Consider the following 57,671-nt stretch of genomic DNA (forward strand, 5'->3'; position numbering starts at 1 on the left):
GCGAAGCTGTTCTTCCTGGCGGCGTACCAGCTGCCGCTCTACACGGCGCTCGCCGGATGCGCGGACGAGCGGCTGGCCGCGATCGGCGCGAAGGCGCGCAAGGAGTCGGCGTACCACCTGGACCACGGCGCGCTGTGGGTGAAGCGGCTCGGCGACGGCACCGAGGAGTCGCACCGTCGGATGCAGGCCGCCGTCGACCAGGTGTGGCCGTACACCCATGAACTGTTCGCCGCGGACCCGGCGGCGCCGGTCGACCCGGCCACCCTGCGACAGACGTTCGACGACACCGTTGGCCCGGTGTTGGCCGAGGCGACGCTCACCCGGCCGGAGGACGGCTGGGCCCCGGGCGGCGGGCGGGCCGGCGTGCACACCGAGCACCTGTCCTACCTGCTCGCCGAGATGCAGGTGCTGCACCGCGCCCACCCTGGAGCGCAGTGGTGAATCCCAGGGAGGCGGCCGCGTCGGTGGTGGACCCGGAGATCCGGGTGATCACCATCGACGAGCTGGGCATCCTGCGCGCGGTCGACGAGGATCCGGCCAGCGGCCGGGTCACCGTCACCATCACGCCGACCTACACCGGCTGCCCGGCCATGGACGTGATCCGGGCCGACATTCGGCGTGCGCTCGCCGGTGCCGGTCACCCGGACGTCGAGGTCCGCACGGTCTACAGCCCGCCGTGGAGCACCGACTGGATCTCCGACGGTGGGCGGGTCAAGCTCGCCGCCGCGGGGATCGCCCCGCCTGCGCCGGTGCCCGCCCCCGGCGTGGTGTCGTTGACCCTCGCGGTCCGCTGCCCGCAGTGCGGCTCGCCGGAGACCGAGCAGGTCAGCCGGTTCGGCTCCACCGCGTGCAAGGCGTTGTGGCGGTGCCGCTCCTGCTCCGAACCCTTCGACCACCTGAAGGCACTGTGACAGTCACCATCTCCCGGCCGGTCCGCCGTCGGCCGGTCTTCCACCCGCTGCCGGTCTCCGCCGTCGACCGGCTCACCGACGATTCGGTGGCGGTCACGTTCGCCGTACCGGAGGAGTTGCGGGACACCTTCGCGTTCCGCGCGGGCCAGCACCTCACCGTGCGCCGGGTGACCGACGACGGCACGGACGTGCGCCGGTCGTACTCCATCTGCTCCACCCCCGACGACCTGGCCCGGCACGGCCGGTTGCGGATCGGGGTGCGGGAGATCCCCGGCGGTGCGTTCTCGGCGTTCGCGTGCGGTGCGCTGCGCGGTGGCGACACGGTCGAGGTGCTGCCGCCGCTGGGCACCTTCACCACAGCGTTCGCGCCGGACCGGGTGCGGCACTACGGCGCGGTCGTCGCCGGCTCCGGCATCACCCCGGTGCTCGGGCTGGTCGCGACCGCTCTGGCCGCCGAGCCGGCCAGCACCTTCACCCTGGTGTACGGCAACCGCACGGCGAACACCGTGATGTTCGCCGAGGAGTTGGCCGACCTGAAGGACCGCTATCCCACCCGGCTGCACCTGGTGCACGTGCTGTCCCGGGAGCAGGGCGAGTCGCCGCTGCTCTCCGGGCGGATCGACGCCGAGCGGCTGGGCCGTCTGCTGGACACCATCGTGCCGGGTGACGTCATCGAGGAGTGGTTCCTCTGCGGCCCGTACGCCATGGTGGTCGACGCCCGGGACGTGCTGACCGCGCGAGGGCTGCCCGAGTCGGCCGTGCACACCGAGCTGTTCCACGTCGACGCGCCGCCGGAGCCGGTGCGCCGTCCCGTCGATCAGGCCGGCGCCGGAGCCGAGGTGACGATCGTGCTGGACGGTCGGTCGTCCAGTTTCACGATGGGTCGCGAGGAGCGGGTGCTGGACGCCGCGCTGAAGGTGCGCGGCGAGCTGCCGTACGCCTGCAAGGGTGGCGTCTGCTCGACCTGCAAGGCGAAGGTCGTGGACGGCGCGGTCACGATGGCCCGTAACTACGCCCTGGAGCCGGACGAGCTGGCGGCGGGCTACGTGCTGACCTGCCAGTCCAGCCCGACCACCGACAAGCTCACGGTCGACTACGACGCGTGACGTGTAGGACACCTCGTACTACACTCGTCGCATGGAGCAGGTCGCGGTCCGAGAGCTGAACCAGCACACCAGCCGGGTGCTGGCCCGTGTGCGTGCCGGCGAGACTGTCGAGGTGACGGATCGCGGCGAACCCATTGCCCGGCTGGTTCCGATCGTCGCCGGTGGAGCTCTGCTGTCCCGGCTGGTCTCGGAGGGAAGGGCGACGGCACCGACGGACGGCGGCCCGCTGCCGCTACCCCCTGTGCTCGGTGACCCTGCGATCGACGTGGCCGCCGGGCTCGCCGCCGCGCGCGAGGAAGAGCGCTGGTGATCTACCTCGACTCGGCCGCGATCATCAAGTTGCTTCGCCGCGAGCCGGCGACCGAGCAGTTGATCGCTTGGCTGAACGAGCGGTCCGGCATGTCGCTCGTCGCTTCCGCGCTGGTGGAAGTCGAGGTGCCGAGGGCGTTGCGTCGGTCGGCGCCGCTCGCTCTGGTTGGCGTGCCGGGAGCGCTGTCCCGCCTGTATCGCGTGGAGATCGACGCCACCGTCCGGGCTGCCGCCGGGGCGTACGGAGATCCGCTGCTGCGGAGCCTCGATGCCATCCACCTCGCCACGGCGGAGGTCCTCGCCGCGCAGTCCGGGTCGGACTTCGCCGCCTTCGTCACCTACGACCGTCGTCTCCTGAACGCGGCGAAGAGTCTGGGGCTGCCGGTCGCGAGCCCGGGGATGGACTGAGGTCGACTCGGGGGGCTCCCGTCACTGGAGTCGGAGGGGCGTGCCGGCCGCCGGAGGGCCGACGTAGGCTCGGGGGCGTGACGGTGAGCCGGGAGATCGACGACATCCTGCAGCGTGGCGCGGACGGCGGGCGGATCACGCCCGAGGAGGCACTGCTGCTCTACACCGAGGCGCCCTTCCACGCGCTGGGCGAGGCGGCGGACGCGGTGCGCCGGCGGCGCTACCCGGACAACGTCGTCACCTACCTGATCGACCGCAACATCAACTACACGAACGTCTGCGTGACGGCGTGCAAGTTCTGTGCGTTCTACCGGGCGCCGAAGCACTCCGAGGGGTGGACCCACCCGACCGAGGAAATCCTGCGTCGCTGCGCCGAGGCGGTCGAGCTGGGCGCGACCCAGGTGATGCTCCAGGGCGGGCACCACCCGGACTACGGCGTCGAGTACTACGAGGAGCTGTTCTCCTCGGTCAAGCAGGCGTACCCGCAGCTGGCCATCCACTCGATCGGCCCCAGCGAGATCCTGCACATGGCCAAGGTGTCCGGGGTGAGCCTGGACGAGGCCATCGCCCGGATCAAGGCCGCCGGCCTGGACTCCATCGCCGGTGCCGGCGCGGAGATGCTGCCCGAGCGCCCGCGCAGGGCCATCGCGCCGCTCAAGGAGTCGGGCGAGCGCTGGCTGGAGGTCATGGAGCTGGCCCACCGCCAGGGCGTCGAGTCGACCGCCACCATGATGATGGGCACCGGCGAGACGCACGCCGAGCGGATCGAGCACCTGCGCATGATCCGCGACGTGCAGGACCGCACCCGTGGCTTCCGGTCGTTCATCCCGTGGACGTACCAGCCGGAGAACAACCACCTCAAGGGCCGCACGCAGGCGACCACGCTGGAGTACCTGCGTCTGGTCGCGGTGGCCCGGCTCTTCTTCGAGACCGTGCCGCACCTGCAGGCGTCCTGGCTGACCACCGGCAAGGACGTCGGGCAGCTCGCCCTGCACATGGGCGTGGACGACCTCGGCTCGATCATGCTGGAGGAGAACGTCATCTCCTCGGCCGGCGCCCGGCACCGCTCCAACCTGCACGAGCTGATCGGCATGATCCGCTCTGCCGACCGGATCCCGGCGCAGCGGGACACCCTCTACAACCGGCTGGCGGTGCACCACACGCCGGCCGACGACCCGACCGACGAGCGGGTGGTTTCGCACTTCTCGTCGATCGCGCTGCCCGGCGGCGGTGCCGGCCGGTCGCTCCCGCTGGTCGAGGTCAACTGAGGGCTTGTCGTGGCCCGGCCGTTCGGCTGACCGGGGGTCGTGCACCCGCGCGGCCGGTTCGGCGGTACGGGTTGTCCCTGTCGTCGCAGCGCCAGGCTGCCCGCTGCGGGGCTGGTGGAGATGATCGTGGGCGGCTACCGTCCGGGCTCATATCCGTCTCACCATCCACCGTTTCACGCGGTCGGATGGGTGCTGTTCCGGGATGGTCCTCCATCGACCCGTGAGGGGTCGTTCATATAACGCACGGCGGTACGGGCGGGATGGGTGACCATTCCGCCCGTTCCGTTTGTCCGGTCCGGTCCGGACGGTTGAAAACCGTCTCCCACGGTGGCGCGGGAGATCGACCTTCGATAACGTCCGCTCGTTCCACACATTTTCTCTTCCCTATCCCCCGGGGGACCGATGACAGCGTTCCACCGCTCGACCCTGGCTCGCGCTGGCGTCGTGGCCCTGCTCGCGGCCGGTGGCCTGGCCACCGTCGCCGCCCCGGCGCAGGCCGCAGCCGAGGCCGACCTGGCGCTCCAGCCGTTGAGCTACCAACTGGCACAGGGCGTCAAGGAGGCCAAGGCCAAGCCGTTCAAGTTCCAGGTCGACAACACCCGGAGCACGGTCGACGCCAAGGACGTCCGGGTCACCGTGGAGACCAAGGGCCTCAACCGCAAGGTCGGGTTCCTCGTCCCTGTCGGGTGTGACGTCACCGGCACGACCTTCAGCTGCCTGCTTGGCGATCTGGCCGCCGGCACCACCGAGGACTTCGGCATCCCGCTCTTCTCCACCGGTGGTCGTGGTGACGCCGGCAAGCTGGTGGTCACCATCAGCTCGGCCACCACCGACCCCAAACTCGACGACAACACCGTCGAGCACGAGATCACCGTCACCGAGCCCGGCTACGACCTGACCGCCTGGGTGCAGGACGTCTACGCCAACGTGACAGTGGACGGGGACGAGGCGGGCGAGCCCAACCTCCGGCCCCTGAAGCCCGGCGAGACCGCACCGCTGGACTGGGCGATCTACAACGACGGCAGCCGCAAGGCGACAGGCGTGGCGTACGGGATCACCCTGCCGGCCGGCGTCACCTTCGCCGAGTTGCCGGAGGGCTGCGTCGAGCAGCCGCTGGGTGGCTTCGCGAACGCGTACTGCGAGGACAGCGGCGTGGTGCTGAAGCCGGGGCAGTTCTACACCGCCGGTGTCCGGGTGAAGGTCGGCGCGGACGTGACCGAGTCGGTGCTCCGGCCCGGCTTCCTGTGGGCCTTCGGTCTGGACGCCGCCGCGGGCAGCCCCGAGGAGCAGCCGAAGGTGGCCACCGGCGCGCAGCGTCGGGCGTTCACCGAGGCCGACGAGGTGGACAACAGCGCGCAGTTCGACGTCTTCGTCGACCTGACCGTGCAGCCCACCCCGACTCCGACCCCGACGGCGACGCCCACGGCGGACCCGACGGCCACCCCGACCCCGGGCGGCACGACGTCGCCGGACGCGACCACGTCCCCCGGCGTGACCACGTCGCCGGCCGCCGGTGGCGGTTCCGGTGGTGGCGGTCTCCCGGTGACCGGTGTGCAGGTCGGCCTGATCGGCGGCATCGGCGGCATCATCCTGCTCGTGGGCGGAGCGCTGCTGGTGCTCTCCCGTCGGCGCAAGGTCGTCCTGGTCGCCCCGGGCGACGAGAAGTCGACCGACTGACCGAGGCGTGACGCGAGGGCGGGGTGGGCGACCACCCCGCCCTTTCGCGTGCCAGGGCACAGCCGCGCGCCGCGCGCCGGCCGTGCCGCGTCGCCGGCTGCGTCACTGCGTCCCGCGCGCCGGCCGTGCCGCGCGTGTGCCTGTTTCGTCGCGCGACGCCCGCGCGGACGCTTCCAGGTGGCCGGGGGTACGCGGACCCAGCGGTCGTCGGGCGGACGGCGGCTGGCAGAGTGGAGGGGTGAGCCGTACCCCGCAGGGCCAGCGAGCCAGCCTGGACAAGCAGCCGCACGAGGTCGCCGCGATGTTCGACGGCGTGGCGGAGCGTTACGACCTGACCAACACGGTGCTCTCCTTCGGTCAGGACCGGTCCTGGCGTCGGGCCACCCGCGCCGCGCTCGGCCTGCGGCCGGGTGAGCGGGTGCTGGACGTGGGCGCGGGCACCGGAGTCTCGACCCGTGAGCTGGCCCAGTCCGGGGCGTACGCGGTCGGCGCCGACCTGTCGCTGGGCATGTTGTACGCGGGCAAGCGGGCCCGGCCCGAGGTGCCGCTGCTGGCGGGGGACGCGCTGCGGCTGCCGTTCGCCGACGCCAGCTTCGACGCGGTGACCATCTCGTTCGCGCTACGCAACGTCAACGACACCGACGCGGCCCTGCGCGAGCTGGCCCGGGTCACCCGGCCGGGCGGACGGCTGGTGGTCTGCGAGTTCAGCACCCCGGTCAACCCGGCTTTCCGGACGGTCTACCTGTCGTACCTGATGCGGTCCCTGCCGGCGGTGGCCCGCAGCGTGTCCAGCAACCCGGAGGCGTACGTCTACCTGGCCGAGTCGATCCGGGCCTGGCCGGATCAGGCCGCGTTGGCCGGACGGGTCGGTGTGGCCGGGTGGGGCCGCGTGGCGTGGCGCAACCTGACCGGCGGCGTGGTCGCCCTGCACCGGGGGATCCGCGAGTAGTCGCGGACGACGACCCGATCTGGACATAATTCGGGTTTCGCCAATACCGGCATTTAGTCCACTTTGCCCGGTACGCTCGTCGGCATGACCGGAGCAGACCCGGCGGACCCGGTGGCCGCCACCGACGACGACGCGGCCGAACTCATCGCGCAACTGCGTGCGCTGGCCGGTGCCGACCCCGCGGACGTCCGGCAGGTGGTCGCCGAGGTGCTGGCCGCGCTGGACCGGGCGGCCGGGGGTGCGTTACGTGAGCATCTGCCGGAATCCATCCGGGTCGACGCCGGCCTGGACGCGCCCAGTCGGGCCTGACAGCTGCCCACTGTGGACGGTCACCGGCTGTAACACCAGCGAGTTAGGTACCCCTGGCGCTGCGCAGGTATGACACCGGTCATACACTCGTCCCGTCTGGCTTGTGAAGCATTTCACGAGCGTGCGGGAGGAGGCGCGAATGACCGCGGTGGAACACGACGCCGACGTCATCGTCGTGGGCGCCGGTCCCGGTGGATCAGCGACTGCGTACCACCTGGCCCGGCACGGCGCACGGGTGCTGGTGTTGGAGAAGACCGAGTTCCCTCGGGAGAAGGTCTGCGGCGACGGGCTGACCCCGCGCGCGGTGCGGCAGCTCATCCGGATGGGCGTGGACACGTCGCCCGAGGCCGGCTGGCTGCACAACCGGGGCCTGCGGGTGATCGGCGGCGGCGTACGCCTCGAACTGGACTGGCCCGACCTGGCCAGCTTCCCCAACTACGGCCTGGTGCGTACGAGGCTCGACTTCGACGACCTGCTCGCCCAGCGGGCGGTGGCCGCCGGCGCCGAACTGCGCACCAACGTCAACGTGCTGGGCCCGGTGCTCGACGACGACGGCCGGGTGACCGGCGTCGAGGCGGAGGTGGGGCCGGGCAAGGAGCCCGCCACCTTCCGCGCTCCGCTGGTCGTGGCGGCCGACGGGGTCTCCGGTCGGTTCCCGCTCGCGCTCGGGCTGGCCAAGCGGGAGGACCGGCCGATCGGCGTGGCCGTCCGCCGCTACTACCGCTCACCGGTCAAGCACGACGACAACTACCTGGAGTCGTGGCTGGAGCTGCGCAGCAAGGACAGCGGCGACAACCTGCTGCCCGGGTACGGCTGGATCTTCGGCCTCGGTGACGGCCGCGTCAACGTCGGCCTCGGCGTGCTCAACTCGTCCTCCGCGTTCGGCAAGACCAACTACCGCAGGCTGCTCACCGACTGGCTCGCCAACACCCCCGAGGACTGGGGAATGACCGACGAGGCCAACGCCGAGGGCCCGATCCTCGGCGCGGCGCTGCCGATGGGCTTCAACCGGGTGCCCCACTACACGCGCGGCGTGCTGCTGGTCGGCGACTCCGGCGGCATGGTCAACCCGTTCAACGGCGAGGGCATCGCGTACGCCATGGAGTCCGGCGAGTTGGCCGCGGAGGTTGTGGCCCAGGCCCTCGCCCGGCCGGCCGGCCCGGAGCGGGAGCGGGCGCTGATGGCGTACCCGAACGAGCTGAAGGCCCGGCTCGGTGGCTACTACCGCCTCGGCGGCATCTTCGTGAAGCTGATTGGCCGTCCGGAGATCATGCGGATCGCCACCAAGCACGGAATGCCGCACCCGACGCTGATGCGATTCGTGCTCAAACTGTTGGCCAACCTGACCGATCCCCGTGGCGGGGACGCGATGGACCGGGTCATCAACGCGATGACGAAGGCGGCTCCGGCCGTGTAATGCGATCGATGACTGCGGCTCCCCGCCATCGCCGACGCTGGCGGGGGACCGGCTGGACAAACCGTATCGGTGCTGGTCACAGCCCTGAGCGGGATGGAGATCGACCCCCGGCGGCAGCCACCGCGAGGGACGTGAATAGTGTGATTTTCGTCAAGCACTGAGGGCAGGGAAGGACGAGCAGGAGAAAAGATGTCGCTCTCGCCTTATGCACCGATCATCGGGCTCTTCGCCCTCGCCGCGGCGTTCGCGCTGTTCTCCGTTGGCGCCGCCCGTCTCACCGGTCCCCGTCGATACAACAAGGCCAAACTCGAGGCTTACGAGTGCGGCATCGAGCCGAGCCCCCAGCCGATTGGCGGTGGTCGGTTCCCGATCAAGTTCTACCTGACGGCGATGCTCTTCATCGTCTTCGACATCGAGATCATCTTCCTCTACCCCTGGGCGGTCTCGTTCGACGCTCTGCCGATCTTCGGCTTTGTGGAGATGGTCCTGTTCATCGTCGCGGTCTTCGTCGCGTACGCCTACGTGTGGCGGCGCGGCGGCCTGGACTGGGACTGAGGAAGGAACGTCAGATGGGCATCGAGGAGAAGCTTCCCGCCGGCGTCCTGCTCACCTCGGTGGAGAAGCTGGTCAACTGGTCCCGGAAGTCGTCCGTGTGGGGCGCCACCTTCGGCCTGGCCTGCTGCGCCATCGAGATGATGGCCGCCGGTGGTCCGCACTACGACATGGGCCGCTGGGGCATGGAGGTCTTCCGGGCCTCGCCCCGGCAGGCCGACCTGATGATCGTCGCCGGCCGGGTGAGCCAGAAGATGGCACCGGTGCTGCGCCAGATCTACGACCAGATGGCCGAGCCCCGCTGGGTGCTCTCGATGGGCGTCTGCGCCAGCAGCGGCGGCATGTTCAACAACTACGCGATCGTGCAGGGTGTCGACCACGTCGTGCCGGTCGACATGTACCTGCCCGGCTGCCCGCCCCGGCCCGAGATGCTCATCGACGCGATCCTCAAGCTCCGCGAGAAGATCATGTACGAGCCGCTCGGCGCGAACGGTCGCAAGATGCTGGCGGCCCGCCAGGAGCGCGGTGACGTTCCGGTCGTGCCGTACGGCTCCATGCCGTCCTCGTACCGCAGCGACAAGGCCCGGCGTGCCGAGTGGACCCAGGCGGTCCGCGAGGGGCGCGAGGAGCAGTTGCGGATCGAGAACTGGATGAACGCCCAGAACCACCTCCACCCGCAGGTAGGCCCCAAATGACGTCACCCACCGACAAGCCCAACGACGGCGGGGTGCCGGTGCCGGTCACCCCGGCCGGCGCCAGCGGCACCGCGCCGGCCGAGTACCCGCCGTCCAGCCCGGCCGGCCGCGGGATGTTCGGCAACCAGGGCACCGGCGACGTGTCCGGCTACGGCGGCCTGGTCCGCCAGCGCCAGCCGATCGAGGAGGCCACGCGGCCCTACGGCGGCTACTTCGACGAGGTCCGCGACGCGTTGGAGGAGGCGTACCCGGCCTTCGGTGACGCGATCGAGAAGGTCGTCGTCGACCGGGGTGAGCTGACCCTGCACGTCCGTCCGGAGCGGATCGCCGAGGTCTGCCAGGTGCTGCGGGACGACATGGCGCTGCGCTTCGAGCTGTGCTCCTCGGTGTCCGGTGTGGACTACCTCGGTGCCGACGAGCGCCGGCTGCACGTGGTCTACCTGCTCACCTCGATGACGTACCGGCGTCGGGTCCGGCTGGAGGCCGCGGTCTCCGTCGAGCAGCCGCACCTGCCCAGCGTGACCGCCGTCTACCCGACGGCGGACTGGCAGGAGCGGGAGGCGTACGACATGTTCGGGATCGTCTTCGACGGCCACCCCAGCCTGACCCGGATCCTCATGCCGGACGACTGGGAGGGCCACCCGCAGCGCAAGGACTACCCGCTCGGTGGGGTGCCCGTCGAATACAAGGGCGCCGAGATCCCGCCGCCGGACCGGAGGAGGTCGTACCAGTGACGACGTCGAACTACGCGACCGAGCACGAGACCACCGAGGGTCGGGTCTTCACCGTCACCGGTGGTGACTGGGACACGGTCGTCTCGGGCACCGACCCGCTCCACGACGAGCGGATCGTGGTCAACATGGGTCCGCAGCACCCGTCCACGCACGGGGTGCTGCGACTGGTCCTGGAGCTGGAGGGCGAGACGGTCCGCGAGGCCCGCTCGGTCGTCGGCTACCTGCACACCGGCATCGAGAAGAACCTCGAGTACCGCAACTGGGTGCAGGGCTCGACCTTCGTGACCCGGATGGACTACCTCGCCCCGATCTTCAACGAGACGGCGTACGCCCTCGCCGTCGAGAAGCTGCTCGGCATCACCGACGACATCACCGAGCGGGCCACCACCATCCGCGTGCTGATGATGGAGCTCAACCGGATCTCGTCGCACCTGGTCTGGCTGGCCACCACCGGCATGGAGCTGGGCGCCATCTCGATCATGTTGTACGGCTTCCGCGAGCGGGAGTACATCCTCGACATCTTCGAGACGATCACCGGCCTGCGGATGAACCACGCGTACGTCCGGCCGGGCGGTGTGGCGCAGGACGTTCCGGACGAGGCGATCGTCAAGATCCGCGACTTCCTCAAGATGATGCCGAAGAAGCTCAAGGAGTACGAGGACCTGCTCTCCGGCCAGCCGATCTGGACCGAGCGCACCAAGAACGTCGCGGTGCTGGATGTGACCGGGTGCGTGGCGCTCGGCATCACCGGGCCGGTGCTGCGCTCCGCCGGACTCGCCTGGGACCTGCGCAAGACCATGCCGTACTGCGGCTACGAGACGTACGAGTTCGACGTGCCGACGCACCCCGACGGTGACGTGTGGGGCCGCTACCTGGTCCGCCTCGCCGAGATCCGGGAGTCGATGAAGCTGGTCGAGCAGGCACTGGACCGGCTCCGGCCGGGCCCGGTGATGGTCGCCGACCGCAAGATCGCCTGGCCGGCCCAGCTCGCCATCGGCGTCGACGGCATGGGCAACTCGCTGGAGCACGTCGCGAAGATCATGGGTCAGTCGATGGAGTCGCTGATCCACCACTTCAAGCTGGTCACCGAGGGCTTCCGGGTCCCGCCCGGCCAGGTGTACGTCGGCATCGAGTCGCCTCGCGGCGAGTTGGGCGTGCACGCGGTCTCCGACGGTGGCACCAGGCCATACCGGGTGCACTACCGGGAGCCGAGCTTCGTCAACCTCCAGGCCCTGCCGGCGATGGCCGAGGGCGGCCTGATCGCCGACGTGATCGCCGGCGGCGCCTCGCTGGACCCCGTGATGGGTGGTTGTGACCGATGACCGTTTTCACTGACGAGACCCGGGAACGGGCGCGCGAGATCATCGCCCGCTACCCGGCGGACCGGTCCCGCTCGGCGCTGCTGCCGCTGCTGCACCTGGTCCAGTCGGAGGAGGGCTACGTCTCTCCGGCCGGTGTCACGTTCTGCGCCGAGGTGCTCGGCCTGAACAAGGCGCAGGTCGGCGCGGTGGCCACCTTCTACACCATGTACAAGCGCAAGCCGACCGGTGACTTCCTGGTCAGCGTCTGCACCAACACCATGTGCAACGTGCTGGGTGGCCAGGAGGTCTACGACACCCTCACCGAGCACCTGGGCGTCGGGCACGACGAGACCACGGCCGACGGAAAGATCACGCTGGAGCACGCCGAGTGCCTGGCGGCCTGTGACTACGGCCCGGTGATGACCGTCAACTACGACTTCTTCGACGGGGTGGATCCGTCCACTGCGGTCGGTGTGGTCGACGAGTTGCGTGCCGGTGGCCGGCCGATGCCGACCCGCGGCGCCCGGCTCTGCACGCTCAAGGAGATGGCGGTGCAGCTCGCCGGTTTCGCCGACGAGCGCGACGGCGCGGTCGCCGACGGCGGACCGGGCGAGGCCACGCTGCGCGGGTTGCGGCTGGCGCAGGAGCACGGCGTGTCGGTGCCGGGCTTCGACCCGAACACCCCGATCCGCAGCAAGGCCGAGGCGGACAAGGAGGCGGCGAAGGCGAAGGCCGCCGCCAAGCCGGCGCCCGCCGCGGCCACGGAGACCTCGCCGCCGGCTTCGCGCGACGCGCGGAAGGCGGAGGCCGCCGGTGCGGCGGCCAACGCGCCGGCCAGCGACCGCAAGCCCGCCGGCGACTCCACCGGCGCGCAGGAGCGCAACCTCACCGAAGCGTCGGCGAGCGCCGATGGCGCGAACTCCGCCGCCGCGAACGAAACGGGGGCCCAGAAGTGACCACTCCCCGCCAGGAGACGCTGGCCAAGCTGACGCCGGTGCTGACCAAGCGCTGGCTGTCGCCGGACGCCTGGCGGATCGGCACCTATGAGCAGTTGGACGGCTACGCCGCGCTGCGCAAGGCCCTCAAGGCCCACCCGGACGACCTGATCCAACTGATCAAGGACTCCGGGCTGCGCGGGCGGGGTGGCGCGGGCTTCCCCACCGGTCTCAAGTGGGGCTTCATCCCGCAGGGCGACGGCAAGCCGCACTACCTGGTGGTCAACGCCGACGAGGGCGAGCCGGGCACCTGCAAGGACCTGCCGCTGATGACCCACGACCCGCACGCGCTGGTCGAGGGCGTGATCATCGCGTCGTACGCGATCCGGGCCAACCGCGCCTACATCTACATCCGCGGCGAGGCGGTGCACGCCGCGCGCCGGCTGCGCAACGCCGTCCAGGAGGCGTACGACAAGGGTTACCTCGGCCGGAACATCCTGCGCAGCGGTTACGACCTGGAGCTGGTGGTGCACTCCGGCGCCGGGGCGTACATCTGCGGCGAGGAGACGGCGCTGCTGGACTCGCTGGAGGGGTTCCGTGGCCAGCCCCGGCTGCGCCCGCCGTTCCCGGCCACCCACGGCCTGTACGCCAGCCCGACGGTGGTGAACAACGTCGGCACCATCGCCAGCGTGCCGCCGATCGTGCTCGGCGGGGCCGACTGGTGGAAGTCCATGGGCACCGAGAAGTCGTCCGGGCCGATGATCTACTCGCTCTCCGGTCGGATCGTGAACCCCGGCCAGTACGAGTGCTCGATGGGCGTGACGCTGCGCGAGCTGCTGGAGCTGGCCGGCGGGATGCAGCCCGGCCACAACCTGAGGTTCTGGACGCCGGGCGGCTCGTCGACCCCGCTGCTGGCGGCCGAGCACCTGGACGTGCCGCTGGACTTCGAGGGGGTGGCGGCGGCCGGCTCGATCCTCGGCACCACGGCCACCCAGATCTTCTCCGACCAGGACTGCCCGGTCTACGCGACCTACCGGTGGCTGGAGTTCTACCACCACGAGTCGTGCGGCAAGTGCACCCCGTGTCGCGAGGGCAACTACTGGATGGTGCGTGTCTACCGGCGGATCCTCGCAGGTCAGGGCACCCACGAGGACCTGGACACCCTGCTGGACACCTGTGACAACATCCTCGGCCGCTCGTTCTGCGGCCTCGGTGACGGCGCGACCAGCTCGGTGACCTCGTCGCTGAAGTACTTCAAGCAGGACTACCTCGACTACATCGAGGGACGTACCGCGCCGAAGCTCTCCGACAAGCAGCTGGTTGGAGCTCACTGATGACGGACGTAGCCAAGCAGACCGACACGGTCACGCTCACCATCGACGGCGTCGAGGTCACCGCTCCCAAGGGGACGCTGCTGATCCGGGCCGCCGAGCAGATGGGCACCGAGATCCCCCGGTTCTGCGACCACCCGCTGCTGGCCCCGGCCGGCGCGTGCCGGCAGTGCCTGGTCGAGGTGGAGGGGCAGCGCAAGCCTGTCGCCTCCTGCACCCAGACCGTCGCCGACGGCATGGTCGTACGGACCCAGCTCACCTCGCCGGTCGCCAAGAAGGCGCAGGAGGGGGTGATGGAGCTGCTGCTGCTCAACCACCCGCTGGACTGCCCGATGTGTGACAAGGGCGGCGAGTGCCCGCTGCAGAACCAGGCGATGTCCACCGGCCGTACCGACTCGCGCTTCCACGAGCACAAGCGGGAGTACGAGAAGCCGATGGCGATCAGCAGCCAGGTGCTGCTGGACCGCGAGCGCTGCGTGCTCTGCCAGCGCTGCACCCGGTTCTCCGAGGAGATCGCCGGCGACAAGTTCATCGACCTGATGGGCCGGTCGTCCGCCGAGGAGATCAACATCTACCGCGACGACGCGTATGGCGAAGAGGGCGACGCTGGGGACGTCCCGTTCAACTCCTACTTCTCCGGCAACACCGTGCAGATCTGCCCGGTGGGTGCGCTGACCGGCGCCCAGTACCGCTTCCGGGCCCGCCCGTTCGACCTGGTCTCCAGCCCGAGCGTCTGCGAGCACTGCTCGGCCGGCTGCGGGCAGCGCACCGACTGGCGGCGCGGCAAGGTGCTGCGCCGGCTGGCCGGCGACGAGCCGGCGGTGAACGAGGAGTGGAACTGCGACAAGGGTCGCTGGGGCTTCCAGTACACCCGGGCCACCGACCGGCTGACCACCCCGCTGGTCCGCGACGACAGCACCGGTGAGCTGCGCGAGGCGTCCTGGAGTGAGGCGCTCACCGTGGCCGCCGAAGGGCTGCGCGCTGCCCGCGACAGCGGCCAGGGCACGGCGGTGCTCACCGGCGGTCGGCTGACCGTCGAGGACGCCTACGCGTACGCGAAGTTCGCCCGGGTGGCACTGAACACCAACGACATCGACTTCCGGGCCCGGCCGGTCTCCCGCGAGGAGGCCGACTTCCTGGCCAGCTCGGTCGCCGGGGTCACCGACGTCACCTACACCGACGTGGAGAACGCGCCGGCGGTGGTGCTGGTCGGCCTTGAGCCGGAGGAGGAGTGCCCGATCCTCTTCCTGCGGCTGCGCAAGGCGTACCTGAAGAAGACCCTGACGGTGTACGCGCTGGCGCCATTCGCCACCCGCGGCCTGGAGAAGCTCGGCGCCAAGCTGGCCCGGGTGGTGCCGGGCGAGGAGGCGAGCGTGCTCGCCGAGCACGCCACCGTCGCCGAGGCGCTGAGCGCGCCGGGCGCGATCCTCATCGTCGGCGAGCGGCTGGCCAGTGTGCCGGGCGGGCTCTCCGCCGCGGCGGACGTGGCCCGGCGTACCGGCGCGAAGCTGGCCTGGGTGCCGCGACGCGCGGGTGACCGTGGCGCTGTCGACGCGGGTTGCCTGCCCAACCTGCTCCCCGGCGGCCGGCTGGTCAACGAGCCGGCCGCGCGGGCCGAGCTGGGCGAGGCGTGGGACATTCCGGCCGGGGTGATCCCGAGCCAGGCCGGTCGGGACACCGACGGCATCCTGGCGGCGGCCGCCAACGGGCAGCTCGGCGCGCTGGTGGTCGGCGGGGTCGACCCGGCCGACCTGGCCGACCCGCGACTGGCCGAGACCGCCCTGGACGCGGTGCCGTTCCTGGTCAGCCTGGAGCTGCGCGGCAGCGCGGTGACCCGGCGGGCGAACGTGGTCCTGCCGATCGCGCCGGTGGTCGAGAAGGCTGGCAGCTTCCTGGACTGGGAGGGCCGGCTGCGTCCGTTCGAAGCGGTGCTGAAGACCGCGGCGATGACCGACGGCCGCGTGCTCGACACGCTGGCGGCGCTGCTCGACGTGCGACTCGGCACGGCCGACGTGCCGAGCGTGCGCCGCGAGCTGGGCTCGCTGCCGGCCACGCGTATGTCTCGCCCGGCCCCGCCGTCGGTGTCGCCCGGCGCGGCGCCGCAGACGCGCGCCGGGGAGGCCGTACTGGCCACCTGGCACCAGCTGGTCGACCTCGGCAGCCTGACCGACGGCGACGAGCACCTCGCCGGAACCGCCCGCCCGCCGGTCGTCCGGTTGGGCAAGGGCACCGCCGAGGCGCTCGGTGTCGCCGACGGCGACGCGGTCACGGTCGGCACCGACCGGGGGGCGTTGACCCTGCCGGCGGCGCTCACCGAGATGCCGGACGGCGTTGTCTGGCTGCCGACGAACTCGCCGGGCTCGACCGTGCGACGGAGCCTCGGGGCGACGTCCGGCACGGTCGTCCGGATCTCGGTCCCCGCACCGAGCGTGGCCGTGCCGGCCGGGCGGGTGGCGGCCGACGAGACCGGTCTCCCGGGTCCGCTCCTCAACGCTGGGGGTAACCAGTGAGTCCGTCCTACCTCGCCCAGGACCCGACTCTGGCCGACTTCGGCCAGGATCCGTTGTGGCTGGTCCTCATCAAGATCCTCTTCGCGTTCGTCTTCGCCGTGCTGGCCACTCTGCTCGGCGTCTGGTTCGAGCGGCGCGTGGTGGGCTTCATGCAGGTGCGGCCCGGCCCCAACCAGGTCGGTCCGTTCGGTCTGCTGCAGACCCTCGCCGACGGCCTGAAGCTGGCCTTCAAGGAGGACATCCTCCCGAAGGCTGCGGACAAGGTCGTCTACTTCTTCGCGCCAGTGATCTCGGTGGTCTGCGCGGTCACCGCGCTGTCGGTGATGCCGTTCGGCCCGATGGTCAGCATCTTCGGGCACCGGACGCCACTGCAGGTCACCGACGTGCCGGTGGCCGTCCTGCTGGTGCTGGCCCTGTCGTCGCTCGCGGTGTACGGCATCGTGCTCGGCGGCTGGGCGTCCGGCTCCACGTACCCGCTGCTCGGCAGCCTGCGCTCCGCCGCCCAACTGGTCTCCTACGAGGTCACGCTGGGCCTGAGCGTCGTCGCGGTGTTCATGACCGCGGGCACGATGTCCACCAGCGGCATCGTGGCCGCCCAGGGAGACGCCACCCAGCTCAGCATCGGCGGCGCCACGATCCACGCGCCCGGCTGGTACGGGATCCTGCTGCTGCCGAGCTTCGTCATGTTCTTCATCGCCATCGTCGGTGAGACGAACCGGGCGCCGTTCGACCTCCCCGAGGCGGAGTCGGAGCTGGTGGCGGGCTTCCAGACGGAGTACAGCTCGCTGAAGTTCGCGCTCTTCATGCTCAGCGAGTACGTCGCGATGGTGACGATGTCGGCGTTCACCGTGACGCTCTTCCTCGGTGGCTGGCACGCGCCGTGGCCGATCACGATCTGGGAGGGCGCCAACTCCGGTTGGTGGCCGATGCTCTGGTTCTTCGGCAAGGTGATCGCGCTGGTCTTCGTCTTCGTGTGGCTGCGCGGCACGCTGCCCCGGCTCCGGTACGACCAGTTCATGCGGCTCGGCTGGAAGGTGCTGCTGCCGATCAACCTGGTCTGGATCCTGGTCCTGGCGGGCCTGCGTTCCATCGAGGACTGGGACTCGCGCGGCAAGCTCATCGCGGTAGGCATCCCGGCCGGCATCCTGCTGATCGCCACGCTGTTCTGGCCGAACCGCAAGCCGACGCCGACGCCGACGACGCAGGAACAGGTGGACAGCCGGCCGTACGGCAGCTTCCCGCTGCCACCGATGGATCTACAGGTACCACCGAGCCCGCGTATCACGCGCGTGGTCGCCGAGCGGGAGCCGGCCAACATCGCCGGCTCGGACTCCAGGGAGGTGTGACGTGGGCGCGATCACCGGAACGTTCAAGGGATTCGGGGTCACCTTCTCGCACATGTTCAGGAAGGTCGTCACCACCGACTACCCGTTCAAGCCGCCGGTTTCGGCGCCGCGCTACCACGGGCGGCACATCCTCAACCGGCACCCGGACGGCCTGGAGAAGTGCATCGGCTGCGAGCTGTGTGCCTGGGCCTGCCCGGCGGACGCGATCTACGTCGAGGGTGGCGACAACACCGACGAGCAGCGCTTCTCGCCGGGTGAGCGGTACGCCAGCATCTACCAGATCAACTACGCCCGGTGCATCTTCTGCGGGCTGTGCATCGAGGCCTGCCCGACCCGTTCGCTCACCATGAGCAACGAGTACGAGCTGGCCCGGGACAACCGGCAGGACCTGATCTTCACCAAGGAGCAGTTGCTGGCACCGCTGCTCGAAGGCATGGAGCAGCCGCCGCACCCGATGCGGCTGGGCGACAGCGAGAAGGACTACTACGTCGGCGCGCTGGACAACCCGGGCACCTCCGCCGGTGCCGAGACGTCCCCGATGAGCCCCGGCCGCTACCAGGTCGAGGAGCACCCCGGCGTGACGTTCCCGGGCGCCGAGCAGGCCGCCCAGCGCGCGGCGGCCGGCAAGGGAGAGGGAGCATGACCACGTCTACGGTGCTGGCCGCGGCGGGCGGGGTGTCCGGCGGCGAGCAGGTCACCTTCTGGATCCTCGCGCCCCTCGCGCTGGTCGGCGCGATCGGGATGGTGGCCGCCCGCAACGCCGTGCACTCGGCGCTCTGGCTGGTGCTCACCATGCTCTGTCTGGGCGTGTTCTACGTGCTCCAGGCCGGGCCGTTCATCGGCATGGTGCAGATCATCGTCTACACCGGCGCGATCATGATGCTGTTCCTGTTCGTGCTCATGCTGGTCGGCCGGGACGCCTCCGACTCGCTGATCGAGACGCTGCGCGGCCAGCGGGTCGCCGCCATCGTGCTGGGCGTGGGCTTCGCCGGCCTGATCGGCAGCGGCGTCTACCACGCGCTGGACGGCACCACCGCGGTCGGCCTGGAGCAGGCCAACGCGGAGGGCAACGTGGAGGGCATCGCCCGGCTGCTCTTCACCAAGTACGTCCTGGCGTTCGAGTTGACGTCGGCGCTGCTGATCACCGCGGCGGTCGGTGCCATGGTGCTCGCGCACATCGAGCGGCGTAAGCAGGACAAGGTCGACCAGCCGTCAACGATGCGGGCTCGCTTCGCGCCGGGCAACTACCCCGGCCCCAAGCCCGGCCCCGGCGTCTTCGCGACGTCCTCCTCGGTGGCCACCCCGGCCCGGTTGCCCGACGGCCGCCTGACCGACCGCAGCACCCCGGCGATCCTTCCGCAGCGCGAGCTGACCGCCGAGGAGACCTCGCTGAAGGGGACGGACAAGTAATGGAATCGTTCTTCTCGGTCGAGCCGAACTACTACCTGGTACTCGCCGCGGTGCTGTTCACCATCGGTGCCGCCGGGGTGCTCGTCCGGCGCAACGCGATCGTGCTGTTCATGTGCGTGGAGCTGATGCTCAACGCGGCCAATCTGACGTTGGTCACCTTCAGCCGGATCAACGGTGACCTCAACGGCCAGATCATGGCGTTCTTCGTGATGGTGGTGGCCGCGGCCGAGGTCGTGGTCGGGCTCGCGATCATCATGTCGATCTTCCGGACTCGACGCTCCGCGAGTGTCGACGACGCCAACCTGCTCAAGTACTAAGGGGCAAGCAGTGGAAGAGAATCTGGCGCACGCCGCAGCGGCGCCGCTCGGCGACGTCGCTTACGCATCGGCAGGTGGCTTGCTCGGCGGCGTCTGGCTGCTGGTGGCGATCCCGCTGGTCAGCGCCGCCGTCCTGCTGCTGCTCGGCCGGCGGGCCGACCGCTGGGGGCACTGGTTGGGCGTCGCCGCCATCGGCGCCGCGTTCGTGCTCGGCCTGACCTTCTTCTTCCAGCTGCGCGGCTTGGAGAACAAGTCGGTCGAGCTGAGCCTCTGGGACTTCATCGCGGTCGGTGACCTGCGAGTCGACTTCGGCATGCTGTTCGATCCGCTGGCCGCGGTCTTCGTGCTGCTGATCACCGGCGTGGGCTTCCTGATCCACCTGTACGCGGTGGAGTACATGGCGCACGACCCGGGCCGCCGCCGGTTCTTCGCGTACTTCAACCTGTTCGTCGCGGCCATGCTGCTGCTGGTGCTCGGCAACAACTACGTGATGTTGTACTTCGGCTGGGAGGGCGTCGGTCTGGCGTCGTACCTGCTGATCTCCTTCTGGTACGGGCGGCCGAGCGCGGCCACCGCCGGCAAGAAGGCGTTCCTGATGAACCGGGTCGGCGACGCCGGCCTGGCCATCGGCATCTTCATCATGTTCGCCACGCTGGGCACCACCCAGTACGACGAGGTGTTCAACGGCGTCGGCGCGCTGACGAGCACCACGGTGCTGGTGCTCGGCCTGCTGCTGCTGCTCGGCGCGGCCGGCAAGTCCGGCCAGTTCCCGCTCCAGGCGTGGCTGCCGGACGCGATGGAGGGCCCCACCCCGGTGTCGGCCCTCATCCACGCCGCCACCATGGTCACCGCGGGCGTCTACCTGATCGCCCGGTCCAACCCGATCTTCTCCGCCAACTCGACGCTCCAGCTCGTGGTGGTCAGCGTCGGCGCGCTCACCCTGCTGATGGGCTGCATCATCGGCGCGGCCAAGGACGACATCAAGCGGGTGCTCGCCTGGTCGACGGTGAGCCAGATCGGCTACATGTTCCTCGGCGTCGGCCTGGGCGGTGGTGCGTACGCGCTGGCCATCGTGCACCTGCTGGCGCACGGGTTCTTCAAGGCCAACATGTTCCTGGGCGCCGGCTCGGTCATGCACGGAATGAAGGACCAGGTGGACATCCGTCGCTTCGGCGGGCTGTCGAAGTACATGAAGGTCACCTGGTTGACGTTCATGATGGGCTGGCTCGCCATCATCGGCATGTTCCCGTTCTCCGGCTTCTTCTCCAAGGAGCCGATCATCGTGGCCGCCTTCGAGCGGGAGGACTGGACCGCCTGGCTGTTCGGTGGGGCCGCGCTGCTCGGCGCCGGGCTGACCGCGTTCTACATGACCCGGCTGTTCGTGCTCACCTTCCACGGCCCGAAGCGGTGGACCGAGGACATCGAGCACCCGCACGAGTCGCCGAAGCTGATGACCATCCCGCTGATCCTGCTGGCGGTCGGCTCGGTCGGCGCGGGCTTCCTGCTCGCCACGTCGGTGCCGGACTGGCTGACGGCAACGGCCGGGCTGGGCGGCGAGCACGGGGAGCACGAGGCGGTCCTCTCGCACGCCGTGATCACCACGCTGTCGCTGCTGGTCACCGTGCTCGGTGCCGGGCTGGCCTGGTTCCTGTTCCGGGCCGGTACGGCCACCGCGCCGCAGCCGGCCGGGGTGCTGGTCACCGCCGCCCGGCGCAACCTCTACACCGACACGGTGAACGAGGCGGTCTTCGAGAAGCCGGGCATCTTCCTCACCCGGGCGCTGGTCTTCCTCGACAACCGGGGCGTCGACGGGCTGGTCAACGGGCTCGCCGCCGCTGTCGGCGGTGGCTCGGCCCGGCTCCGGCGCATGCAGACCGGCTTCGTCCGCTCGTACGCCACCTCGATTCTTGCCGGTGCGCTGCTGGTGATGGCGGCGTTCCTGGCGGTGCAGGCGGGGTGGTTCGCGTGATCGACCTCTTTCCGGCCGCCCCCGCCGGCGGAGTACGCATCCACGACGGAGGTAAGGCCGCATAATGTCCAACTTCCCGTTCCTCTCGGTGCTCACCGTGGCGCCGCTGGTGGGCGCCCTGGTGGTGGCCTTCCTGCCGCGCCGCCGGCCGGAGCTGGCCAAGCAGGTGGCGTTCGGCTGGTCGCTGCTGGTGCTGGTGCTCTCGGTGGTGATGTGGGTCAGCTTCAACGCTGGCGGTGACCGGTTCCAGTTCCGCGAGTCGTACTCGTGGATCCCGAACTGGGGCGTCAGCTTCACCTTCGCCGCGGACGGCATCGCCCTGGTGATGCTGATGCTTATCGCGGTGCTGGTGCCGTTGGTGATCCTGGCGTCCTGGCACGACGCGGAGTCCTCCAAGCGGTCCATCCCGGTCTACTTCGCGCTGCTGCTGATCCTCGAAAGCACGATGATCGGCGTCTTCGCCGCCGCCGACGTCTTCCTGTTCTACGTGTTCTTCGAGGTCATGCTGGTGCCGATGTACTTCCTGATCGGCAGCTACGGCGGCCATCAGCGGCAGTACGCGGCGGTGAAGTTCTTCCTCTACTCGCTGGTCGGCGGTCTGTTCATGCTGGCCGCGGTGATCGGGCTCTGGGTGGTCGGCGGGAAGACCTTCGACTGGCAGGCGCTCTCGCAGGTCGACATCAGCACCGGCACCGAGCGTTGGCTGTTCCTCGGGTTCTTCCTCGCGTTCGCCATCAAGGCCCCGTTCTTCCCGTTCCACACCTGGCTGCCGGACGCCGGTGGTGCCGCCCCGGCGGGTGCCGCGGCGCTGCTGGTCGGCGTCCTGGACAAGGTGGGTACGTTCGGCATCCTGCGGTACTGCCTGCCGCTGTTCCCCGAGGCGTCGAAGTGGTTCGCGCCGTGGGCGCTGGCGCTGGGCGTGATCGGCATCGTCTACGCCGCGCTGCTGGCGGTCGGCCAGAACGACCTCAAGCGGCTGGTGTCGTACACCTCGATCGCGCACTTCGGCTTCATTGGGGTCGGCATCTTCGCCTTCACCACCCAGGCCGGCACCGGCGCGGTGCTCTACATGCTCAACCACGGGCTGGCCACCGGCCTGCTCTTCCTGGTGGTGGGCATGCTGATCGCCCGGCGCGGCTCGTCGCTGATCAGCGACTTCGGTGGCGCGGGCAAGCTGGTCCCGGTGCTCGCCGGGGTGCTGTTCTTCGCCGGTCTCGCCTCGCTCGCGCTGCCCGGCACCGCGCCGTTCATCTCCGAGTTCCTGGTGCTGATCGGCACGTTCACGGTGAACAAGCCGGTGGCGGTCATCGCCACGCTCGGCATCATCCTGGCCGCCGCGTACGTGCTGTGGATGGTGCAGCGCACCACGCAGGGCACGCTCAACCCGGCGCTGACCAAGATCGACGGGATGCGCCGGGATCTCAACCTGCGTGAGAAGGTCGTGGTCGCCCCGCTGATCGCGCTGATCGTGCTGCTCGGCTTCTATCCCAAGCCGGTCACCGACGTGATCAACCCCGCCGTCCAGGCGACCATGGACGACATCGGCAGGACCGACCCCGCCCCGTCGGTGGGCACCGTCCAGGAGGCGGCAAAGTGACCGAGTTGAAACTGCCGTCGCTCGACTACGCGGCGCTCGCCCCGATTCTGATCATGCTGGGCACCGCGTTGCTCGGTGTGTTGGTGGAGGCCTTCGTGCCCCGGCGGCTGCGGCACGTGGTGCAGCTGACCCTGGCGCTGCTGGCTGTCCTCGCCGCGCTGACCATGGTGGTCCTCAACGCCGACGACCGGCTCATCACGGCTGGCCAGGCCATCGCGGTGGACGGGCCGACGCTCTTCCTCCAGGGCGCGATCCTGGTGTTGGCCGCGATGGCGTTGCTGCTCATCGGTGACCGTTCGGTGGAGCGGGGCGGTGCCTTCGTGGCGCAGGCCGCGGTCACCGCCGAGTCGGCCGACGACCGGCGGCAGGCCGCGGGGCGCAACGGGCTCACCGAGGTGTATCCGCTCGTCACGTTCGCGATCGGCGGCATGCTGATCTTCGTGGCGGCGAACGACCTGCTGACCATGTTCATCGCGCTGGAGGTCTTCTCCCTGCCGTTGTACCTGCTCTGCGCGCTGGCCCGTCGCCGGCGTCTGCTGAGCCAGGAGGCGGCGATGAAGTACTTCCTGCTCGGCGCGTACGCCTCGGCGTTCTTCCTGTTCGGGGTTGCCCTGATCTACGGCTTCACCTCCGGGATCCCGGGGCGGGGTGCCGGGGTCGACTTCGCCACCATCAACGCGGCGGTGACCGAGTCGCCGGCCAGTCCGGTGCTGCTCTTCGCCGGCATGGCGCTGCTCGCCATCGGTCTGCTCTTCAAGGCCGGGGCGGCCCCGTTCCACGTGTGGACGCCGGACGTCTACCAGGGCGCTCCGACGCCGATCACCGGCTTCATGGCCGCCTGCACCAAGGTCGCCGCGTTCGGCGCGCTGCTGCGGGTCTTCCACGTGGCGTTCGCCGGTGCCAGTTGGGACTTCACCCCGGTGCTCGGCGCGGTGGCGGTGCTGACGATGCTGGTGGGCGCTGTGCTCGCGGTCACCCAGACCGACATCAAGCGGCTGCTCGCGTACTCCTCGATCGCGAACGCCGGTTACCTGCTGGTCGGTGTGCTGGCGCCGAGCCGCGACGGTCTCTCCGGCACGATGTTCTACCTGGTCGCGTACGGCTTCTCGGTGCTGGCCGCGTTCGCGGTGGTGACCCTGGTACGCGACGAGGACGGGGAGGCCACCCACCTGTCGCGCTGGGCGGGGCTGGGCCGGCGTTCCCCGTTTTACGCCGGGCTGTTCACGTTCATCCTGCTGGCCTTCGCCGGTATCCCGCTGACCAGCGGTTTCACCAGCAAGTTCGCGGTCTTCGGGCCGGCGCTGGACGGCGGTCACGCCTGGCTGGTGATCGCGGGTGTGCTGACCAGCATGGTGCTGGCGTTCCCGTACCTGCGGGTCGTGGTGATGATGTGGCTCTCCGAGCCGGGCGAGTCCACGCCGACGGTCACCGTGCCCGGCGGGCTCACCTCCGCCGCGCTGATGATCGGCGTGCTGGCCACTCTGGCGCTGGGTATCGCCCCGGCGCCGCTGCTGGACCTGGCCAACGGAGCCGCCGAATTCGTGCGCTGAGGCGAACCTCGGCCACCGGGGCCGGCACGCTTAACGGCGTGTCGGCCCTTGGTCGTATCCCCGACCCGGAGCAGGTCGAACGCGTGTGGCATGGTTGATAGCGTGGTGATTCCGGCTGGCGAGCGTTCAGGTGCCACCGGTTCCGGCGGTCGCCGGGGTCGGGTGAGCACGAGTCAGTTCGGCGCGCTCGGCCTCCATCTCGCCGATCCCCGCGTCGAGGCGTCCGTGCTGGGCCTGCTGGACAAGGTCGAGGTCGAGCTGCGGGCCAGTGTCGCCAGCGCCGACCCGTTCGTGACCGAGGCCGCCCGGCATCTCGTCGAGGCTGGCGGGAAGCGGTTCCGGCCGCTGCTGGTGGCGTTGGGCGCACAGTTCGGCGATCCCACCAGCGCGCAGGTGGTCCCGGCGGCCGTGGTGATGGAGCTCACCCACCTGGCCACTCTGTACCACGACGACGTGATGGACGAGGCGGCCGTGCGCCGGGGTGCGCCGAGCGCCAACTCGCGCTGGACCAACTCCGTCGCCATCCTGGTCGGCGACTACCTCTTCGCCCGCGCCGCGGACATCTCGGCCGACCTGGGGCCCGAGGCCGTGCGGTTGCAGGCGCGGACGTTCGCCCGGCTGGTGCACGGCCAGATCGCGGAGACCGTGGGCCCGCGCCCCGGCGACGATCCCGTGGCGCACTACCTGAGTGTGATCGCCGAGAAGACCGGCTCTCTGATCGCCACGTCGGCCCGCTTCGGCGGCATGTTCGCTGGGGCCTCCAGCGAGCACGTCGAGGCGTTGGCCGGGTACGGCGAGACGATCGGCGTCGCCTTCCAGCTCTCCGACGATCTGCTGGACATCGCCTCCGAATCGGAGCAGTCGGGCAAGACGCCCGGCACGGACCTGCGCGAGGGCGTCCCGACGCTGCCGGTGCTCTACGCCTGCGCGGCGGACGACTCCGACGCGTCCTCGGTGCGACTGCGGGAGATCCTGGCGACCGGCCCGCTGACCGATGACGCGTTGCACGCCGAGGCCCTGGGGCTGCTGCGGGAGAGCCCGGCGCTCAAGCGCGCCCGGGAGACCGTGCGCAGCTACGCCGAGGACGCCCGTGCCCGCCTGGCCCCACTCCCCGAAACCCCGTCGCGTGAGGCCCTGGAGTCGCTCTGCGACTACATCGCCGACCGCACCAGCTGACCCCGCACCCCCGGCACGCCGCGTGGCCCGGGTGCCAGCTTCCTGATCACGAGGGCTGCGCAGGGCGGTGCAGGAGGCGGCTTCCGGTGAGCATGAGGGCGGCGGCGAGCAGCATCGACACCGCCGCGGTGGTCCACATCGTCGGATAGCCGAGGTGCGCGGCGAGCGGGCCGAGGGTCAACGGGCCGAGGCAGCCGCCCGCGTACACCCCGGTCTGGGTGATCGACGTGGCGGCGGCCGGTGCCTGCGGGTGCAGCCGGACCACCGCGAAGTTCATGAGGCCGGGCCAGGCCCACCCCAGGCCGAAGCCGAGCACCACACCCACCACCAGCGGCACGGTGCCGGCCAGCGCGAGCAGCCCGAGCCCGGCGGCACCGACCACCAGCATGCCGGAGATGAGCGCGACGTGACCGCTGGCGCGGCGGTCGGCCAGCCAGCCGGCACCCACCCGGGCCGCCACGCAGACCGCGCTGCCCAGGGTCAGGGTGAGACCCGCGAGGCCCGGTGAGAGGCCCCGGGCGGCGGCGGAGTCCACCAGGAACGTGCCCAGCCCGTTGGCGGCCGCCGCCGCCAACGTCGCCGCCGCGCCGATCACCACCAGCGCCGTGGTGGCCTGGCCGGCACGTGCGGCGGCGGCCCGCCGGGCTCGGCCTGGCACCTGCCGGGGTACGGCGGGCAGCGTCGTCAGAGCCGTGACGGCGGCGGCCACGAACGCCCAGCGCCAGCCGGCGGTGAGCGCGATGGTGGGCACTGCCGCCCCGGCGAGCAGGGTGGAGACCGGAACGGCCGCCTGCTTGACGCCGAACGACAGCCCCTGTCGGCCCGGCGGCACATGTTCGGCCAGCGCCGCGTTGCTCGCCAGTTGGCCGAGGGCGTTCGCGGCGGCGCTGAGCGCCAGCAGCCCGAGCAGCGCCGGGTACGACCGGGCGAGCGCCGCGATGGCCAGCATCGACCCCGCCGACAGCAGGATGCCGCAGCGGGCCACCAGGGCCGGGCCGTACCGCTCGACGAGGCGGCCGGAGGGGACCGAGGCCAGCGCGCTGACCCCGAAGTAGACGGCCACGGCCAGGCCCAGGCCGGCCGGGGAGAACCCGAGGTCGGCGCCCATCTGGACGGCGAGGCCGCCGAGCAGGAAGACGGGCAGCACGCAGGCCACGGTGGTGACGACGGCACCGGCGCTGGCCCGGATCGGGCGGGTCCGGGCGCGGTCCGGAGCGGGGGTGAGGGCTGTGTCGGTCATCGCCGGCAAACCTACGCGAGTCATACCCGGGCCACGCTGGGTGACTGGCGGTTCACGAACAGTGGATGGTGATCTGGCATCCTCGATCCGAACAGGCATTTCGCACCCGCCCTGTTTTTCATATGGTGTAAGTCCCCGGCGGCGGAGGTGGTTGTGCGCGACCCCTTGGCAGAACCTTCGGACCTGATCCGCAGTGTGTCCCGAGCACTCCGGGTCCTGGAGTCGGTCGGTCGCGCCCCGAAGGGCCTGACCGTCAAGCAGATCGCCCGGCGGTGCGAGCTGACCGTGGCCACCACCTACCACCTGGTCCGCACACTGGCCTACGAGGGCTACGTGATCCGTCGGGAGGACGGCACGTACATCGTGGGGCTGGAGGTCGCCGACCGTTACCGGGAGCTGGTGACCGCGTTCCGGGGCCCTCCCGTGGTGGGTGAGACGTTGCGGCGGGCCGCCGTGGACACCGGCTACAGCCACTACCTGGGCCGGTTCGTGGGCGGTCAGGTCGCCCTTACGGCGATGGCCGAGGGGCACCGCTCGCCCTACCTGGAGGATCTGGTCCCCGGGTTCGACGAGGGGGCGCACGCGACCGCCCTGGGCAAGGCCCTGCTCGCCACCCTGACCACCGAGCAGCGGTTCCGCTACCTGCGTGAGTACGGCATGCGCCCGTTCACCACCGCCACGCTGACCACCACCGAGACGTTCGAGGCGGACCTGGCCGCCGGTGACCGGCGCGGGATGCAGTTGGAGCTGGGGCAGTTCCGGCAGGGGGTGGCCTGCGCGGCGGTGCTTGTCGCGCCGGACAAGGACATGGAACGTCGGGTCGTACTGGCCTGCGCCCTCCCGGCGAGCGAGATGATGACCTCCGCCCGGGTCGTCCGGGCCAAGCTGCTCACGGTGGCCCGTGCCGTCGCCGACGGCATCGCCGCCGACCACTGACCCGTCCGACGCCGAAGGGCCCTCTCCCAGGCGGGGAGAGGGCCCTTCGGGGCGGTCCAGCGCCGGACCGCCGGAGCAACGTCAGCTGCCCACCGGGCCGCCGTCGAGCCGCCAGGTGACCACCACGCCCGGCTTGGCGTAGTCGCCGTCCGGCCAGTTCGAGGCCGGATTCTCGACCGAGGCGCCGGTGATCTCACCCGGGTGCTGCACCGCGACGAAGAGCGAACGGTTGTCGCCGGTGATGAACGGGCCACACGTCTCGGCACCCAGCGGCACGGTCAGGAACTGCTTGAGGTGACCCCGCTCCGGGCCCTCGACGGCGGTGGCGAAGAGCCCATCGTTGCTGCCCAGCGCGTTGCCGTCGGTGGAGATCCACAGGTTGCCGGTGGCGTCGAAGGCGACATTGTCCGGGCAGGAGATCGGGGAGACCTTCGTCTTGTCGTACCCGGCGAAGAAGGTCGACGGGTCGGTCGGGTCGCCGCAGACGATCGGCAACGACCAGGCGAAGGTCTCGGCGGTGTTGTCGCCGCGCTCCTCGACCAGTTCCAGGATCTGCCCGTGCTTGTTGGCGTTGCGCGGGTTGGCCTCGTCCGCCTTTGGGTTGCTGCCGACGCCCCGGTGAGTGTTGTTGGTCAGCGCCACGTACACCTTGCCGGTGAGCAGGCTGGCCTCGACGTCCTCCGGGCGGTCCATCTTGGTCGCGCCGACCTTGTCACCGGCCAGCCGGGTGAAGGTGAGCACGTCCGCGGCGGTCATCCCGTCGACGAACGAGCGGTTGCCGCTCACCAGCTTGATCCAGCGACCCCGGCCGTTGAACGCGCCGTCGGTGGGGAGCCTGCCGGAGCCGTCGATCTCGGCGGCGCTGCTCTGGTCCAGCTTCGCGACGTAGAGCGTGCCGGACTCCAGCAGGGTCAGGTTGTGCTTGCGGGCAGCCCAGGAGTTGCCCTTCAGGAACTTCTTGTCCGAGACGAACTTGTAGAGGTAGTCGAACCGCTCGTCGTCGCCCATGTACGCGACCACGCGCTCGTCCCTGGCGACGATCACGTTCGCGCCCTCGTGCTTGAACCGGCCCAGCGCGGTGTGCTTGCGCGGACGGCTCTCCGGGTCGAACGGGTCGATCTCGACGATCCAGCCAAACCGGTGCGCCTCGTTCGGGTGCCGGGCCAGGTCGAAGCGCTCGTCGGCGCGCTCCCACCTGCGGCTGCCGCTGGGGTAGCGGGACGCGGTGCTGATGCCGTAGCGGTCCAGCTTCGGCTTCAGCTCGGCCGGGGCGGCGTCGGCGCCGACGAAGTACTGGTTGAAGTTCTCCTCACCGGAGAGCACGGTGCCCCACGGGGTCACGCCACCGGCGCAGTTGTTCAGTGTGCCGACGACAGTGCGGCCCTTGGGGTCGGCGGCGGTCCTCAGCCAGGCCGAGCCGGCGGCCGGGCCGGTCAGGTCGAACTTGGTGCCGAGCGCCGTGATCCGCCGATTGTAGGGCCGGCGGCCCTTGTCGACCGGCTTCCACTGACCGGTGCCGGCGACCCGCTCCAACTCCACCACGGACATGCCGTGGGCGGCCATGGCGGTGCGCAGCTGCTCGACCGAGAGCCCGTCCAGGCCACCGAAGCCGGGGAACATCAGGTCCTCGTTGGTGTACTCGTGGTTGACCACGAGCAGCGCCCGGTTGCCGCGCTTGTCCAGCGGCAGCAGGCCGACGAAGTCGTTGTTGTAGCCGAACTGTTTCGACTGCGCCGCCGCGGTCTGACGGTGCACGTTGAACTCGGGCGCGCCCGGCACCACCGGGTCACCCCATTTGATCACCACGGCGTGGTCGTAACCGTTCGGCACGACCAACGTGTCCAACTTGTTCGGCGGGATCGGCTTGAAGGTGAGCGCACCGCTGCCGACACCGGTGCTGGGGCGGCCGAAGCCGAAGGCCTCCGGCACGTCGGGGGTGGCGGGGGCGGCCAGAGCGGGGGTCGCACCGGCCGCCGCGCCGCCGAAACCGAGGACCAGGGCGCCGACCGCGCCGGCCCGGACCACGCCGCGCCGGGAGACCTCCGCGTTCACCACATCACCGAAGTACGCGTTGTCGGACGTGTTCGCCACGGGGTGCTCACAGGCGTTGCCGCAGCGATAGAGACAGGTCATGGCATCACGGCTGCCGTGACGCGTGGCGCCCAACAGCGGGAGCAGCCGGGGACGGTCGCTCATGGGGGGGGAAGCCTCCTGGGAAGGTCGGTGGCACACCGGAACAGTCATCGGGGGGCGTACCTGCCGGACGCTAAAAGGACGCGGTGAGCGCTCGTCGGCCCCCGTGTGAACCAGACGTGAACACCTCCGCGGCGCGGGCCGCCACGCAACCGGCTGACCTCGGGCTGAACCGATCGGCGTGACGGCACGTATTCCCGAGCGGACGCACCGCCGGACCCGCGCCGGAAGTGAGGAGACCGCCATCAGCGACCACGACGCCCAACTGCTCCGGGCGCTGCACGACGAGCACGCGGAGGCGCTCTACGCGCACGCCCTGCGGCTCGTCAACGGCGACCGGCAGCGGGCCGAGGACCTGGTGCAGGAGACGCTACTGCGGGCCTGGCGGCACCCCGAGTCCCTCGACCCGCGACGCGGCTCCGTACGAGCCTGGCTGTTCACGACCGCCCGCAACCTGGCCATCGACGCCTGGCGGCGCCGGTCCACCAGGGTCGGCGAGGTGTTCACCGACGAGCTGCCCGAGCCGCCGGACGCCGTCGACGAGGCCGAGCGCGCGGTGGAGGCGTGGACGGTCGCCGAGGCGTTGAACCGGCTCACCCCGACCCACCGGGAGGTGCTGGTCGAGTGCTTCTATCAGGGACGGTCGGTGGCCGAGGCGGCGTCCCGGTTGGGTGTGCCACCGGGCACCGTGAAGTCGCGCACCCACTATGCGCTGCGCTCACTACGGTTGGTCCTGGCCGAGATGGGGGTGACGGGATGACGCGGTGCGAGTTCGCGCACGACGACGGCGCGTACGTGCTGGGCGCCCTGGCACCCGCGGAGCGTGCGGCGTACGAGCGGCACCTCGGCGGCTGTGCGTCCTGCCGCGACGCGGTCGCCGAGATCGCCGTCCTGCCGGGGCTGCTCGGCCGGCTCGACCCGGCGGGGCTGGAGCAGTTCCTGCCGCCGCCGGCCCCGCCCCGGGCGCCCGCGTTGCTCGAGGAGGCCCGCGGCCGGCGCCGCCGCGAGCGGGCCGCGACGCGTCGGCGGTACGCGCTGACCGCTCTGGCCGCCGCCGCGCTGGCCCTGGTGGTCGGTGTCGGCACAGCCGCCGTGCTGCCCCGCCCGCCCGCCCCGCCCGCCACCCCCGGCGCGCAGAGCAACCGCCCCGGCCCGCAGGTGTCGATGGTCGCCATGCGACCGGTGGCCTCCACCGGGCCGGTGCACGCCGAGATCGGGCTGATCCGCAGCAGGTGGGGCACCGAGGTGACCATGCACTGCGGGTACGACGCGCGGACCAGCTACGGCAAGGCGTACCCGTTCCGGCTGGTGGCGCGCGGCCCGAACGGCGCCAGCGAGCAGATTGGCTCCTGGCTCGCCGCTCCCGGTGACGACCTCCAGTTCACCGGCATGACCCGCTTCACCGACGCCGAACTGGTCAGCGTCGAACTCCAGCGAGCCGACGGGACGCCTCTGCTCACCTACGCGGTCCCCTGACCTCGCCGGTCAGGGCGTCGCGACGGGCACCTCGACGGTGACGGCGGCGCGGGTGCGGGCACGGTTGTGGCGGGCGTGGCGGACAGCGTCGGCGGTGAAGACGCCGAGGGCGAGCCAGACCAGCGCGAAGCCGGCGAGGCGGGCCGGTGGCATCGGCTCGTGGAAGATCAGCACACCGCAGCCGAGCTGGAGGATCGGCGCCAGATACTGGATCATGCCGAGGCCGGTCAACGGCAGCCGGTTGGCCGCACCGGCGAAGAGCAGCAGCGGGATCGCGGTGGCCGCGCCGGCCAGCACCAGCAGCGCGGTGTGCCCGGCCGAGACGTGCCCGAAGGTCAGCTCGGCGCGCCGGGTCAGCCAGGCCAGGTAGCCCAGCGCGGGCAGCGCCAGCACCGCGGACTCGACGAAGAGCCCCTCGGCGGCGGGCAGCCCGAGCCGCTTCTTGACCAGGCCGTAGCCGGCGAAACTGAAGGCCAGGGTCAGGGCCAGCCAGGGCAGGTGGCCATAGTCCACGGTGAGCACGACGACCGCCGACCCACTGATGCCCAACGCCACCCACTGCAGCGGGCGCAGCCGCTCCCGCAGCACCGTGACGCCGAGCAGCACCACCACGAGCGGGTTGATGAAGTAGCCGAGCGCGGTCTCCACCACCCGGCCGGAGTTGACCCCGTAGATGTAGGTGCCCCAGTTGACCGCGATCAGCGCGGCGGCGGTGACGATCCCGGCCACCGCCCAGGGCCGGCGCAGCAGCGCCCGCAGGAAGCCGACGTTGCGCAGCGCGCCGAGCAGCAGCGCCACGAAGACGACGGACCAGACGATCCGGTGGGCGAGGATCTCCAGCGGGCCGGCGGGTCGCAGCAGCTTGAGGTAGAGCGGGAAGAAACCCCAGATCAGGTACGCGCCGAAGCCGTAGAGGTATCCCAGGCGGAGAGGCGTCACGCCTCCACCGTAAGGGGTGAACCGCTGTCTTGTTCCTTTCCCGTGACCTGGGTCACCGGTGGACGCCGGTCGAGCTGCATCCACCGCTCGGGCACCTCCAGCGGCGTGAAGCCCACCCGCGCGTACACCTCGTGCGCGTCGTTGGTGCACAACAGGATCCGGCGTACGCCCAACTCGGCCAGATGGTCGCGGACCGCGCCGGCCAGCCAACCGCCCAGCCCGATGCCCCGGGCGGCGCGGTCGACGTACACGTCGCAGAGCCAGGCGAAGGTGGCACCGTCGGTGACCGCCCGGGCCACCGCGACCTGGCGGCCGTCCTCGGGCCGGTAGACGCCGAACGGCAGCGACCCGGCGAACGCCCGCGCGAGCGTCTCCCGATCCCGCCCCAGCGCCCAGTACGCGTCGGTGGACAGCCAGTGATGGACCAGGGCCAGGTCGAGCCGGGCGGGATCGGTGCTGATCAGGTGGCCGTCGCCGCGGGTCAGAGAGAACACGTCGGCGACGCTAACCGACCCGGCCGGCCCCCGCGCCGACCAATTCCCGGAGTCTGGTCAGCAAACCGCCCGGCTCCGTCGGAGCCGGGCGGCACGGGTCGGTGGTGGTCGGTCGTCGGTCAGTCCCGGTCGAGGACGGCGCCGAGGATCCAGGTCACGATGCTCACGAACAGGGCACCGAGCACGGCGGCCGGCCAGAAGCCGTCCACCGAGAACGGCAGGCCGGCCTGGTCGGCGATCCAGCTGGTGAGCAGGAACAGCAGCCCGTTCACCACCAGCGCGATGAGGCCCAGAGTGAGCAGGTAGAAGCCACAACCGACAGTCTTGATGATCGGCTGGAGCACCGCGTTGACCACGCCGAAGATCGCCGCCACCAGGAGCAGCGTGGTGACCGTCTCGGTGGTGGAGCTCGACTCCAGGTCGATGCCCGGAATGAACAGTGTGGCCAACCAGAAGGCCAGCGCCGTCGTGGCCAGCCGAATCAACAACCCCTTCAGAAAACCCATGGCCGGGATCGTGCCACGGACCAGCCAGCGACGTAACCCGCCGGTTGACCATGCGGAGATGCCTCACCCCCGCGCTGGCCGGCCGATCAGCTGGGCCTCGATCGGGGTGGGGCGGAGCAGCGCCCAGCGCAGGGCTCGGCGGTTCACCACCGCCACCATGTCGTCCCGGATCCGGGTGAGCCAGTCGGCCGACCCGCCCAGCCCCAACGCCGCACCGGCCAGCGCGGCCTCCGCCGCGTGCAGCGGTTGCAGCACCGCCAGGTCGGCGCGGCTCAACGCGTCCACATCAGCCGGCGTCAGCTCGTCCCGCACCACGAGGGTGGCCCGCCACCGAGGACCCGGCTCGGTCTCCGCCGGCACCGGACCGGCGTCGACCACCAGCAGCAACGGCCGCAGCGCCGTGCCCACCCCCTCGGCGACCGGTCGACCCGGCGGGATCAGCGGGATCGTGCCGCCCGGGGCACCCACGCCCCGCACGAACGGCTCCCACGCACGCGGTCGCGCCGTCTGCACCACGACCAGCGCGCCCAGCGCCATCGCCCGCAGCGCCACCAGTTGGGCGGCACGCACCCCACCCACCAGCAGCACGCGGGTGCTCTCCGGCCGGAACAGCCGCACGGTGACCGCACCGCCGTGCCGATTCGTGCCGACCATCATCCCCGCCCCGCCGAGGGGCAACTCCCAGTCGTCCAGCGCGGGCCTCGGCTGCGCCCCGGCGGCGGCCAGCGCCAACGGCAGCGTGCCGGCCAGCCCGGTCAGGTGCGCGCCGTCGAGCCGTCGCAGCCCACCGCCCAGGCCGGTCACCAGGCGGTCCAGCGCCTCGGTGGCCACGGTCAGCTCGGCCGGCGTACCGGCCGCCAGGCGTACCGTCAGCTCGGTCGGCGTCGCACCGACGCCGCCGGCCGGACCGGCGCAGAGGGACACCGTGGTCGCGGTCGCCGGCAACGCGAGGAGTCGGGGCACCAGCCGCCGCGCACCGGCACCGCCGGCCTCCGGCCAGCGGACCAGCCGGAACGTGGCCTGCACCAGGGCGCCGGACCGGAGCGCCGGCCAGGACTCCCGCACCGGGTGGCCGTCGTGGTGGGCCAGTTCGCCCAGGACGCGCAGCACCGCGGGCACGCCGAGGGGCCGGGCGGTCAGCGACCCGAGCCGACGGACGATCCGGCGCACCGTGCCGGCGAGCACCCGGCGCAGATCCTCCTCCGACCAGCCGTCCACCCGCAGCACCCGGACCGTCAGCACCGCCCGTTCCCGTCCGGCGAGCCGGCCGTCGGTGAGCTGCCGGTACGACGTACCGACCGTGCCGCCCGCCGCCGGCACGGGTGCCGGCGCTCCGGAGAGCAGCAACTGGATCCGCAGGGGCGGGACGTCCGGACCCGGCGGGGGCAGCAGCGCGGCCGGTGCGGGGATCGCCCGGGACGCGTCACCCAGCAGGTCCCCGGGGTCACCGAGCTCCAACACCACCACCATGCCGCCGGTGTCCTCCAGAACCGCCGCCGGCCCGTCGGACAGCTCCGTCGAGCGGATCACCGCACCCGGGGCGACCAGGTCGAGCAATTCTGTGGGGCCGGCCTGCCCGGCCAGTGCTCGGCGACGGGTCAGGTGCCCACCGGCCGTGCCCAGCCACTCGAAGAGCCACCGGCCCCGAACCCGGACCCAGGCGACCGCCACCAGCAGGACCGCCGCCAGCAGGGCCGCGAGGGTGACAGGCATGCCCCGGCCCAGAGCGGCGAGGACGAGTGCGACGGCGACCTGCCCGGCGACCAGTTGGCCGGCGCGCATCCCGCCGTCCGGGCGCTGCCCGGCCCTGACCCAGCGGGCGATGGACGACCGGAGTGCGTCGCGTTGGCCGGTGCCCTCGGCCGTGCCCCGGTTGGAGCCGAGCGGAACCGCCGGCTGCGGCCCTCCGGTGGTGATCGCCGGCACCGTGCCTCCTCGACCAGTGTGGACCGGTGTCGAGGCGGCCGGGTCGCCCGGCGACCCGTCACGCGCCGCGACGTAGCTGCGGCACATCGTAAGCGACCGATGGCTGCCGTGGTTGTCCACAGGGGAGACCTGCGGGGTAGCAGAACCGCAACCGGGCCGCTACCGTCAGCCACGAAGTTCATCGCTGACCCGCGTCCACCGTGCTCATCGACCGGGCCACGCGAGCGGCGCGCCCCCACGGTGAGCGCGCCGACGGCCAGAAAACGACCGAGGAGACGAGGTGACGTCCGGGTGTCTCAGACCCAGGCAGAAGCAGCGGTGATGCAGCAGACCGCCGCGAAGTTCGAGCAGGCGGACCAGTCGTTGCAGTCCATGCTGACCGGCTTGCTGGCCGAGCTGGAGGTGTTGCAACAGGCGTGGCGTGGCGCCGGTGGGCGGTCTTTCGAGCAGGTCAAGCGGCAGTGGTCGCAGGACCAGGCGGCGCTGCACCGGGCGCTGCGGGAAACCGCCGGGGCCATCCGCACCGCCGGCCGGCAGTACGACGTCTCGGACGACGAGGCGGCCAGCCGCTTGGCCGGCACCAACCGCGGCGGCATCCAACTGCCGCTCTGACCCGTTCGGGAGGGAGCTCCGATGGACAATGGTGTGCTGGTCGTCAACTTCGCCGCGCTGCAACAGGCCGGCGCGGACATCCAAAGGGCGCTGAACACGCTCGACTCGCAGCTCGGTCAGCTCGAACGGGACGCCGCCCCGTTGGTGGCGGGCTGGACGGGCGGGGCCCAACAGGCGTACGAGCAGCGCCAGGCGCGGTGGCGGTCCGCCTCGCAGGACCTACAGGCAATGCTGCGTGCCATCAAGTTGGCGGTGGACGACTCCGCCGCGGACTATCTGGACACCGAGAAGAAGAACACCGGGCTGTTCCAGTGAACCCGGCGGCCCGGGAGCGCTGACCGTGCCCGGGTCAGCGCCCCCGGCCGCTCCTCATCCAGAAGTGGCCCGGCGAAATGCCGGAGCGCGAAATGCCGGCGTGCGTGGTGCGGGAGTGTGTGGTGCTGTTGCGCGTGGTGCCGGGGTCAGGCCGGGTCGGCCGGGCGCCACCGTCGGCGTGCCCCTCGGGGCAGCACCAGGGCGAGCAGCACCACGGCGACAGCCGTCCCGCCGATCACCGCGCCGACCCCCAGAGCCCGGTCCCGGGCCGTCGCCCGGCGAGCCTGACGGGCGAGCAACGCCGGGTCGGCCCGGTCGTCGGCGAGCGCGGCAACCGGCCGAGGGGCAACATCCCGGTCGCCGCCGGTCTCGGTGACCGCCCGGTAGGGGTTCAGCACACCGGCGCCGTACCCGCCACCGTCCCCCGAGCCGGGTGCCGGATCGGCCGTCGCGGCGATCCGCTCCACCACCTGAGCGGCGGTCAACTCGGGCCGGTACGACCGCAGCAGCGCCGCGGTCGCGGCCACGAACGGCACCGCGTAACTGGTGCCCTCGACCCGTTGGTGGCCCTGACCGGGCGCGGCCACCAGCACGTCACTGCCCGGTGCTACCAGGTCGACGTACGCGCCGATCTGGGAGAACGTCGCTCGTGTGCCGTCCGCCCCGATCGCGCCAACCCCGAGCACCCCGTCGTACGCGGCGGGGAACGGGCGCGGGTCGCCGCTGTCGTGCAGGTTGCCGGCTGCGGCCACCAGCACCACGTCCCGCTCGACGGCGTAGCGCACGGCGGAGCGGACCTGCGGGTCGTCGACGTACAGCACCACGGAGAGGTTCACCACGTCGGCGCCGTGGTCGACGGCCCACCGGATCGCGCGGGCGAACTCGTCGGCGCTGACCGTACGTCCCGATTCCCGCCCCTGCACCACCTGCTGCTCACTCACCCGTACCGGCAGGATCCGGGCACCCGGGGCGAGGCCGTGAAAGGCGATGTCGGGTCGAGGGGCCGCCGCGATGATGCTCGCCACACCGGTGCCGTGGCCGGCGCAGTCCCGCCCGCCGTCCCCGCCGGGATCGAGCAGATCGGTGCCGGCCAGCACCCGCCCGGCCAGTTGAGCGTGCACCCGGTCGACCCCGGAGTCGACCACCGCGACCGTCACTCCGGCGCCGTTTGTCAGCGGCGCGAGCCGTGCGGGGTCGTACCGCTGCTGGGGCCAGGGTGTGGCCGCGACCGGCCGGACGGGCGCGAGTGGGGTCGTGCAGGCAGGCGCCTCCCGGACGGCGGCGTCGGCATCGGCGGGCGGAAGGGCCGTGCCGGTCAGCAGGGCGACCGACAGACCGGCCAGGACCGGACGCGCAATCGACCGCGACATCGACGGCCTCCGTATCGTGTCGGCTACGGAACGGGATGTTATCGCCTCGCCGACACCCCGGCGGGCCGCCGCCGGCCAGCCATTGTGATCTTGATACCACCTTGTAGGTTGTACGCGATACCTGTGGCCTGTTCTCGGAAGGAGAGGTGGCCGTGACCGAATGGGAGCCGGCCACGGAGGCCGAGGTGGCGATGCGGGACGCGCTGCGCGCCAACGATCAGGAGCTCTACTTCCGCCTCCTGTCCCGCACTGATCTGCTGTTGCCGGTCTCCGCGCCGGCGCTGCCCGGTCAGGCGCCCTCCGGCTGGGGCACCTGGACCACGGGTGGCCGGACCCACGTGCTGGCCTTCACCTCTGCCGCCGCACTGCGAGCCTGCCTCGGCGAGCACGCCGGCAGCACCCGGCGCGTCCCGTTCACCGACCTCGCCCTGGGGTGGCCCAACCACGACTGGTGGCTCGCGGTCAACCCGGGGCTGCCTGTCGAGGGCTACCTGCCGGCCTGGTTCGTCTCGCAACTCTCCCGGGGGGATGTCCGGCTGCCCGGCCGCGCCATGGGTGCCCGTGCCCGACTGGAACGGGCGGAAACCCTGGCCCGCACCAGAGCCGGCGCGACCGGCCGGGACGCCGCACCCGTCACCGGGCCGGTGCCGTCCGGGTCGGAACCGACGGTAACCCTGTCCGGGCGGTCCGCGCAGACGGGCGCGGTGCCCCCGGGGCCGGGCGCGTCGACCCGCACACCCGACCCGGGTGAGCTGTCGCGGCGATCCGGCGTGGACGACATGCCCAACGCCGGTCAGCGGCACCCGACCGACCCGCCCCGGCCCGCACGGCACGGTGAGGTCTCCGTACCCGGCACGTCCCGGTACGCGGCATTGACTCCCCCCGACCAGCCCGTTGTCGTCCCGAACGACCCCTCTGCCCCCGGTCGGGCCTGGCCGCCCGCGAGCCGACCGGCTGCCGACACCGACGGACCGGCCGCTGCCAACGGCAGCGCCCAGGACGGTCGGCGCTCCTTCTTCGAGCCGACATCGGGCCGGGGCCGGCCGCCCGGCCCCACCTCCGGTGACGTCCGCTCCGGCGACCGTGCGGCGCCGCCGTCCCGGTTCAGCCGTGGCAGCCAGCCCTTCCCGCGCCGCCGCCCCGCCGACGACGACGGTGCCACCCGGGCCTTCCCGATGCCGCCACCGAACACCGCCCGGCCGCCACGGCCGCCGGCCGGCGACCTGGGTGCACCCCGAGGGGTACGAGCACCCGCGGCGAACGAGGAACTCACGCAGCCTCTGCCACCACGTCGGCCCGATCCGCTGGCTCAGGAGCCCACCCGTGCCTTCCGGGTGCCCGGTCCGGCCGCGGGTGAGCCTCCGCTGGCCCGACCCGCTCCCTCGGCGGACGAGACCCAGGCGATCCAGCGCGGCCGGCCGGTCGATCCGCGACGGTTCGAGCCGGCTGAGGAGTTGCCGCCAACCATCGCGGAACCGGTCTCCGGTCCACTCGGTTCGCGCCGCGGCTTCACGCCCATCGTCATCGAGGGCACCATCGTCGAGTCCCGCGATCTCACCGACGTGACCGAGGCCGACGCCCCGGTCGAGGCGCCCCGACGGCCCGACCCGGCCCCCGCCCCACCATCGTTCGGCGCGTTCGCTCCCGACCCGGCCCCGTTCGGCCCGGCTGCTCCGGACTCGGCTCCGCCCGACGCGCCCGCTCCCGATCCGTCCCTGTTCGGCGCGACCGCTCCGGACTCGGCTCCCGCGCCCGCCTCCGACCCTTCCTTGTTTGACGCGCCGCCCTCGTTCCGCACCACGTCATCCGACGCGGGTCTGTTCGAACCTGCGGCCACCGGCCCGATCCTGTTCGCGCCGGCAGACGCCGGCCAGGGTGCCGGGGGCAGCTCGGTGGATGCGGGCCAGGATGCCGGGGGCGTCTCGGTGGACGCTGACCTGGGTGGCTCGCGCGCCGACCAGCGCGTCGGTGCCCCGGACGATCGAGCCGACCTCGGCGTACCGCCGGTCGGCATGAGCGGTGCGGGCTGGACCGGCGGCCCGGAGACAGACGCGGACCGGATCGGTGACGCGGACGTCGATGCAACGCCTCACCGACCCCTCGTGGGCAGCGGCCCGGAGACGGCACGCACCGACGCGGACGCCGCCGACAGCGGAGAGCGCACGGTCGCGGACGGGCAACGCCCGCCAGCCGACGGACCCGCGCCGGTGGAGTTCGAGCCGGCCAACACGGTCGAGGAGGACCTGCTCAACGCGGCCGGTGCCGGCAGCACGGACACGTTCCTGTCCACCCTGTTGCTGGCCCGGGTCCTGCTGCCGGCGGCACCGGACTCGGCGCGCGGCAGCCGGCCCGGTGACCCGGGGTTCGTCTGGCGCACGGCGCAGCTCGACGGCGAGACGTACGTCGTGGTCTACACCTCGCCCGAGCGCCTCGCCGACCATGCCGAGGGTGACGTCGACACGGTCCGGGTGAAGTTCGCCCAGCTGATCCGGCGCTGGCCGGACGAGGACTGGTCGTTCGCCGTCAACCCGGGCACCCCGGTCGGCGCCAAACTGCCCGGCGAGCAGATCGTCGCGCTGGCCAACTGGGCTGCCGAGGTGGGGCTCGGCGACGACCTCGAGGTGGATCCGCAGGAGCCGGCCGCCGTGGAGGAACCCACCGCCCGTCCCCGGTACGCCCCGGCGGCCGTCGACCCGACCCGACCGACAGTGATGCAGAAGGCGATCGCGCCGAGCCAGCTCGCGTACTACCTGGAGCGCGGGTACGACCGGGTCTCCGGCTTCGTGCACCGCGCGGGGGAGTTGGCCCACCTGACCACGCCGGCCCAGTTGCACGACGCGCTCGGTCTCAGCTATCCGGAATCGCCGTTCGTACGGGACGCCGAGGAGATCTACGTGCTGCGCTGGCCGGCGCATCGGCCAAGCCTCTACCGGATCCCGTACGGGGGGCAGAACGAGGCGGCGATGCGTGCCATGGAGGGCTGGGTCATCGAGCGTCCGCCGTTTCGCGGCAACGGCTTCGCCCCGGGCGAGAGCAGCGACGTGGTGGCGGAGTTCAAGGTGGACAGCGTGCGGCTCCCGCACGGCGCGCAGCTCTGGCGGATCGGCGGGGACGGCACCGAGCGGGTGGTCGCGGTGCTCGACACGGACGCGGTGGTGTGGCGACGGGTCGGGGAGGCGTGATGCGGGACGGCTACGTGGCCCGTTGGCGGGGCCGGGAGTACCAGGCCAGCCCGGACGGCGACGACATCCGGCTGTACCAGCCGGAGCCGGCTGAGGGCTTCGAGGAGGTCCGTCCTGGCCGGTACGTGCGGGTGCTGCCGGCGAGCGAGATCGAGGACCTGGCGTACGTGCGGACCACCTGCACGTGGCAGGGGCAGCCGTTCATCGTGCTCGGTGAGCACGACGCCTGGCTTCGCGTGGAGTACACGGGTGGTCGCTGGCCGGTGGCCGAGGCGATGCGGCTGGAGGTCTTCGACTTCGGTGTCTACCAGGGCTGGGCGCCGGCCGCCGAGGTCACCGACCTGCGGGAACAGCGGGTCTGAGAGCTCAGGACTTGGCCCAGCGCAGGATCTCGCCGAGCACCAGGTCCGGGGCCTCCAGGTGTGGAAAGTGCCCCACCCCGTCGAGCAGCCGCCACTCGTACGGTGCGACGACGTACCGGCCGGAACCGAGGGCGGTCCGCGGCAGGGCGGCGACGTCCCGTGCGCCGTGCAGTTGCAGGGTCGGGGTGACCAGGGGCTTCTGCATCAGGCGGACGAACCGGTAACCGTGCAGCCGCAGCAGCGAACGGAACGCCCAGCGGTACCCCTCCAACGCGCAGAACGCGGCCTGGGGGATACGCATCGCCTCCTGGCACCGCTCGGCGTACGCCTCGAAGTCCGGCCCGACCACCCACCGTGGCCCACCCCAGCGGCGCAGGATCTCCGCGACGGCCGCCGCGCCGTCCCGGGTCAGTACGTGCTCGTAGCGGGGGAGTTGGAACTTCAACGCGGGGGTGGAGGCGGCGAACTGACCACGCGGGTCGGCGAAGATGGCGGCGCGCAGCCGCAGCGGGTGCGGTGCCCCCAGCACCACCAGCCGGCGGACCAGGGACGGGTGGAACGAGGCCACCGTCCAGGCGACCATGCCGCCGACGCCACTGCCGACGATCGTCGCCGACCGCTCACCGAGCGCGCGGATCAGCCCGGCGATGTCGGCGGCGAGCGTGTAGCCGTCGTACCCCCTGGGTGGTTTGTCGCTCGCGCCGTAGCCGCGTAGGTCGACGGCGACCGCCCGGAAGCCGGCGTCGGCGATCGCGGGAAGCATCTGGTGCCAGGCCCACCAGTGTTCGGGGAAGCCGTGCAGGAACAGCACCATCGGGCCGGTGCCGGCCTCGACCACGTGGAAGCGGCTGCCGTTGGCGCCGACGAAGCGGTGTGTCCATGGCCCCTCGGTGAGGACGCAGGACTCGTCGACGGCATCGCCGCGCTGGTCGGTCATGCACCCAGCCTAGGTGCCCTGGCCCAGCGCGCGGCCCGGGCCCGTCCGCCGTGGCCGCTGTTCAGTCGGCAACCGTTCGACGGCTCACCGGGACACGATGCTTCGTGCCAGGCCCGGGCCGCAGCTGATGCGTGCCCGCGCCGGGCCGAGCCGCAGCGTGACGAAGCTCCCGGTCCGTAGTTCGCCGGCGTCCGGGCCGTGCAGGGCGTACTCGATTCCGTCCTCGCTGACGAGCCCGTAGCAGGGCCCGGTGCCGCCCCGGGTGACGGTGCCGCTGACCAGGTCGGTCTGCCGCAGGTCGCTGGGCGGGCTCGGTTTGGCGACGGGTGGACGCATCGTCGGCGGCTCGGTGGCGGACAGCGGCGGCCGGACCGGAGCGGCGGTGGCGGTCGGTGCTGACGGGCTGGGCGGGGCGAGCGATGGCGTCGGGGTCGCGCTCGGCGGGGGCGGGGTGGCGGATGGGGCGGGGCGGTCCTCGGGTGGCGTGCCGCCGTCCCCGGGGCTGGCGCACGCGACCATGGTCAGCAGTGGAAGGAGCAGGACCAGGGCGCGGGCGGTTGTCGGCACGCCTCTTTGACGCTGATCAGGGTGCTGCGGTTCCGGCGGGAGGCGAGGCCAGGCATGGTCGGCCCGCCGGTGCCGGAAGCGGCAGCGGCGCCCGGGGAAGCCCCGGGCGCCGCTGTCGTCACTGCTGAGGAACTAGGAGATACGGATCTTCATCGAAGTGCCGTTCTGCTCCTGAACCTTGATCTTGACACCGGCTGCGGGGAGCTTGACGCCGTGGTTCGGCAGCTCGTCGTAGAAGTACTTCTTGGTGTCGTCGAACAGCGGCTCCGCATCCTGACCGCGGATGTACTGCGGCTGGCTGTTGAGGCGCAGCGTGAACGAGTCGGCCTTCTTGAGGCTGAACGGCGCGTCGTACACCTGGATGCGCGCACGCCAGGGGGCACCGGTCAGGTTGTAGATCGGGCGCGGGTGCGCGTCGATGTACAGGTTCCGACCCTCACCCGGGTGGGCGACCGTGTTGTTGTCGGTCCAGCGGGTGTTCCAGTACGAGATGAGCAGGCCCTCCTGGTACGCGTAGTGGTCCACGTAGTCCGGGCGGGTGTTCGCGTACCCGAAGAAGTACGGGCCCGTCTTCAGGTACTTGTCGTACGAGACGTACGACCGGTTGCCGGCGATGTAGTAGTTGTCGAACAGCCGGCTGTAGGTAGCGCCGACCACCGACCAACCGCTCAGGGCCCAGCCCGCGTTGGCGGTCTCGGCACCGTCGCTGAACACCGTCTGGCCGTCGGCGGTCACGGTGATCGCGTCACCGAAGAAGCCGCCATCGGCGACACCACCGTCGGTGACGTAGTGCAGGCGGACCTGCGCCACCTTGCCGGCGATCGACGTCAGCGGGATGTTGATGTCCGCCCAGGCACCGTTGCTGCTGCCGTCCAGGGCCGGGCGGCCGGCGCCGTCGACGCCGATCGGCTGGCCGTTGACCGTGCCGTCCAGGTCGACCCAGGTCTGGCCGCCGTCCGTCGAGGCCTCGAAATAGAGGAAGTCGTAGTTCTCCTCGATGGCGTACTTGCCCTTGAGCGACAGTGCCGCCGAGGACTTGCCGGTGAGGTCGAACGTCCTCGTCATGGTCTGGTTGAGGTCGTCGTCGTTACCGGAGAAGTACTGCTTGGAGCCCTCGAACGGTGCGCCGTAGTTGAACGTGTACTCCCGTTGGGGTAGCACCACCACCACGGCCTGCGCCTTGGCGGAGTTGTACTCCTGCGGGCCGAGGTCCAGGGTGCGCTTCTGCCCCGCCACGACCACCTCGTAGTCGAGCCAGCCGAGCTGGAGCTTGTTCCACGCACCGAGGTCGCCGCCACGGTCGCCGATGCCGGCGTCGTTCTTGGCGCCGAGCCGGCTCTGGGCCATCAGGGTCCAGTGCTCGTTGTTGTTGTCGGCCGGTCCGTAGTCATCCGGCAGGCCCAGGTCGTGGGCGTACTCGTGGTAGAAGACGCTGCGGCCACCGTTTTCCGGCTGGATCGTGTAGTCGCGGATCCAGACGCCGGTGTTGCCGATCTGGGTGCCACCGATCGGGAAGTTCGGCGGGCCGACCGGCGAGCTGTTGAACGCCGACCAGCGGTGGCTCCAGATGGCGTCCTCGCCCTGGTGCGGGTCACCGTCGGCCTGGTCGCCGCCGGAGTGGACGATCTGGAAGTGGTCGATGTAGCCGTCCGACTCGTTGAAGTCGCCGTCGCCGTCGTAGTCGAACCGGTCCCACTGGTCGTAGGACCGCATCTCCTCGGCGATCTGCGCGTCCGTCCGGCCCTTGGCCTTCTGGTCGGCGACCCACTGGTTGGCCGCGTCGCGGATCAGCGCCCAGTTGTTCGAGCAGACGCTGTCGCCGCAGACGGCGGGGTCGCCGGTCGGGTCGTCGTCGGCCTTCGGGTCGTCGGAGCGACCGTAGCGGGCCTCGTTGTACGGGACCTTGACCCAGTCGGTGACCTGGCCCTCGACCGTGTAGCGGCCGGAGGACTGGGCCTCGTAGTACTGCTTCAGCGACTCGTCGCCGGGGTTGGTGCCGAAGTACAGCTGGCGGAAGTGGTCCGGGCTGAAGTCCGGCTGCCAGATGGTGGAGTTGTCCACGGCCCGGTTGGGCTGCGGGATCTGGTTGTGCAGTGGCCCCTCGAAGGTGGTCGGCCCGGCGATGTCCGGGTTCAGGTCCTTGTCCGGGTAGGACGGGTGCCGCTGGTTACCGAACTCGGTCAGGATCACGAAGATCTTGTCGGTCCGCTCGCGCTGGAGCTCGACGTACTGGTCCTGGGTCGGCTGCGGGGCGGATTGGGGGCCTGCCTTGGGGCCTGCCTTGGGGCCCTTGCCGACCTTGCCGACCTTGACGACCGTGCTGCCGTTGCGCTGAATCGGCTTGCTGCGACCGCTCAGCACGTCGCTGAGACCCTGCTCGCGCAGCGCACGGCGCTTGGCCTCGAGCTTGTCGGGGAGTTCGTCCTTCAGTAGCTGCGGTTCGGCGGCGGTCGAGGCTGCCGGCAGTTTGGGCGCAGGCGCTGCCGAGGCGGACGGGCCGAACGCCAGGCCTGTCGCCGTCAGTGAGAGCCCGAGCAGACCCACTGCGACTTTGCGCACGTGGTACCTCCGGTGTGAGGGAACCGACCCAACGGGGGTACGGGCCGGGGATAGATCGATCCCACTAGTGGGACCAATGGTGAACATAGACACTGCTGGGTCGGCTGGGAAGACGAACGCGTCGATTTGTTGCAAGATTTTGTTGGGAATGCTTTTCACCGTCACACCCGTGCGCCTCATCTGCGCGTTGACCAGGGTCGATTAGCCGCGAGCGCATATAGCGATGCATTTCGATAAGCGTGATCGGGTGTACGACAGTGGGGCCGGAGGCGTTCCCGCCACCGGCCCCACCGATACCGCTGCTGTCAGTTGCGCGAAACCGTCACTGCCTCGCCGAGGTGACGTGGATCGTGGCGGACGTGTTGTCCTTCGCCGCCTTCTTGATGGTGAGCGAGACGCCGTAGTTCACGCCCTGGTCCCCGGGGTTGCCGGTGCCCAGCACGATCGCACCGCCGCCCAGCGTCACGCCGTAGAACTCCGGCGCGGGGCGACCGTCCGGGTAGGTGACCCGGGTGGTGTACGGCGCGTTGCCGCGCGACGGCAGCACTACCGAGGCGTCGTTGTCCCGCGCGTACGCGGCACCGTCACGCATCTCGATGCCCGGGTACCAGCCCTTGGCGTCGGTGAAACCCTTCACCGGCGGCAGCGCCTTGAACTTCGTGCAGTACGCGCTGTACGGCTCGTCCGCCGCCTCCAGGCACTCCGTGAAGGGGTACGTCGGCTTCAGCGAGAACGCCGCGTTCGACGACTGCGGACGGCTGGGCAGGTTGTCCGTCACCGACGGGTCCTTCACCGCCGCCTCGCCGGTGCGCCGGTACGGGTCGAAGTGCGAGTCGACGATGAGCAGCCCGCCCTTCGCCCCGTAGCTGGGCAGCGCGGTCATCTGTCCGGTGACGTGGTTGACGTCGCCGAGCGCGGTGTCCCGGTACCAGACCAGCATGCCCGGCGCGTTGTACGAGATCCGGTCGACCTTCCACGCCTCGTGCGAGTAGATCGTGTCGTACGTGTACTTCAGGCCCTCGTCAAAGCCGTCGAAGTTGCGCCACTCGGCCAGGTAGTAGTGCGCGTGCACCTCAGTGCCACTGCTCACCTTCCAGCCCGCGCCGGTGGTGTCGACCCAGGTGCCGCCGGTGGCGGTCCAGCCGTTGTCGCCGCCCTCGACGTCGTCACTCCAGGTGGTGGCGCCGCCGCCGGTGACCGAGAAGTCGTCGACGAACCAGTTGCGCTCCTCGAACGCCTCGTCGGTGGCCAGACGCAGCCGCACCTGGACCGTCGTGCCGGCGTGCGCCGACAGGTCCACGTAGTCGTGCCGCCAGCCGTCGGTGCTGCCGGTCAGGCCGTACTTCTTGCCGCCGAAGTCGTTCATCCGGCCGTTCGGGTCGGGGTAGCCGTCGGGCGTGGTGACCACGGCGCCGGCCTCGCTGTAGACCTTCTGCTCGGCCCAGGTCGTGCCGCCGTCGGTCGACAACTCGACGAAGCCGTAGTCCCAGTCCTGCTCGATGATGTAGTTGTTCCACATCCAGAACTTCGCGTCGGCGGCCGCCGGCACGTCGACGGAGCGGCTGAGCTTGACGTCGGCCCACCCCTGGTCGTTGTTGCTGTGCCACATCTTCGTGCCGCTGTGCGGCGTGGCCAGCGTGGTCACCTTGTCCGGCAGGTCGACCTTGATGCCGTCCTCGGTGCGTACGGGCGTCCGCGAGGTCTGCCCGACCTCCACGGTTTGCGGGCGTGAGCCGGGCGTCACGGTCAGCGGGTCGGCCCAGCCGAGCACCCACTTGTCCCAGATGCCCATGTGCGTGGGCAGCGCCTGGAAGATCTCACCGGAGTGTGAGCCGGAGGCCATCAGGTCCCAGAAGTCCACGTCGGAGTCGGCGTTGCCGGACGTGTCGTAGAGATCCGGCAGGCCGAGGTCGTGGCCGAACTCGTGGGCGAAGACGCCGACGCCGGCGTCCTCGGGCTGCACGATGTAGTTCGACACCTTCAGGCCGGTGCCCGGGATGGTGTAACCACCGGCGACCGAGGAGGAGTGCGCCCACACGGCGTACGTGCCCTCGGTGCCGCCACCACGGGACTTGCCCTGCCCGGCGTGCACCAGCACGAGGTGGTCGATCACGCCGTCCGGCTCGAAGAGGTTGCCGTCACCGTCCCGGTCGGCCTGGTCCTCGATGTCGTAGTCGGCCCACGGGAAGTTGGGGTCCTGCGCGGCGAGCGCGTCGATCGCGTCGGTGGCCAGCCGGCCCGCGCCGGCCGGGTTGTCCGGGTGGCCGTTCATCGCCTGCTGGCGGCCGGCGACCCAGTTGCCGCTCTCGTCCTGGAAGCAGCGCGAGGCCGCGTACCAGCCCTCCGAGTGTGGCACGGTGATCCACGGGCTGGCCTGCCCGGCGACCGTGTACGCGTTCTTGGACATCTCCAGGTACATGTTGTGCATCGTGCGGCCGGAGAGGTCGATGCCGCGCTTGCCGTCCGGGCCCTTCAGGTCCGTGCGGACCCGCTCGGTGATGCCCTTCTTGCTGTACAGCATCTTGTCGTAGTGCGACGGCGAGAAGTCCGGCACCCACATCGAGTTGTTGTCCTCGTGCGGCAGGGTCGCCGGGTTCGCGATGTTGTTGTGCTTCGGGCCGTTCTGGACGGTGCCGGGAACGCAGGTGCGGTCCTCGAACACCGTCTTGGGGACCATCACGTTGGTGAAGTCGTCGTTCGCCTGGTCGTTGAACTCCACCAGCAGCGTCAGCAGCTTCGCCGTCTGGGTGGTGGGCGCCTTCTTGATCTTCCGGGGGTTCTTGCCCGTCTTGAGCGACTTGGCCTCGATCTTGGCCAACTGGCGGGCCGTCACCGGGTTGCCCCGGGCGTGCTTCTGGTCGAACGCTCGCGCGGCGTCGACGCCGGGGGTGTAGACACCACCCTTGCCCTTGACCTCGCGGCCGGTGGTGTCCGTCTGCACCTCGGGCTCGGCGTAGTTGATGTAGTGCTCGTCGGCCCCGATCACCGCCTCGGGGGTGGCGGAGGACGACTGGGCCGCCGCGCTGCCGGTCACGGTCAGTGACGAGGCCACGAGGGCGATGGCGGGTAGCGCGACGAGTAGTCGTCGTCGCGCCCCGGACTGCGGTTTGTGGTTCATGCCGCTCCGTTTCTCGGGCATGGGGAGGAGGACGTTGGCGTCACCGATCATCGATGTGATGAATGTCGAACTGTCCCAACCCGCGTGAACCTAAGGCACAACTGGCCGAAAGGACAGAGGTGACCCGCCGCCTGTGTCCGTTCAGCCTCTCCAGGCTCAGCCGACCGACCGATGTGACGCTGGTGAGACGCCGCGCGCCGTACCCGTAAGAAATGACGGAGGGTGGCGGTCCGTCCGGACCGCCACCCTCCGAGGTGTACGCCTGCCGTCAGTCCTCGTCGGACTTCGCGCCGCTCATCCCCGAGGAGATCAGGTCCATCACCGACGAGTCCTGCAGCGTGGTCACGTCGCCCAGCGACCGGTTCTCCGCCACGTCCCGCAGCAACCGGCGCATGATCTTGCCCGAGCGGGTCTTCGGCAGCTCCGGCACCAACATGATCTGGCGCGGCTTGGCGATCGGGCCGAGGGTCTTCGCCACGTGGTTGCGCAGGTCCGTGATGAGCTGCTCACCGGCCTCGCCAGCGATGTCGGTGCTGCCGCGCGGGATGGCGAACGCGACGATCGCCTGGCCGGTCGTCGGGTCGGTCGCGCCCACCACCGCCGCCTCGGCCACCGACGGGTGCGACACCAGCGCCGACTCCACCTCGGTGGTGGAGATGTTGTGCCCGGACACCAGCATCACGTCGTCCACCCGGCCGAGCAGCCAGATGTGCCCGTCGTCGTCCTTCTTCGCCCCGTCCCCGGCGAAGTACATGCCCTCGAACCGCGACCAGTACGTCTCGATGAATCGGTTGTCGTCACCCCAGATGGTGCGCAGCATCGACGGCCACGGCTCACGCAGCACCAGGTAGCCACCACCGCCGTTCGGCACCGACTGGCCCTGGTCGTCCACCACGTCGGCCACGATGCCCGGCAGGGGGGTCATCGCCGAGCCCGGCTTGGCCGCGGTCACCCCCGGCAATGGGGAGATCATGATGGCGCCCGTCTCGGTCTGCCACCAGGTGTCCACGACGGGCAGCTCACCCCGACCGACGTGCTGCCTGTACCACATCCAGGCCTCGGGGTTGATCGGCTCGCCGACGCTGCCCAGTACCCGCAGCGACGACAGGTCGAAGCCGGCCGGGATGTCCTCGCCCCACTTCATCATCGTCCGGATCAGGGTCGGAGCGGTGTAGAGGATGCTCACCCCGTACTTGTCGACGATCTCCCAGAACCGGCCCTTGTGCGGGGTGTCGGGGGTGCCCTCGTACATCACCTGGGTGGCGCCGTTGGAGAGCGGGCCGTACACGATGTAGGAGTGGCCGGTCACCCAGCCGATGTCGGCGGTGCACCAGTAGACGTCCGTCTCCGGCTTCAGGTCGAAGACCGCATGCGTGGTGTACGACGCCTGCGTGAGGTAGCCGCCGGTGGTGTGCAGGATGCCCTTCGGCCGGGCCGTGGTGCCGCTGGTGTAGAGGATGAACAGCGGGTGCTCGGCGTCGAACGGCTGCGCGGTGTGCTCGGCCGACGCCGTCTCCACCGTCTCGTGCCACCAGTGGTCCTTCGCCGTCCAGGCCACGTCCTCACCCGTACGGCGGACCACCAGCACGTGCTCGATCGACGGGCAGTTCGCCACCGCCTCGTCCACGGTCGGCTTCAACGCCGACGGCTTGCCCCGCCGGTAACCACCGTCCGCGGTGATCACCACCTTGGCGCTGGCGTCCTGGATCCGGTTGCTCAGCGAGTCGGCGGAGAAGCCGCCGAAGACCACGCTGTGCGCCGCGCCGATCCGGGCGCAGGCCAGCATGGCGACCGCCGCCTCCGGAATCATCGGCAGGTAGATCGCCACCCGGTCACCGGCGGTGACCCCCAGGTCGGTGAGCGCGTTCGCCGCCTGACAGGTCAGCTCGTGCAGGTCGGCGTAGGTGAGGGTCCGGGTGTCGCCCGGCTCGCCCTCCCAGTGGATCGCCACCTTGTCGCCCCGACCCGCCTCGACATGCCGGTCCAGGCAGTTGTACGCGACATTGAGCTGCCCACCGACGAACCACTTCGCGAACGGCGGGTTCGACCAGTCGAGCACCTCGTCCCACTTCTTCGACCAGGCCAGACGGTCGGCCTGCTTCGCCCAGAAGGCGAGCCGGTCGCTCTCCGCCTCGGCGTACGCGTCGACGGTGACGTTGGCGTGCGCGGCGAGTTCGGCCGGCGGAGGAAACTGGCGCGTCTCGTTCAGCAGATTTGCCAATGCCTCGCTCATGCCGTGACTCCTCGTCCTCGGGGTGACCTGCGTCTCGATGGGCACGAGGGTAGTCGCGGGGCCCTCGACCGGCGAGCGCTACCCGTTCCGTCGCGCCGAGCGGCCTCTGCCGCGCGCCCGACGGCGGCCGCACCCGGTGTCCCGCCCGCCCGCGCCCGGCCCGGGTGGCGTGATCAACACGAGATCGGCGACATTGCGGTGTCCGGCTGGGTCGGATGCCGCGACATCGGCGATCTCGTGTTGACCTTGCTCCGATCGCCTCGGTGGCGGGGCGTGGTGTGGCCAGCCCGGCGGTACGGGTCGTGCGTGGCGTGGCGAGCGGGCATGAACGGCGTGGCGGGTTTGTGTGCGGCCGGGTCGGATGGCGCAGGTCGCGTTGCGGGCGGGTGCGGCTCGGACGGCCGGGCCGGGTCGCTAGCGTGGCGGGGTGACCACCGACCCGCTCGCACCCCTGCTCGCGCTCGCCGACATCACCGCCGCCGTCGAGCGTGTCCGCGAGCGGTTCGACCAGGCGCTCGGCCACCGTGCGCTACGTCGGCACGGTGGGCAGGTCGCCGCCGAGGTCAGCCTCCGCTCCGCGGTGGCCAGCGCCGCCCTCGAGGGAGTTGTCCACGAGCGTGAGGAGGTCCGGGCCGGGACCGTCACCGACCCGGTGCTCCAAGGGGCGTTGCGGGTCGCCGGGTCCCTGCCCGGCCTGAGCGAACTCTGGCCGAAGGCGCCCCGGCAGGCTCTCGCGAAGCTGCACGTACTCGCCGCCCGGGACATCGTGCCCGAGGCCGAACTGGGTCGCCCGGTGCCCGATCCGGTGGTCGCCACCCGGCTGGACGGGCTGGCTGGGCTGGTCGCTGGCGGCACGAAGGTCTCCCCACTGGTGCTGGCTGCCGTCGTACACGGGGAGTTGCTGAACCTGCGTCCGTTCGCCGGGCCGTCCGGGGTGGTGGCCCGCGGGGCCGCCCGGCTGGTGCTGCTCGCCAGCGGTTTCGACCCGCGCGGCCTGCTCGCCGTCGACGTCGGCCACCGCGAGCGGGAACCCGAGTACGTCGGCTCGGCCGGCGCCTTCGCCACCGGCACTCCGGACGGGCTGCGCTCGTGGCTACGCCACTACATGGCGGCCGTCGAGGTCGGCGCCGGCCAGCTCACCGCCATCGGCGACGAGATCCTCGCCGCCGCCTGAGCGCGGATCAGGTCCGCCGCGTCGCCCGGCTGACCTTTGCCTGGAGCGCCCGGCGAGCGATCGGCCCGAGGTCGTCGACGATCTCCAGGAGCAGCGCGAGCTGGTCGAGCGCGGCCATCGCCTGGTCGGCACCGGCCCGGTCCACCCCGTCGTAGAGTTCCAGCCCGATGAACGCGGCCGAGACCGCACGGGCCAGGCCGGGCACGTCGGCGACCTCGGCGAACGGGGACCCGGCGAGCAGCCTGCGCAGCACGGCCTCGATCTCGTCCACCCAGAGCTGGAGCGCACCGGCCGTGGGGGCGGCCATCCGTTGGTCCGCCTGCGCCCCCGCCAACATCTGGGCCAGGAAGCTGACGTTGCCGAGTTGACGCTCCTCCTCGTGCAACGCACGCCCGACAGCGAGCAGATCGCGCAGCGACCCGGCCGAGGCCAGACGTGCCGACCAGTGCTCGACCCGCTTGGCGGTGGCGTCCCGGCAGGCCGCCGCGAGCAGGTCGTCCACCGTGCCGTAGTGGTAGAAGACCAGGGCCTGGTTCACTCCGGCGGCGGCGGCGATGGTGCGGGCGGAGACGCCGGCGATGCCGTGTTCGCGGATGGCGGTGATGGCGCCGTCAAGGAGACGTTGCTTGGTGTCGGACATGGCTCTCCTTGCGGGCGGGCCGGGTGCGGCGGTGCGATCATCGCATCGGTGACCAGTTGGGCCAGCCAGGTGGCACCGGGAAGCCGTAGGGTCCAACCGACCACGGCCCAGCCGAGATGGACGTGTTCGAGTCCGCGGGCGACGGCGGCCACCCCCCGTTCCGTATGACCGTCGCCGCCTACGTACTCCGCCCGCCACAGCACGCGCTGGTGCTCCCGGGCCGGCCGGATCCGCAGCCCCACCGGGTGCCGCCGGGCCAGCATCCGCCAGGTGGCCGCGCAGGCCCCGCAGTCGTCGTCCAGCCAGAGCACCGCGGGCGTTCCGGAGACGTACGGCCGCCAGCGGGGCCACCAGTCACGGACCTGCCGCCGGTACGACCGCCAGGAGTCCCCGTACCGGGCACGTAGGTCGCTCTGTTCGTGCGGCCCGGCCACCGCCGCACCGAACGCTGCTGTCGACACCGCAGCCAGTACCAGGGTGACGCTCCGGGTCACCGCGGCGGTGAGCAGCAGCAACGCCACGCCGGCGAGTTGCATCGGGTTGGCCAGGTAGGCGTACGGGCCGGTGGTGACCAGTCGACGCGGCGGATCCCACGGGTACGGCGTGCCACCGCCCCGGACGGCGAACTCCGCGACGGCGGCCAGCGCTGGCGTGGCCGCCAGCAGGGCCAACTGCGCCACCACCAGCAGCCCGGTGCGGTTCAGCCCGGTCAGCCCGGCCCATGATCCGCCGCCGAGTTCGAAGGCCAGGGTGGGCAGGAACCAGAGCAGCAGTATGGCGAAGACGCCTACCTGGAGCAGCGTCCGCGCGCCCAGGTGCCGGCGGTCGGCGCAGAACCGGCCGAGCAGTTGGGCGGGTAGGGCCACCAGGAGCAGCCCGACCACCTCTCCGACGAGCCAGTGTGGGCCGAGGTGGACCAGCGGGTGCAGCGCCGGCATCGCCACCGCGTCGACCCAGAGCAGCAGACCCAGGGCGAGCGGCAGGGGCAGCACCCGGCGCAACAGCACCGGCAGAGGGCCCCAGAGGGCGGCCCAGCCGATCCACAGGTCCACGGGCATCCCCCGGTAGGCGCCGTCGACCGGAGTGAAGGTGTACCAGCCGGCCAGGCGGGCGACCTCGTGCAGCGCGGCGATACCGATCCCGGCGGTCACGAACGCCAACAGCGCCCCAGCACGGGAGGCGCGGTCCCGATCTCGGGCGCCGACGGCGAGCACCGCGAGAAGCGGCAGCGCCAGGCTCAACCAGCGGGCGACGGTCACTCCAACGCCAGCATGTCGAGCAGGTGCCCGACCCCGGCACCGAGCAGCACCTGCTGGATCGGGCCGAAGTACCAGGACGGGTCCAGGCCCCGCGTGTAGTCGACCCGGACCGTGACCTCGGTGTGCCCGGGATCGATCGCCCGCCAGGTCAGCTCCGCGTGCTGCCAGGTGAACCAGCGCGCGGTGATGGAGCTGTCCTCGACGAAGCGGAAGCCCACCCGTCCCGGCGCGACGTCCTCGACCTCGGCGAGCAGGTGGCCGCCCGGGCCATGCGCGCTGCCGTGGTAGCCGAACATCCACCGGTCGCCAGGGTCGAGGCCGTCGCCGCTGACCTGCCCGGGTGTGGGCACGCCCAGCAGTCGCAGTGGCGCGGAGCGGACGGCGGTCGGGCGCGGGCCGGCGGCGAGGAGCTCTGCCACCCGGTCGACGGGAACCTCGACGACCCGGGTCACCTCGACCCTCTGCTCCGGGTCGAGGCGGGGAGCGATGCCACTGCCCTCCATGCCGGGCAGGAGCAGCAGTGGCACGGCAACGATCGCGTACGCCCGGTTGGCGTCCTGCAGGGCGCGGATCAGCGCGGTGGTGCCGTGGGCCACGGCGTAGACGAGCGGGGCGGCCAGGATGACGCAGATCGCTCCCTCGTGCAGCGCCACCGCCGCCAGCAACAGGGCCATCGTGGTGGCCGCGAAGACCTTGCCGTGGGCCGTCCGGCGAGGGGTGAGCGCGAGGGCGGCGGCCAGCAGCACCGGGAGTGCCACGAAGAGCACGGCGCTATCGGCGCGGCCCTGACGGACCACTGCGATGAAGAGGACCAGTCCGAAGAGCGTGATCAGGCCGGCCAAGGTCCAGTGGGCGGTGGTCCGTTGTGGTGTGGGTGCTGTTGGCGCTGTCGGTTCATCGACCTGAATCATGCTGACCTCCCCGTTTGAGCGTTCGCTCAAACGGAGGGTACGACTATTTGAGCGAACGCTCAATAGGGCGTTCGAGCGGGAACGGGCACGGTGGTGGTGACGTGGGCGGCACTCTCCGTCGCTACGGCGACGGGCACCCGAACTGTCGGAAGGGTCTAGCGATGCCTGATCTGGTCAGGCGCTGGCGGCGGCGCGGGTCCGCCGATGCCGGCCGTACCAGGCGATGCCGATGGCCACGCCCACCCCGACCCCCAGCGCCGCCGCGGCGACCGGGACAGCCGGCCGCTCCCGCCACCGGCGGCCCAGCGGGATCGGGTGCCGGAACTCCAGCACCGGCCAGGCGTTCTCCGAGGCCAGCTTGCGCAGCTGCCGATCCGGGTTGACCACGCTCGGGTGGCCCACGCACTCCAGCAAAGGGCGGTCACTGTACGAGTCGGAGTAGGCGTACGAGTCGGCCAGGTCGTAGCCCCGAGCGGCGGCCAGCTCGCCGACCGCCTCGACCTTGCTCGGACCGGCCGCGTAGAACTCGACCTCGCCGCTGTACCGGCCGTCCTGCACCGCCATCCGGGTGGCGATCACGTCGGTCACCCCGAGCAGGGCGCCGATCGGCCGGACCATCTCCTCGCCGGAGGCGGACACCAGCACCACATCCCGACCGGCCGCCTGATGTTCCTCGATCAGGGCGGCGGCCTCGGCGTACACGTAGGGGTTGATCAGCTCGTGGAGTGTCTCCGCGACGATCTGGCGGACCTGTTCCACCTGCCAGCCCTTGCAGAGCGCGGCCAGGTAGTCCCGTGTTCGGGCCATGGTCTGCTCGTCGGTGCCGCCCAGCCGGAACATCAGCTGCGCGTACGCCGACTTGACCACGTCACGCCGAGTGATCAGCCCGTCCCGGTAGAACGGCCGACCGAACGCGAGAGCGCTCGACTTGGCGATGACGGTCTTGTCCAGATCGAAGAAAGCGGCACTTCGGCCCACGGCGTGAAAGTCTAGCCGGATGGTCTATCGTCGGCGGGTGCCCGGGGTCACGCCACCCCTCGGACCTGCGGGCCGGCGCCACCAACTCCGCTCAGCGTGATTGCGCTCACACTCCGCGAGGAGATTTTCGCACTGAGTGGAGTGCACACCACTCGACGTGACGAGCCTGCTCAGGCAGACTTGTCCGCAAGACGAGCTTTCACATCCTGGTAACAGACAGACCCTCGGCGGTTGCACCCCCCGTGATCGCCGAGTGGTTCGGCTCGACCCCCCCGGAGCCGAACCTTCGACGACCCCCGTCTCCCCCCGACGGGGGTCGTCCCTTGTTCTGGGAGTGCTCCGCAGCAGCTCACGGGTGGGAGGATGCGTTCGGTGGCCGGTGCGCCCAGAACAGGGTGTGCCCGCTGGTGCCTTCCGGGACGAATTCCTCCGAGGTGATCTCCAGCCCCGCCTGTTGCACCCAGGAGCGGTAGGTGGGGGCGTCGGCGTGGCTCCACCACATGGCGGCCGGGCCACCGAGCCAGTTGTCCTCGGTGCCGGTCCACGCGTTGTCGCCGACGGTGGTCAGCAGCCAGCCGCCAGGTCGAAGCCAGGTGGCGATTTTCGTGATGAGCTGCGGTTGGTCGGCCAGGGGCATGTGGATCAGGGCATAGAGGCAGACCACCGCATCGAACGAGGCCGACGGCAGATCGAGTTGGATGGCGTCGGCGCGTAGGAAGGTGCCGTTGGGTAACAGGCGCCGTGCCCGTTCGATCTGCACATCGCTGATGTCGATGCCGGTCACGTGGTGCCCGGCGTTGGCGAGGTAACGGGCGACCGGCAGGCCACAGCCGCATCCGAGGTCCAGGACCGCTGCCGAGGCAGGCAGGCGGCCCTGCAAGTCGTCGAGCCAGGGACCGTAGTGGCCGGCCTCGGCATCGTCCGCGCGGTAGTGGTAGGAGAGTTCGTCGTACCCGCGTCGGACCAGGTCTCGCTCGTCGTCGTTACCCATCCTGACGACCCTAGGAGGCCCGGTCCCGCCTGCCGATCCGATTATCCGGCGCGGAGATCATGCGGTGCGGCCCGCGCCGATTCGCTGACGAGGATGTGTCAGTCCGGCGGCCTGCTGCGTTTCCTCCGGCCGCGGTAGCTGCGGCGCAGCCCTCACGCATAGCAGATCAACCGTCCCGACGGGCGTTGTCCACAGGGCGTCGAGTTGTCCACAGGCGAGGCACTCGGGGGCGCCGGGCAGGGCCGATGGCGAGCAGGGTCGGCGGCACAGAGCCCCGACCGCTGGAGGCCGCGATGGCACCCCGTACCTCCGTTCCGCCGATCCGCCGGCTCCCGCTGGTCATCACGGGGGACGACGACCTGCTCGATGACCTGCTCCGGCTCGCCGCCGCTGGCGGGACCGAGGTGGAGCTCGCCGGCGATCCGGCTGCTGCCCGTACCCGCTGGCTGCCCGCGCCGTTGGTCTTGCTCGGGGCTGACCAAGCCCAGCCGTGCCTGCGGGCTCGACTGCCGAAGCGGCCCCGGCTGGTGCTGGTCGGTCGAGCCGGCCAGCTCGATCCCGGCTGGCAGATCGCCGAGCTGATCGGCGCCGAGCATGTCGCCGTACTGCCCGCCGCTGAGCCTTGGTTGTTGGACCGGTTCGTCGACCAGGGCCCCGACCATCCGGGCGGGTCCGCTGCCCGGGTCGTCGCGGTGTTCGGCGGGCGGGGCGGCGCCGGGGCGAGCGTCCTTGCCGGCGGGCTCGCGGTGACCGCTGCCCGGGCGCGACTGCGCACCCTGCTGGTCGACGCCGATCCGCTCGGCGGCGGCCTCGATCTCGTGCTGGGTTGGGAGCAGTTGGAGGGGCTGCGCTGGCCGTCGCTCACCAGCGCGGACGGGCGGGTGGACGCGCCCGCGCTGGTCCAGGCGTTACCCAGTCGGGGTGACCTGGTGGTGCTCTCCTGGGACCGCGGGGAGATGCTTGCGCTGCCCGCCGC

General features: G+C 71.1%; 51 protein-coding genes (2 of these 51 cut by a window edge). 34 read left to right on the plus strand and 17 right to left on the minus strand.

Annotated elements, in window-relative coordinates; genetic code table 11:
- The 25 genes from paaC to ABZ808_RS11610 all read left to right on the plus strand — a co-directional run.
- Positions 1 to 441 carry the 3' portion of a 1,2-phenylacetyl-CoA epoxidase subunit PaaC gene (paaC, locus tag ABZ808_RS11490; protein WP_357003940.1) on the plus strand. 285 nt of this gene lie to the left of the window's left edge, so 441 of the gene's 726 nt are visible here — the last part of the coding sequence; its start codon lies beyond the left edge, outside the window; the stop codon is at positions 439 to 441.
- Complete coding sequence (gene paaD / locus ABZ808_RS11495) at positions 435 to 911, plus strand: 1,2-phenylacetyl-CoA epoxidase subunit PaaD (RefSeq protein WP_357003943.1); 477 nt, start codon at positions 435 to 437, stop codon at positions 909 to 911. The genes paaC and paaD overlap by 7 nt, the downstream gene beginning before the upstream one ends.
- On the plus strand, positions 908 to 2,017 hold the full coding sequence (paaE, locus tag ABZ808_RS11500) for a 1,2-phenylacetyl-CoA epoxidase subunit PaaE (RefSeq protein ID WP_357003946.1): 1,110 nt from the start codon (positions 908 to 910) through the stop codon (positions 2,015 to 2,017). Before paaD ends, paaE begins: the two co-directional genes overlap by 4 nt.
- Before the next feature lie 31 nt (positions 2,018 to 2,048).
- Positions 2,049 to 2,327: a type II toxin-antitoxin system prevent-host-death family antitoxin gene (locus ABZ808_RS11505; RefSeq protein ID WP_053652219.1), complete on the plus strand. Its 279-nt coding sequence runs from the start codon at positions 2,049 to 2,051 to the stop codon at positions 2,325 to 2,327.
- On the plus strand, positions 2,324 to 2,734 hold the full coding sequence (locus ABZ808_RS11510; RefSeq protein WP_357003950.1) for a type II toxin-antitoxin system VapC family toxin: 411 nt from the start codon (positions 2,324 to 2,326) through the stop codon (positions 2,732 to 2,734). The genes ABZ808_RS11505 and ABZ808_RS11510 overlap by 4 nt, the downstream gene beginning before the upstream one ends.
- A gap of 77 nt (positions 2,735 to 2,811) precedes the next feature.
- Positions 2,812 to 4,002 carry a cyclic dehypoxanthinyl futalosine synthase gene (gene mqnC / locus ABZ808_RS11515; protein WP_357003953.1) on the plus strand — a complete coding sequence of 397 codons (1,191 nt, stop codon included), beginning with the start codon at positions 2,812 to 2,814 and terminating at the stop codon, positions 4,000 to 4,002.
- A 402-nt stretch (positions 4,003 to 4,404) separates the two neighbouring features.
- The gene (locus tag ABZ808_RS11520) at positions 4,405 to 5,679 is read left to right on the plus strand and encodes an LPXTG cell wall anchor domain-containing protein (protein WP_357003955.1); all 1,275 of its coding nucleotides are present in this window, start codon (positions 4,405 to 4,407) and stop codon (positions 5,677 to 5,679) included.
- Positions 5,680 to 5,917: 238 nt separating this feature from the next.
- Positions 5,918 to 6,628 (plus strand): demethylmenaquinone methyltransferase, encoded by a 711-nt coding sequence (locus ABZ808_RS11525; protein ID WP_357003957.1) that lies wholly within the window; start codon positions 5,918 to 5,920, stop codon positions 6,626 to 6,628.
- An 84-nt stretch (positions 6,629 to 6,712) separates the two neighbouring features.
- Positions 6,713 to 6,937, plus strand: coding sequence for a hypothetical protein (locus ABZ808_RS11530; protein WP_357003960.1), 225 nt, complete (start codon positions 6,713 to 6,715; stop codon positions 6,935 to 6,937).
- A gap of 139 nt (positions 6,938 to 7,076) precedes the next feature.
- Positions 7,077 to 8,354 (plus strand): geranylgeranyl reductase family protein, encoded by a 1,278-nt coding sequence (locus ABZ808_RS11535; RefSeq protein WP_357003962.1) that lies wholly within the window; start codon positions 7,077 to 7,079, stop codon positions 8,352 to 8,354.
- A gap of 189 nt (positions 8,355 to 8,543) precedes the next feature.
- Entirely contained in the window at positions 8,544 to 8,909 is a 366-nt protein-coding gene (locus ABZ808_RS11540; protein WP_357003964.1) for an NADH-quinone oxidoreductase subunit A, read from the plus strand.
- Between the two features lie 14 nt (positions 8,910 to 8,923).
- Positions 8,924 to 9,601, plus strand: a complete 678-nt coding sequence (locus ABZ808_RS11545; RefSeq protein ID WP_357003966.1) for an NADH-quinone oxidoreductase subunit B family protein — start codon at positions 8,924 to 8,926, stop codon at positions 9,599 to 9,601.
- Positions 9,598 to 10,335, plus strand: a complete 738-nt coding sequence (locus tag ABZ808_RS11550) for an NADH-quinone oxidoreductase subunit C (protein ID WP_357003968.1) — start codon at positions 9,598 to 9,600, stop codon at positions 10,333 to 10,335. Before ABZ808_RS11545 ends, ABZ808_RS11550 begins: the two co-directional genes overlap by 4 nt.
- Positions 10,332 to 11,657, plus strand: a complete 1,326-nt coding sequence (locus tag ABZ808_RS11555) for an NADH-quinone oxidoreductase subunit D (RefSeq protein ID WP_357003972.1) — start codon at positions 10,332 to 10,334, stop codon at positions 11,655 to 11,657. Before ABZ808_RS11550 ends, ABZ808_RS11555 begins: the two co-directional genes overlap by 4 nt.
- Complete coding sequence (nuoE, locus tag ABZ808_RS11560) at positions 11,654 to 12,592, plus strand: NADH-quinone oxidoreductase subunit NuoE (RefSeq protein ID WP_357003974.1); 939 nt, start codon at positions 11,654 to 11,656, stop codon at positions 12,590 to 12,592. The genes ABZ808_RS11555 and nuoE overlap by 4 nt, the downstream gene beginning before the upstream one ends.
- Positions 12,589 to 13,905 carry an NADH-quinone oxidoreductase subunit NuoF gene (nuoF, locus tag ABZ808_RS11565; RefSeq protein ID WP_357003975.1) on the plus strand — a complete coding sequence of 439 codons (1,317 nt, stop codon included), beginning with the start codon at positions 12,589 to 12,591 and terminating at the stop codon, positions 13,903 to 13,905. Before nuoE ends, nuoF begins: the two co-directional genes overlap by 4 nt.
- Entirely contained in the window at positions 13,905 to 16,412 is a 2,508-nt protein-coding gene (locus tag ABZ808_RS11570) for an NADH-quinone oxidoreductase subunit G (protein ID WP_357003977.1), read from the plus strand. Before nuoF ends, ABZ808_RS11570 begins: the two co-directional genes overlap by 1 nt.
- Positions 16,409 to 17,758, plus strand: a complete 1,350-nt coding sequence (nuoH, locus tag ABZ808_RS11575; protein ID WP_357003979.1) for an NADH-quinone oxidoreductase subunit NuoH — start codon at positions 16,409 to 16,411, stop codon at positions 17,756 to 17,758. Before ABZ808_RS11570 ends, nuoH begins: the two co-directional genes overlap by 4 nt.
- A gap of 1 nt (position 17,759) precedes the next feature.
- Positions 17,760 to 18,401 carry an NADH-quinone oxidoreductase subunit NuoI gene (gene nuoI, locus ABZ808_RS11580; RefSeq protein WP_357003981.1) on the plus strand — a complete coding sequence of 214 codons (642 nt, stop codon included), beginning with the start codon at positions 17,760 to 17,762 and terminating at the stop codon, positions 18,399 to 18,401.
- Entirely contained in the window at positions 18,398 to 19,168 is a 771-nt protein-coding gene (locus ABZ808_RS11585) for an NADH-quinone oxidoreductase subunit J (RefSeq protein WP_357003983.1), read from the plus strand. Before nuoI ends, ABZ808_RS11585 begins: the two co-directional genes overlap by 4 nt.
- A complete protein-coding gene (nuoK, locus tag ABZ808_RS11590) occupies positions 19,168 to 19,485 on the plus strand; it encodes an NADH-quinone oxidoreductase subunit NuoK (RefSeq protein WP_306272991.1) in 318 nt (105 codons plus the stop codon). Before ABZ808_RS11585 ends, nuoK begins: the two co-directional genes overlap by 1 nt.
- A gap of 10 nt (positions 19,486 to 19,495) precedes the next feature.
- On the plus strand, positions 19,496 to 21,454 hold the full coding sequence (gene nuoL, locus ABZ808_RS11595; protein WP_357003987.1) for an NADH-quinone oxidoreductase subunit L: 1,959 nt from the start codon (positions 19,496 to 19,498) through the stop codon (positions 21,452 to 21,454).
- A 64-nt stretch (positions 21,455 to 21,518) separates the two neighbouring features.
- Positions 21,519 to 23,051 (plus strand): NADH-quinone oxidoreductase subunit M, encoded by a 1,533-nt coding sequence (locus ABZ808_RS11600; protein WP_357003989.1) that lies wholly within the window; start codon positions 21,519 to 21,521, stop codon positions 23,049 to 23,051.
- Positions 23,048 to 24,601: an NADH-quinone oxidoreductase subunit NuoN gene (gene nuoN / locus ABZ808_RS11605; RefSeq protein WP_357003991.1), complete on the plus strand. Its 1,554-nt coding sequence runs from the start codon at positions 23,048 to 23,050 to the stop codon at positions 24,599 to 24,601. Before ABZ808_RS11600 ends, nuoN begins: the two co-directional genes overlap by 4 nt.
- A 90-nt stretch (positions 24,602 to 24,691) precedes the next feature.
- The gene (locus ABZ808_RS11610; RefSeq protein WP_357003993.1) at positions 24,692 to 25,777 is read left to right on the plus strand and encodes a polyprenyl synthetase family protein; all 1,086 of its coding nucleotides are present in this window, start codon (positions 24,692 to 24,694) and stop codon (positions 25,775 to 25,777) included.
- 46 nt (positions 25,778 to 25,823) lie between these two features.
- On the opposite strand, the gene ABZ808_RS11615 is transcribed toward ABZ808_RS11610, so the two are convergent.
- Positions 25,824 to 27,017, minus strand: a complete 1,194-nt coding sequence (locus ABZ808_RS11615; protein ID WP_357003995.1) for an MFS transporter — start codon at positions 27,015 to 27,017, stop codon at positions 25,824 to 25,826.
- Between the two features lie 153 nt (positions 27,018 to 27,170).
- Between ABZ808_RS11615 and ABZ808_RS11620 the strand changes: the two genes are divergently transcribed.
- Complete coding sequence (locus ABZ808_RS11620) at positions 27,171 to 27,953, plus strand: IclR family transcriptional regulator C-terminal domain-containing protein (protein WP_357003998.1); 783 nt, start codon at positions 27,171 to 27,173, stop codon at positions 27,951 to 27,953.
- Between the two features lie 81 nt (positions 27,954 to 28,034).
- On the opposite strand, the gene ABZ808_RS11625 is transcribed toward ABZ808_RS11620, so the two are convergent.
- A complete protein-coding gene (locus ABZ808_RS11625; protein ID WP_357004000.1) occupies positions 28,035 to 30,149 on the minus strand; it encodes a PhoX family phosphatase in 2,115 nt (704 codons plus the stop codon).
- A 241-nt stretch (positions 30,150 to 30,390) separates the two neighbouring features.
- Here ABZ808_RS11625 and ABZ808_RS11630 point away from each other — a divergent pair, with 241 nt between their 5' ends.
- A complete protein-coding gene (locus ABZ808_RS11630; protein ID WP_082377138.1) occupies positions 30,391 to 30,906 on the plus strand; it encodes a sigma-70 family RNA polymerase sigma factor in 516 nt (171 codons plus the stop codon).
- A complete protein-coding gene (locus ABZ808_RS11635) occupies positions 30,903 to 31,622 on the plus strand; it encodes a zf-HC2 domain-containing protein (protein ID WP_357004002.1) in 720 nt (239 codons plus the stop codon). The genes ABZ808_RS11630 and ABZ808_RS11635 overlap by 4 nt, the downstream gene beginning before the upstream one ends.
- A 9-nt stretch (positions 31,623 to 31,631) precedes the next feature.
- Here the strand turns inward: ABZ808_RS11635 and rarD are convergent, their stop codons facing one another.
- The 4 genes from rarD to eccE form a co-directional block, all read right to left on the minus strand.
- Positions 31,632 to 32,561, minus strand: a complete 930-nt coding sequence (gene rarD / locus ABZ808_RS11640; protein ID WP_357004005.1) for an EamA family transporter RarD — start codon at positions 32,559 to 32,561, stop codon at positions 31,632 to 31,634.
- Positions 32,558 to 33,055 carry a GNAT family N-acetyltransferase gene (locus ABZ808_RS11645; RefSeq protein WP_357004008.1) on the minus strand — a complete coding sequence of 166 codons (498 nt, stop codon included), beginning with the start codon at positions 33,053 to 33,055 and terminating at the stop codon, positions 32,558 to 32,560. The genes rarD and ABZ808_RS11645 overlap by 4 nt, the downstream gene beginning before the upstream one ends.
- Before the next feature lie 119 nt (positions 33,056 to 33,174).
- Entirely contained in the window at positions 33,175 to 33,561 is a 387-nt protein-coding gene (locus ABZ808_RS11650) for a phage holin family protein (RefSeq protein WP_357004011.1), read from the minus strand.
- A gap of 63 nt (positions 33,562 to 33,624) precedes the next feature.
- Positions 33,625 to 35,343, minus strand: a complete 1,719-nt coding sequence (gene eccE / locus ABZ808_RS11655; protein WP_357004830.1) for a type VII secretion protein EccE — start codon at positions 35,341 to 35,343, stop codon at positions 33,625 to 33,627.
- Positions 35,344 to 35,778: 435 nt separating this feature from the next.
- Here eccE and ABZ808_RS11660 point away from each other — a divergent pair, with 435 nt between their 5' ends.
- Together ABZ808_RS11660 and ABZ808_RS11665 are read left to right on the plus strand one after the other, a co-directional pair.
- Positions 35,779 to 36,099, plus strand: a complete 321-nt coding sequence (locus ABZ808_RS11660; RefSeq protein ID WP_357004013.1) for a WXG100 family type VII secretion target — start codon at positions 35,779 to 35,781, stop codon at positions 36,097 to 36,099.
- Positions 36,100 to 36,120: 21 nt separating this feature from the next.
- Complete coding sequence (locus ABZ808_RS11665; RefSeq protein ID WP_357004015.1) at positions 36,121 to 36,414, plus strand: WXG100 family type VII secretion target; 294 nt, start codon at positions 36,121 to 36,123, stop codon at positions 36,412 to 36,414.
- 146 nt (positions 36,415 to 36,560) lie between these two features.
- Here the strand turns inward: ABZ808_RS11665 and mycP are convergent, their stop codons facing one another.
- Entirely contained in the window at positions 36,561 to 37,784 is a 1,224-nt protein-coding gene (gene mycP, locus ABZ808_RS11670) for a type VII secretion-associated serine protease mycosin (protein WP_357004018.1), read from the minus strand.
- 152 nt (positions 37,785 to 37,936) lie between these two features.
- On the opposite strand from mycP, the gene ABZ808_RS11675 reads away from it, so the two are divergent.
- Positions 37,937 to 40,966, plus strand: coding sequence for an SseB family protein (locus ABZ808_RS11675; protein WP_357004020.1), 3,030 nt, complete (start codon positions 37,937 to 37,939; stop codon positions 40,964 to 40,966).
- Positions 40,963 to 41,328, plus strand: a complete 366-nt coding sequence (locus ABZ808_RS11680; protein WP_053652250.1) for a hypothetical protein — start codon at positions 40,963 to 40,965, stop codon at positions 41,326 to 41,328. Before ABZ808_RS11675 ends, ABZ808_RS11680 begins: the two co-directional genes overlap by 4 nt.
- A gap of 4 nt (positions 41,329 to 41,332) precedes the next feature.
- On the opposite strand, the gene ABZ808_RS11685 is transcribed toward ABZ808_RS11680, so the two are convergent.
- The 5 genes from ABZ808_RS11685 to acs all read right to left on the minus strand — a co-directional run bounded on the left by ABZ808_RS11685 (position 41,333) and on the right by acs (position 50,742).
- Positions 41,333 to 42,265, minus strand: coding sequence for an alpha/beta hydrolase (locus tag ABZ808_RS11685; protein ID WP_357004023.1), 933 nt, complete (start codon positions 42,263 to 42,265; stop codon positions 41,333 to 41,335).
- Between the two features lie 84 nt (positions 42,266 to 42,349).
- Entirely contained in the window at positions 42,350 to 42,832 is a 483-nt protein-coding gene (locus ABZ808_RS11690) for a hypothetical protein (RefSeq protein ID WP_357004026.1), read from the minus strand.
- A 132-nt stretch (positions 42,833 to 42,964) separates the two neighbouring features.
- A complete protein-coding gene (locus ABZ808_RS11695; protein WP_357004834.1) occupies positions 42,965 to 45,376 on the minus strand; it encodes an immune inhibitor A domain-containing protein in 2,412 nt (803 codons plus the stop codon).
- Positions 45,377 to 45,713: 337 nt separating this feature from the next.
- On the minus strand, positions 45,714 to 48,509 hold the full coding sequence (locus ABZ808_RS11700) for an immune inhibitor A domain-containing protein (RefSeq protein ID WP_357004029.1): 2,796 nt from the start codon (positions 48,507 to 48,509) through the stop codon (positions 45,714 to 45,716).
- A 268-nt stretch (positions 48,510 to 48,777) separates the two neighbouring features.
- A complete protein-coding gene (gene acs / locus ABZ808_RS11705; RefSeq protein WP_357004033.1) occupies positions 48,778 to 50,742 on the minus strand; it encodes an acetate--CoA ligase in 1,965 nt (654 codons plus the stop codon).
- Positions 50,743 to 51,169: 427 nt separating this feature from the next.
- Between acs and ABZ808_RS11710 the strand changes: the two genes are divergently transcribed.
- The gene (locus tag ABZ808_RS11710; protein ID WP_357004036.1) at positions 51,170 to 51,916 is read left to right on the plus strand and encodes an oxidoreductase; all 747 of its coding nucleotides are present in this window, start codon (positions 51,170 to 51,172) and stop codon (positions 51,914 to 51,916) included.
- Between the two features lie 7 nt (positions 51,917 to 51,923).
- Here ABZ808_RS11710 and ABZ808_RS11715 read toward each other — a convergent pair whose 3' ends face one another.
- The 5 genes from ABZ808_RS11715 to ABZ808_RS11735 form a co-directional block, all read right to left on the minus strand.
- On the minus strand, positions 51,924 to 52,556 hold the full coding sequence (locus tag ABZ808_RS11715) for a TetR/AcrR family transcriptional regulator (protein ID WP_357004039.1): 633 nt from the start codon (positions 52,554 to 52,556) through the stop codon (positions 51,924 to 51,926).
- Positions 52,451 to 53,815 (minus strand): methyltransferase, encoded by a 1,365-nt coding sequence (locus tag ABZ808_RS11720; protein ID WP_357004042.1) that lies wholly within the window; start codon positions 53,813 to 53,815, stop codon positions 52,451 to 52,453. Before ABZ808_RS11720 ends, ABZ808_RS11715 begins: the two co-directional genes overlap by 106 nt.
- On the minus strand, positions 53,812 to 54,726 hold the full coding sequence (locus ABZ808_RS11725) for a hypothetical protein (RefSeq protein ID WP_357004045.1): 915 nt from the start codon (positions 54,724 to 54,726) through the stop codon (positions 53,812 to 53,814). The genes ABZ808_RS11720 and ABZ808_RS11725 overlap by 4 nt, the downstream gene beginning before the upstream one ends.
- 174 nt (positions 54,727 to 54,900) lie before the next feature.
- Positions 54,901 to 55,704: an HAD-IB family hydrolase gene (locus tag ABZ808_RS11730; protein ID WP_357004048.1), complete on the minus strand. Its 804-nt coding sequence runs from the start codon at positions 55,702 to 55,704 to the stop codon at positions 54,901 to 54,903.
- Between the two features lie 349 nt (positions 55,705 to 56,053).
- Positions 56,054 to 56,695: a class I SAM-dependent methyltransferase gene (locus tag ABZ808_RS11735; RefSeq protein ID WP_357004052.1), complete on the minus strand. Its 642-nt coding sequence runs from the start codon at positions 56,693 to 56,695 to the stop codon at positions 56,054 to 56,056.
- A 341-nt stretch (positions 56,696 to 57,036) separates the two neighbouring features.
- On the opposite strand from ABZ808_RS11735, the gene ssd reads away from it, so the two are divergent.
- A protein-coding gene (gene ssd, locus ABZ808_RS11740; RefSeq protein ID WP_357004836.1) for a septum site-determining protein Ssd crosses the window boundary here: on the plus strand, positions 57,037 to 57,671 show its 5' portion. 421 nt of this gene lie beyond the right edge of the window; only the first 635 of its 1,056 coding nucleotides appear in the window; it begins with the start codon at positions 57,037 to 57,039; its stop codon lies off the right edge, out of view.

Origin of the sequence: Micromonospora sp. NPDC047527, from assembly GCF_040643015.1 — a bacterium.
GTDB lineage: Bacteria > Actinomycetota > Actinomycetes > Mycobacteriales > Micromonosporaceae > Micromonospora.

Bases quoted from the DNA above. Each gene is read 5' to 3' on its own strand.
- ABZ808_RS11700 (WP_357004029.1), bottom strand. From the start codon at position 48,509: ATGAACCACAAACCGCAGTCCGGGGCGCGACGACGACTACTCGTCGCG.
- ABZ808_RS11615 (WP_357003995.1), bottom strand. From the start codon at position 27,017: ATGACCGACACAGCCCTCACCCCCGCTCCGGACCGCGCCCGGACCCGC.
- ABZ808_RS11725 (WP_357004045.1), bottom strand. From the start codon at position 54,726: ATGATTCAGGTCGATGAACCGACAGCGCCAACAGCACCCACACCACAA.
- ABZ808_RS11600 (WP_357003989.1), top strand. From the start codon at position 21,519: ATGTCCAACTTCCCGTTCCTCTCGGTGCTCACCGTGGCGCCGCTGGTG.
- ABZ808_RS11585 (WP_357003983.1), top strand. From the start codon at position 18,398: ATGACCACGTCTACGGTGCTGGCCGCGGCGGGCGGGGTGTCCGGCGGC.
- ABZ808_RS11530 (WP_357003960.1), top strand. From the start codon at position 6,713: ATGACCGGAGCAGACCCGGCGGACCCGGTGGCCGCCACCGACGACGAC.
- ABZ808_RS11625 (WP_357004000.1), bottom strand. From the start codon at position 30,149: ATGAGCGACCGTCCCCGGCTGCTCCCGCTGTTGGGCGCCACGCGTCAC.
- ABZ808_RS11735 (WP_357004052.1), bottom strand. From the start codon at position 56,695: ATGGGTAACGACGACGAGCGAGACCTGGTCCGACGCGGGTACGACGAA.
- ABZ808_RS11550 (WP_357003968.1), top strand. From the start codon at position 9,598: ATGACGTCACCCACCGACAAGCCCAACGACGGCGGGGTGCCGGTGCCG.
- ABZ808_RS11540 (WP_357003964.1), top strand. From the start codon at position 8,544: ATGTCGCTCTCGCCTTATGCACCGATCATCGGGCTCTTCGCCCTCGCC.
- ABZ808_RS11665 (WP_357004015.1), top strand. From the start codon at position 36,121: ATGGACAATGGTGTGCTGGTCGTCAACTTCGCCGCGCTGCAACAGGCC.
- ABZ808_RS11685 (WP_357004023.1), bottom strand. From the start codon at position 42,265: ATGACCGACCAGCGCGGCGATGCCGTCGACGAGTCCTGCGTCCTCACC.
- ABZ808_RS11505 (WP_053652219.1), top strand. From the start codon at position 2,049: ATGGAGCAGGTCGCGGTCCGAGAGCTGAACCAGCACACCAGCCGGGTG.
- ABZ808_RS11520 (WP_357003955.1), top strand. From the start codon at position 4,405: ATGACAGCGTTCCACCGCTCGACCCTGGCTCGCGCTGGCGTCGTGGCC.
- ABZ808_RS11715 (WP_357004039.1), bottom strand. From the start codon at position 52,556: ATGTCCGACACCAAGCAACGTCTCCTTGACGGCGCCATCACCGCCATC.
- ABZ808_RS11650 (WP_357004011.1), bottom strand. From the start codon at position 33,561: ATGGGTTTTCTGAAGGGGTTGTTGATTCGGCTGGCCACGACGGCGCTG.
- acs (WP_357004033.1), bottom strand. From the start codon at position 50,742: ATGAGCGAGGCATTGGCAAATCTGCTGAACGAGACGCGCCAGTTTCCT.
- mycP (WP_357004018.1), bottom strand. From the start codon at position 37,784: ATGTCGCGGTCGATTGCGCGTCCGGTCCTGGCCGGTCTGTCGGTCGCC.
- ABZ808_RS11545 (WP_357003966.1), top strand. From the start codon at position 8,924: ATGGGCATCGAGGAGAAGCTTCCCGCCGGCGTCCTGCTCACCTCGGTG.
- ABZ808_RS11535 (WP_357003962.1), top strand. From the start codon at position 7,077: ATGACCGCGGTGGAACACGACGCCGACGTCATCGTCGTGGGCGCCGGT.
- ABZ808_RS11635 (WP_357004002.1), top strand. From the start codon at position 30,903: ATGACGCGGTGCGAGTTCGCGCACGACGACGGCGCGTACGTGCTGGGC.
- ABZ808_RS11610 (WP_357003993.1), top strand. From the start codon at position 24,692: ATGGTTGATAGCGTGGTGATTCCGGCTGGCGAGCGTTCAGGTGCCACC.
- nuoK (WP_306272991.1), top strand. From the start codon at position 19,168: ATGGAATCGTTCTTCTCGGTCGAGCCGAACTACTACCTGGTACTCGCC.
- ABZ808_RS11570 (WP_357003977.1), top strand. From the start codon at position 13,905: ATGACGGACGTAGCCAAGCAGACCGACACGGTCACGCTCACCATCGAC.
- eccE (WP_357004830.1), bottom strand. From the start codon at position 35,343: ATGCGCGCCGGCCAACTGGTCGCCGGGCAGGTCGCCGTCGCACTCGTC.
- nuoE (WP_357003974.1), top strand. From the start codon at position 11,654: ATGACCGTTTTCACTGACGAGACCCGGGAACGGGCGCGCGAGATCATC.